The organism is Streptomyces sp. NPDC052109, from assembly GCF_040680195.1.
Classification (GTDB): Bacteria; Actinomycetota; Actinomycetes; order Streptomycetales; family Streptomycetaceae; genus Streptomyces.
The window spans coordinates 277163-333006 of sequence record NZ_JBFAWF010000007.1 but is presented as its reverse complement, the minus strand read 5'-3'; the positions used below and the strand labels follow the sequence as shown (position 1 = coordinate 333006).

56 protein-coding genes, 1 pseudogene and 1 riboswitch (2 of these 58 running past the window's edge) are annotated in these 55844 nt (G+C 71.1%); of the genes and pseudogenes, 42 read left to right on the top strand and 15 right to left on the bottom strand.

Translation table 11 applies throughout. The features are described from left to right. From AB0L59_RS17995 to AB0L59_RS17955, 9 genes are all read left to right on the top strand, one after another. Nucleotides 1–257, top strand: partial view of an enoyl-CoA hydratase-related protein gene (locus tag AB0L59_RS17995; protein WP_365584273.1) — the end only. The gene continues 511 nt to the left of window position 1, outside the view; 257 of the gene's 768 nt are visible here — the last part of the coding sequence; its start codon lies beyond the left edge, outside the window; the stop codon is at nucleotides 255–257. 299 nt (nucleotides 258–556) lie between these two features. Then, nucleotides 557–1060 (top strand): ATP-binding protein, encoded by a 504-nt coding sequence (locus AB0L59_RS17990; RefSeq protein WP_365584270.1) that lies wholly within the window; start codon nucleotides 557–559, stop codon nucleotides 1058–1060. An 85-nt stretch (nucleotides 1061–1145) separates the two neighbouring features. Beyond that, nucleotides 1146–1964, top strand: a complete 819-nt coding sequence (locus AB0L59_RS17985) for a polysaccharide deacetylase family protein (protein ID WP_365584268.1) — start codon at nucleotides 1146–1148, stop codon at nucleotides 1962–1964. Beyond that, on the top strand, nucleotides 1964–3151 hold the full coding sequence (locus tag AB0L59_RS17980; protein WP_365584264.1) for a beta-propeller fold lactonase family protein: 1188 nt from the start codon (nucleotides 1964–1966) through the stop codon (nucleotides 3149–3151). The genes AB0L59_RS17985 and AB0L59_RS17980 overlap by 1 nt, the downstream gene beginning before the upstream one ends. Before the next feature lie 66 nt (nucleotides 3152–3217). Further along, complete coding sequence (locus AB0L59_RS17975; protein ID WP_365584261.1) at nucleotides 3218–3370, top strand: hypothetical protein; 153 nt, start codon at nucleotides 3218–3220, stop codon at nucleotides 3368–3370. A 34-nt stretch (nucleotides 3371–3404) separates the two neighbouring features. Further along, nucleotides 3405–4316, top strand: coding sequence for a MerR family transcriptional regulator (locus tag AB0L59_RS17970; protein ID WP_365584259.1), 912 nt, complete (start codon nucleotides 3405–3407; stop codon nucleotides 4314–4316). Nucleotides 4317–4375: 59 nt separating this feature from the next. Next, a complete protein-coding gene (locus tag AB0L59_RS17965) occupies nucleotides 4376–4588 on the top strand; it encodes an EF-hand domain-containing protein (RefSeq protein WP_365584379.1) in 213 nt (70 codons plus the stop codon). A 42-nt stretch (nucleotides 4589–4630) separates the two neighbouring features. Beyond that, on the top strand, nucleotides 4631–4765 hold the full coding sequence (locus AB0L59_RS17960; RefSeq protein WP_365584256.1) for a zinc-binding dehydrogenase: 135 nt from the start codon (nucleotides 4631–4633) through the stop codon (nucleotides 4763–4765). 129 nt (nucleotides 4766–4894) lie between these two features. Further along, nucleotides 4895–5557 carry an NAD(P)-binding domain-containing protein gene (locus AB0L59_RS17955; RefSeq protein WP_365584253.1) on the top strand — a complete coding sequence of 221 codons (663 nt, stop codon included), beginning with the start codon at nucleotides 4895–4897 and terminating at the stop codon, nucleotides 5555–5557. A gap of 216 nt (nucleotides 5558–5773) precedes the next feature. Here the strand turns inward: AB0L59_RS17955 and AB0L59_RS17950 are convergent, their stop codons facing one another. The 7 genes and pseudogenes from AB0L59_RS17950 to gcvT all read right to left on the bottom strand — a co-directional run bounded on the left by AB0L59_RS17950 (nucleotide 5774) and on the right by gcvT (nucleotide 12419). Next, nucleotides 5774–6331, bottom strand: coding sequence for a GH25 family lysozyme (locus tag AB0L59_RS17950; protein ID WP_365584251.1), 558 nt, complete (start codon nucleotides 6329–6331; stop codon nucleotides 5774–5776). 95 nt (nucleotides 6332–6426) lie between these two features. Next, a complete protein-coding gene (locus AB0L59_RS17945) occupies nucleotides 6427–7464 on the bottom strand; it encodes a phosphatidylinositol-specific phospholipase C domain-containing protein (RefSeq protein ID WP_365584248.1) in 1038 nt (345 codons plus the stop codon). A gap of 289 nt (nucleotides 7465–7753) precedes the next feature. Further along, a pseudogene (locus AB0L59_RS17940) lies at nucleotides 7754–7958 on the bottom strand (DNA-binding protein); the annotation flags it as partial. Nucleotides 7959–8080: 122 nt separating this feature from the next. Beyond that, nucleotides 8081–9448, bottom strand: coding sequence for an L-serine ammonia-lyase (locus AB0L59_RS17935; protein WP_365584245.1), 1368 nt, complete (start codon nucleotides 9446–9448; stop codon nucleotides 8081–8083). An 85-nt stretch (nucleotides 9449–9533) separates the two neighbouring features. Beyond that, entirely contained in the window at nucleotides 9534–10799 is a 1266-nt protein-coding gene (glyA, locus tag AB0L59_RS17930; RefSeq protein ID WP_365584242.1) for a serine hydroxymethyltransferase, read from the bottom strand. Between the two features lie 14 nt (nucleotides 10800–10813). Continuing rightward, complete coding sequence (gene gcvH, locus AB0L59_RS17925) at nucleotides 10814–11191, bottom strand: glycine cleavage system protein GcvH (RefSeq protein ID WP_360090855.1); 378 nt, start codon at nucleotides 11189–11191, stop codon at nucleotides 10814–10816. A 109-nt stretch (nucleotides 11192–11300) separates the two neighbouring features. Further along, nucleotides 11301–12419, bottom strand: a complete 1119-nt coding sequence (gene gcvT / locus AB0L59_RS17920) for a glycine cleavage system aminomethyltransferase GcvT (protein ID WP_365584238.1) — start codon at nucleotides 12417–12419, stop codon at nucleotides 11301–11303. Between the two features lie 157 nt (nucleotides 12420–12576). Beyond that, nucleotides 12577–12674: riboswitch (glycine riboswitch) on the bottom strand. 162 nt (nucleotides 12675–12836) lie between these two features. Here gcvT and AB0L59_RS17915 point away from each other — a divergent pair. From AB0L59_RS17915 to AB0L59_RS17870, 10 genes are all read left to right on the top strand, one after another. After that, a complete protein-coding gene (locus tag AB0L59_RS17915) occupies nucleotides 12837–13532 on the top strand; it encodes an AAA family ATPase (protein ID WP_365584235.1) in 696 nt (231 codons plus the stop codon). A 42-nt stretch (nucleotides 13533–13574) separates the two neighbouring features. After that, nucleotides 13575–14366 (top strand): enhanced serine sensitivity protein SseB, encoded by a 792-nt coding sequence (locus AB0L59_RS17910; protein WP_365584232.1) that lies wholly within the window; start codon nucleotides 13575–13577, stop codon nucleotides 14364–14366. Between the two features lie 168 nt (nucleotides 14367–14534). Beyond that, the gene (locus tag AB0L59_RS17905) at nucleotides 14535–15350 is read left to right on the top strand and encodes an enhanced serine sensitivity protein SseB C-terminal domain-containing protein (RefSeq protein ID WP_365584228.1); all 816 of its coding nucleotides are present in this window, start codon (nucleotides 14535–14537) and stop codon (nucleotides 15348–15350) included. A 270-nt stretch (nucleotides 15351–15620) separates the two neighbouring features. Further along, nucleotides 15621–16628 carry an ABC transporter permease gene (locus AB0L59_RS17900; protein ID WP_365584225.1) on the top strand — a complete coding sequence of 336 codons (1008 nt, stop codon included), beginning with the start codon at nucleotides 15621–15623 and terminating at the stop codon, nucleotides 16626–16628. A 76-nt stretch (nucleotides 16629–16704) separates the two neighbouring features. Beyond that, nucleotides 16705–18495, top strand: coding sequence for an ABC transporter substrate-binding protein (locus AB0L59_RS17895; protein ID WP_365584222.1), 1791 nt, complete (start codon nucleotides 16705–16707; stop codon nucleotides 18493–18495). 111 nt (nucleotides 18496–18606) lie between these two features. Continuing rightward, nucleotides 18607–19605: an ABC transporter permease gene (locus tag AB0L59_RS17890; RefSeq protein ID WP_365584218.1), complete on the top strand. Its 999-nt coding sequence runs from the start codon at nucleotides 18607–18609 to the stop codon at nucleotides 19603–19605. Further along, complete coding sequence (locus tag AB0L59_RS17885) at nucleotides 19602–20699, top strand: ABC transporter ATP-binding protein (RefSeq protein WP_365584214.1); 1098 nt, start codon at nucleotides 19602–19604, stop codon at nucleotides 20697–20699. The genes AB0L59_RS17890 and AB0L59_RS17885 overlap by 4 nt, the downstream gene beginning before the upstream one ends. Before the next feature lie 23 nt (nucleotides 20700–20722). Next, complete coding sequence (locus tag AB0L59_RS17880; RefSeq protein WP_365584212.1) at nucleotides 20723–22111, top strand: dipeptide ABC transporter ATP-binding protein; 1389 nt, start codon at nucleotides 20723–20725, stop codon at nucleotides 22109–22111. A 100-nt stretch (nucleotides 22112–22211) separates the two neighbouring features. Beyond that, on the top strand, nucleotides 22212–23603 hold the full coding sequence (locus tag AB0L59_RS17875; protein WP_365584209.1) for a M1 family metallopeptidase: 1392 nt from the start codon (nucleotides 22212–22214) through the stop codon (nucleotides 23601–23603). Between the two features lie 47 nt (nucleotides 23604–23650). After that, a complete protein-coding gene (locus AB0L59_RS17870; RefSeq protein WP_365584206.1) occupies nucleotides 23651–24310 on the top strand; it encodes a trimeric intracellular cation channel family protein in 660 nt (219 codons plus the stop codon). On the opposite strand, the gene AB0L59_RS17865 is transcribed toward AB0L59_RS17870, so the two are convergent. Further along, entirely contained in the window at nucleotides 24219–25508 is a 1290-nt protein-coding gene (locus AB0L59_RS17865; RefSeq protein WP_365584203.1) for an alpha/beta hydrolase-fold protein, read from the bottom strand. The two genes, AB0L59_RS17870 and AB0L59_RS17865, sit on opposite strands and share 92 nt — an antisense overlap. A 174-nt stretch (nucleotides 25509–25682) precedes the next feature. On the opposite strand from AB0L59_RS17865, the gene AB0L59_RS17860 reads away from it, so the two are divergent. Continuing rightward, nucleotides 25683–26546, top strand: a complete 864-nt coding sequence (locus AB0L59_RS17860) for a thioesterase family protein (protein WP_365584200.1) — start codon at nucleotides 25683–25685, stop codon at nucleotides 26544–26546. Nucleotides 26547–26782: 236 nt separating this feature from the next. Here the strand turns inward: AB0L59_RS17860 and AB0L59_RS17855 are convergent, their stop codons facing one another. Further along, nucleotides 26783–27382: a TIGR03086 family metal-binding protein gene (locus tag AB0L59_RS17855; RefSeq protein ID WP_365584197.1), complete on the bottom strand. Its 600-nt coding sequence runs from the start codon at nucleotides 27380–27382 to the stop codon at nucleotides 26783–26785. 101 nt (nucleotides 27383–27483) lie between these two features. Between AB0L59_RS17855 and AB0L59_RS17850 the strand changes: the two genes are divergently transcribed. Then, nucleotides 27484–28461 carry a WYL domain-containing protein gene (locus AB0L59_RS17850; protein ID WP_365584194.1) on the top strand — a complete coding sequence of 326 codons (978 nt, stop codon included), beginning with the start codon at nucleotides 27484–27486 and terminating at the stop codon, nucleotides 28459–28461. A gap of 519 nt (nucleotides 28462–28980) precedes the next feature. Here the strand turns inward: AB0L59_RS17850 and AB0L59_RS17845 are convergent. Further along, nucleotides 28981–29616, bottom strand: coding sequence for a TetR family transcriptional regulator (locus AB0L59_RS17845; protein WP_365584192.1), 636 nt, complete (start codon nucleotides 29614–29616; stop codon nucleotides 28981–28983). A 144-nt stretch (nucleotides 29617–29760) separates the two neighbouring features. Here AB0L59_RS17845 and AB0L59_RS17840 point away from each other — a divergent pair, with 144 nt between their 5' ends. From AB0L59_RS17840 to AB0L59_RS17830, 3 genes are all read left to right on the top strand, one after another. After that, nucleotides 29761–29928 (top strand): hypothetical protein, encoded by a 168-nt coding sequence (locus tag AB0L59_RS17840; RefSeq protein ID WP_365584190.1) that lies wholly within the window; start codon nucleotides 29761–29763, stop codon nucleotides 29926–29928. A 32-nt stretch (nucleotides 29929–29960) separates the two neighbouring features. Further along, nucleotides 29961–30239, top strand: coding sequence for a DUF4190 domain-containing protein (locus AB0L59_RS17835; protein ID WP_365584187.1), 279 nt, complete (start codon nucleotides 29961–29963; stop codon nucleotides 30237–30239). 232 nt (nucleotides 30240–30471) lie between these two features. Beyond that, the gene (locus tag AB0L59_RS17830) at nucleotides 30472–31641 is read left to right on the top strand and encodes a cysteine desulfurase family protein (protein WP_365584185.1); all 1170 of its coding nucleotides are present in this window, start codon (nucleotides 30472–30474) and stop codon (nucleotides 31639–31641) included. 257 nt (nucleotides 31642–31898) lie between these two features. On the opposite strand, the gene AB0L59_RS17825 is transcribed toward AB0L59_RS17830, so the two are convergent. After that, nucleotides 31899–32528 carry an N-acetylmuramoyl-L-alanine amidase gene (locus AB0L59_RS17825; RefSeq protein WP_365584182.1) on the bottom strand — a complete coding sequence of 210 codons (630 nt, stop codon included), beginning with the start codon at nucleotides 32526–32528 and terminating at the stop codon, nucleotides 31899–31901. Between the two features lie 107 nt (nucleotides 32529–32635). On the opposite strand from AB0L59_RS17825, the gene mnmA reads away from it, so the two are divergent. Then, on the top strand, nucleotides 32636–33757 hold the full coding sequence (gene mnmA / locus AB0L59_RS17820) for a tRNA 2-thiouridine(34) synthase MnmA (RefSeq protein WP_365584179.1): 1122 nt from the start codon (nucleotides 32636–32638) through the stop codon (nucleotides 33755–33757). 36 nt (nucleotides 33758–33793) lie between these two features. On the opposite strand, the gene AB0L59_RS17815 is transcribed toward mnmA, so the two are convergent. Together AB0L59_RS17815 and AB0L59_RS17810 are read right to left on the bottom strand one after the other, a co-directional pair. Continuing rightward, a complete protein-coding gene (locus AB0L59_RS17815; protein WP_365584176.1) occupies nucleotides 33794–34576 on the bottom strand; it encodes an alpha/beta hydrolase in 783 nt (260 codons plus the stop codon). Nucleotides 34577–34613: 37 nt separating this feature from the next. Continuing rightward, complete coding sequence (locus AB0L59_RS17810) at nucleotides 34614–34937, bottom strand: DUF427 domain-containing protein (protein ID WP_365584173.1); 324 nt, start codon at nucleotides 34935–34937, stop codon at nucleotides 34614–34616. Nucleotides 34938–35012: 75 nt separating this feature from the next. Between AB0L59_RS17810 and AB0L59_RS17805 the strand changes: the two genes are divergently transcribed. The 5 genes from AB0L59_RS17805 to AB0L59_RS17785 all read left to right on the top strand — a co-directional run bounded on the left by AB0L59_RS17805 (nucleotide 35013) and on the right by AB0L59_RS17785 (nucleotide 42217). Continuing rightward, the gene (locus AB0L59_RS17805) at nucleotides 35013–35552 is read left to right on the top strand and encodes a TIGR00730 family Rossman fold protein (protein WP_365584171.1); all 540 of its coding nucleotides are present in this window, start codon (nucleotides 35013–35015) and stop codon (nucleotides 35550–35552) included. 7 nt (nucleotides 35553–35559) lie between these two features. Further along, a complete protein-coding gene (locus AB0L59_RS17800) occupies nucleotides 35560–36258 on the top strand; it encodes an SDR family oxidoreductase (protein ID WP_365584168.1) in 699 nt (232 codons plus the stop codon). Nucleotides 36259–36519: 261 nt separating this feature from the next. Beyond that, nucleotides 36520–37506 carry a methionine synthase gene (locus AB0L59_RS17795; protein WP_365584376.1) on the top strand — a complete coding sequence of 329 codons (987 nt, stop codon included), beginning with the start codon at nucleotides 36520–36522 and terminating at the stop codon, nucleotides 37504–37506. A gap of 15 nt (nucleotides 37507–37521) precedes the next feature. Then, nucleotides 37522–39717, top strand: coding sequence for an NAD-dependent DNA ligase LigA (gene ligA / locus AB0L59_RS17790; RefSeq protein ID WP_365584165.1), 2196 nt, complete (start codon nucleotides 37522–37524; stop codon nucleotides 39715–39717). A 259-nt stretch (nucleotides 39718–39976) separates the two neighbouring features. Then, nucleotides 39977–42217, top strand: a complete 2241-nt coding sequence (locus AB0L59_RS17785) for a bifunctional diguanylate cyclase/phosphodiesterase (protein ID WP_365584163.1) — start codon at nucleotides 39977–39979, stop codon at nucleotides 42215–42217. 152 nt (nucleotides 42218–42369) lie between these two features. Here the strand turns inward: AB0L59_RS17785 and AB0L59_RS17780 are convergent, their stop codons facing one another. Next, the gene (locus AB0L59_RS17780) at nucleotides 42370–42945 is read right to left on the bottom strand and encodes a TetR/AcrR family transcriptional regulator (RefSeq protein WP_365584160.1); all 576 of its coding nucleotides are present in this window, start codon (nucleotides 42943–42945) and stop codon (nucleotides 42370–42372) included. Nucleotides 42946–43037: 92 nt separating this feature from the next. On the opposite strand from AB0L59_RS17780, the gene AB0L59_RS17775 reads away from it, so the two are divergent. From AB0L59_RS17775 to AB0L59_RS17720, 12 genes are all read left to right on the top strand, one after another. Further along, nucleotides 43038–43409 (top strand): DUF4267 domain-containing protein, encoded by a 372-nt coding sequence (locus AB0L59_RS17775; protein ID WP_365584157.1) that lies wholly within the window; start codon nucleotides 43038–43040, stop codon nucleotides 43407–43409. Between the two features lie 25 nt (nucleotides 43410–43434). Continuing rightward, nucleotides 43435–43929, top strand: coding sequence for a cupin domain-containing protein (locus AB0L59_RS17770; RefSeq protein WP_365584155.1), 495 nt, complete (start codon nucleotides 43435–43437; stop codon nucleotides 43927–43929). Nucleotides 43930–44088: 159 nt separating this feature from the next. After that, nucleotides 44089–44385 carry an Asp-tRNA(Asn)/Glu-tRNA(Gln) amidotransferase subunit GatC gene (gatC, locus tag AB0L59_RS17765; RefSeq protein WP_006130840.1) on the top strand — a complete coding sequence of 99 codons (297 nt, stop codon included), beginning with the start codon at nucleotides 44089–44091 and terminating at the stop codon, nucleotides 44383–44385. 5 nt (nucleotides 44386–44390) lie between these two features. Next, nucleotides 44391–45890 (top strand): Asp-tRNA(Asn)/Glu-tRNA(Gln) amidotransferase subunit GatA, encoded by a 1500-nt coding sequence (gene gatA / locus AB0L59_RS17760; RefSeq protein ID WP_365584153.1) that lies wholly within the window; start codon nucleotides 44391–44393, stop codon nucleotides 45888–45890. Next, entirely contained in the window at nucleotides 45887–46126 is a 240-nt protein-coding gene (locus AB0L59_RS17755) for a hypothetical protein (RefSeq protein WP_365584150.1), read from the top strand. The genes gatA and AB0L59_RS17755 overlap by 4 nt, the downstream gene beginning before the upstream one ends. A 16-nt stretch (nucleotides 46127–46142) precedes the next feature. Beyond that, nucleotides 46143–47657, top strand: coding sequence for an Asp-tRNA(Asn)/Glu-tRNA(Gln) amidotransferase subunit GatB (gene gatB / locus AB0L59_RS17750; protein WP_365584147.1), 1515 nt, complete (start codon nucleotides 46143–46145; stop codon nucleotides 47655–47657). A gap of 280 nt (nucleotides 47658–47937) precedes the next feature. Next, nucleotides 47938–50169 carry an MMPL family transporter gene (locus AB0L59_RS17745; RefSeq protein WP_365584145.1) on the top strand — a complete coding sequence of 744 codons (2232 nt, stop codon included), beginning with the start codon at nucleotides 47938–47940 and terminating at the stop codon, nucleotides 50167–50169. Further along, nucleotides 50147–50722: a GNAT family protein gene (locus AB0L59_RS17740; protein WP_365584144.1), complete on the top strand. Its 576-nt coding sequence runs from the start codon at nucleotides 50147–50149 to the stop codon at nucleotides 50720–50722. The genes AB0L59_RS17745 and AB0L59_RS17740 overlap by 23 nt, the downstream gene beginning before the upstream one ends. A 35-nt stretch (nucleotides 50723–50757) precedes the next feature. Beyond that, nucleotides 50758–51351 carry a hypothetical protein gene (locus AB0L59_RS17735; RefSeq protein WP_365584142.1) on the top strand — a complete coding sequence of 198 codons (594 nt, stop codon included), beginning with the start codon at nucleotides 50758–50760 and terminating at the stop codon, nucleotides 51349–51351. Between the two features lie 198 nt (nucleotides 51352–51549). Then, on the top strand, nucleotides 51550–51741 hold the full coding sequence (locus AB0L59_RS17730; protein WP_365584140.1) for a hypothetical protein: 192 nt from the start codon (nucleotides 51550–51552) through the stop codon (nucleotides 51739–51741). A 203-nt stretch (nucleotides 51742–51944) separates the two neighbouring features. Beyond that, complete coding sequence (locus AB0L59_RS17725) at nucleotides 51945–54983, top strand: AAA family ATPase (protein WP_365584137.1); 3039 nt, start codon at nucleotides 51945–51947, stop codon at nucleotides 54981–54983. 48 nt (nucleotides 54984–55031) lie between these two features. Then, the gene (locus AB0L59_RS17720; protein WP_365584135.1) at nucleotides 55032–55250 is read left to right on the top strand and encodes a DUF6191 domain-containing protein; all 219 of its coding nucleotides are present in this window, start codon (nucleotides 55032–55034) and stop codon (nucleotides 55248–55250) included. Nucleotides 55251–55265: 15 nt separating this feature from the next. Here the strand turns inward: AB0L59_RS17720 and AB0L59_RS17715 are convergent, their stop codons facing one another. After that, on the bottom strand, nucleotides 55266–55844 hold the final stretch of the coding sequence (locus tag AB0L59_RS17715; RefSeq protein ID WP_365584373.1) for a PQQ-dependent sugar dehydrogenase. Its footprint extends 585 nt past the window's final position; only the last 579 of its 1164 coding nucleotides appear in the window; the start codon falls outside the window, past its right edge; it ends in the stop codon at nucleotides 55266–55268.

Genomic DNA, 55844 nt, shown 5'->3' with positions numbered 1-55844 from the left:
TCGGCCTGGTGGACCGGGTGGTCCCGGCCGCCGAGGTGTACGAGCAGGCGCACGCCTGGGCCGCGAAGCTCGCCCAGGGCCCGGCGATCGCCCTGCGCGCGGCGAAGGAGTCGGTCGACACCGGGCTGGAGACCGACATCGACACCGGGCTCGCCGTCGAACGGAACTGGTTCGCGGGTCTGTTCGCCACCGAGGACCGGGAGACCGGCATGCGCAGCTTCGTGGAGGAGGGCCCGGGCAAGGCCAAGTTCCGCTGAGCGTCAGCGATGTGAACTTCCCCTTAACTCCCTTGGTAACCCTTGCAATTGACGTCTCGTCTCATCCGGGTCCCTCGATGGAGCGGTTTATGGGAGCCTTAAGGCAGCCTTAAGTCCGCGCCGTCGAGGGAGCCGGAAGGTTGCCCGGAAGTGAGCCGTCCTCGCAGGTCAACGAGGGATTACCGACGGGTGACATGCCTTCGGCATATGCCGATCGCGCGGTGGGGAAAGGGGGCGCACGGGGGGCGTATTCCTCCGGAACGGCCCCCAAGACGGCTCCGTGCCGCCATCATGGGGACATGGCGGGGCTGGAGGGCATCGAACAGCCGCGGGGAGACAGCCGTGCGGCCGAGGCACGCTGGTCGCCCGCGGTCGAGGACGAACAGGCGCTCAAGGCGCTCGAACTGTTCGGCAACCCGACGGAGGCGGAGGTGCCCCTGCCGTCCCGCCCGGAGTCCGCGGCCACCGCCCGCCGGCTCGCCCAGGTCGTCGTGCTGCGCACTTGGCGGCTGCCCCCCAAGCTCACCGAGGACGCCGTCTTACTCGTGTCGGAACTCGTCGGCAACGCCGTACGCCACACCGGCGCCCGGGTCTTCGGCCTCCGCATGCGCCGCCGCCCCGGCTGGATCCGGGTGGAGGTCCGCGACCCCTCGCGCGGCCTGCCCTGTCTGATGCCGGTGCAGGAGATGGACGTCAGCGGCCGGGGCCTCTTCCTCGTGGACAGGCTGTCGGACCGGTGGGGCGTGGATCTGCTGCCGCGCGGCAAGACGACCTGGTTCGAGATGCGGGTGGCCGACCGGTAGCGAGGGGGCGGCATTCGCCTTACGGCGACCCGAAATCGTCCCTCTTTCGGGCCAATCGGCGGTTTTCTTACCTAACCCCCCTTAAATGGTGCGGGTGACCACCACCAACCGACGCGGGGTGCTGCGCGCGGGCGCCGGGCTCGTCGCCGGCGGCGCGCTCGCCGCCGGTTGCGGCGCAGGCCAGGCCGCCCCGCCCAACGCCACAGACCCCGGGTCCCCGTCCGCCACCCCCTCCGGCCACCGTCCGGCCGGCACCCCCACGGCCGGCGTCAAGGCGGCCCCCACCCCCCAGGCCTATCCCGGGCAGCCCGCCCAGATCGCCCACGGCCCGCGCACCCGCCCCCGGATCGCCCTCACCTTCCACGGCCAGGGCGATCCCGCCATCGCCCACTCCCTGCTCACCGCGGCCGAGCAGCACGGCGCCCGTCTCACCGTGCTCGCCGTCGGCACCTGGCTGGACGAACACCCCGACGTGGCCCGCCGGATCCTCGACGGCGGCCACGACCTCGGCAACCACACCCAGCGCCACATCGCCGTCAACGCCCTGCCGGAGGCGGACGCCCGCAAGGAGATCACCGACTGCGCGGACCGGTTGAAGCGCCTCACCGGTTCCATCGGCACCTGGTTCCGCCCCTCGCGTTCACCGACCGCATCCCCGCTGGTCGCCCGGCTCGCCCGCGCCGCCGGATACCCGCACGTGCTGTCGTACGACGTCGACTCGCTCGACTACACCCGCCCCGGCGCCGCCGCCGTCACCCGCAAGGTTCTCGCCGAAGCGCGGAACGGGTCGGTGGTGAGCCTGCACTTCGGGTACCCGGACACGGTCGCCGCCCTGCCCGTCCTCCTGCACGAACTCGACGGCCGCGGACTGCGCGCGGTCACCACCACGGAGCTGCTGAGCTGATGCGAACCACGAACGCCGCCCGGCTGCTGGCAGCCGGTGCCGCCCTCACCGCCCTGACGCTGCTGTCCGCGTGCAGTGCGGGGTCCCGGCCCCACCGCGACGAAACCTTGGCCAGCAAGGCGCCGGCCCAGCCGGGCAACGGCAAGCGGCAGGTGAACGTGCTGCCCGGCATGCCGCCGGTCGAGAACCCGAAAGACCTCTACTCCGCCGACCGCCCGAACCAACTCTCGCCAGTGGTCCGGGACTTCCCGTCCCGGGTGTACGTCCCCAACACCAACTCCAACACCGTCACGGTCATCGACCCGAAGACCTACAAGATCATCGACACCATCCCGGTCGGCCGCCAGCCCCAGCACGTCGTGCCGTCCTGGGACCTGAAGACCCTCTGGGTCAACAACGACCTCGGCAACAGCCTCACCCCGATCGACCCGAGGACCGGCAAGGCCGGCAAGGCCGTCGTCGTGCACGACCCGTACAACCTGTACTTCACGCCCGACGGCAGGTACGCCGTCGTCATGGCCTCGATGGACCGCCAGCTGGTCTTCCGCGACGCGCACACCATGAAGGTCGTCAAGGCCGTGCCGGCCAGCTGCTACGGCGTCAACCACGCCGACTTCTCCCCGGACGGCCGGTACTTCATCGTCTCCTGCGAGTTCAGCGGCGAGATCCTCAAGGTCGACACCGCCAAGATGAAGATCCTCGCCCAGGAGCGGCTGCCCTTCCACGGCGCGATGCCGCAGGACGTCAAGATCTCACCGGACGGCAAGCTGTTCTACATCGCCGACATGGTGGCCAACGGCCTGTGGATCCTCGACGGCGACAGGTTCACCCGGCCCCGCTTCCTCTACACCGGAAAGGGCGCCCACGGCCTCTACATCAGCCGCGACTCGCGGGAGATGTACATCTCCAACCGGGGTGAGGGCTCCATCTCCGTCTTCGACTTCGCCCAGAACCGGCTCACCAAGAAGTGGCACCTGCCCGGCGGCGGCAGCCCCGACATGGGCGGCGTCTCCGCCGACGGCAAGATCCTGTGGCTGTCCGGCCGCTACAACGCCGAGGTGTACGCGATCGACACCGGCACGGGCAGGGAACTGGCCCGCATCAAGGTCGGCAGCGGACCGCACGGCCTCGCGGTCTATCCGCAGCCGGGCCGCTACTCGCTCGGGCACACCGGCATCTTCCGCTGATCGCAGGGCCGGTTGGACACGCGCCTTGCGGGTGGTGATCCATGCGGCCGGGCCGGACGGCCGCTCGTGCCGCAAAAGATCATCACCCGTCTGCGGCGCCCCACCGTCGCCACCGCCCTGTCCCCGGGTGTCGTCCTCGCCGCCACGGAGGCCACCGCCCCCACGACACCGCACGAGGTCGCACCGGTGTGGCGCACCACCTGCGACCCGCTTCCTTGAGTCTCCACCCGCTGGAAGGCCCAGACTCGCGCACATGACCGAAGACGGCACCGGACTCCTCACCATCGGCGAGCTGGCCAGGGCCACCGGCCTGACCGTGCGCACCATCCGCTACTGGTCCGACGAGGGCGTCCTCGCCCCGACGGCCCGGTCGTCCGGCGGCTACCGGCTCTACGACGGCACCGCCGTGGCCCGCCTGGAGCTGATCCGCACCCTGCGCGAGCTGGGGCTCGGCCTGGACGACGTACGGAAGGTGCTGGCCGGGGAGCGGACGGTCGCCGAGGTCGCGGCCACGCACGTCGCCGCCCTGGACGCGCAGATCCGGTCGCTGAAGGTGACCCGCGCGGTGCTGTCGACGGTCGCCCGACGAGGCTCGACGGCGGAGGAGATGACCCTCATGAACAAACTGGCGCGGCTGTCGGCCGCGGAACGGCAGCGGATCGTGGACGACTTCGTGGAGGAGATCTTCCACGGGCTGGACACGGCCGACCCCTGGATCCGCGAGCGGACCCGCAGCATCGGCGTGCAGTTGCCGGACGATCCGGCCCCGGAGCAGGTCGACGCCTGGGTGGAGCTGGCGGAACTGCTTCAGAACCCCGGCTTCCGGGCCGCGATGCGCAGGATGATCGAGTTCAACGCCGCCGACCGCGCCCCGGACACCCCGGCCGGTGCCTCGGCGATGTTCTTCAAGCGCCTGGTCGAGCTGGTCGGCGCGGCGCGCGAACGCGGAGTGGCTCCGCGGTCACCGGAGGCCGACGCTGTGCTGACCGAGCTGCTCGGCGCGGGCACCGACCGCGCGGCCGTGCTCCGCCGCATCGACCTCGGCAACGAGGTCGCCCGCTACCGGGAGTTGGCGGCGGTGATCAAGGGCGAGCAGGAGCCGCCGAGGTTCGAGGAGGAGTTCGGCTGGGTGGTCGAGGCACTGAAGGCCTGGCCGGGCCGTTAATCTGACCAGCGTCAGTACGCCAGCACGGCATGAGAAACACGACCATAAGGGGCGGATCGGTGGCGGACATCGAGGAAGCACGCAAGCAGTTCCAGCGGATCGACGCGGACGGTGACGGATTCATCACCGCCGCCGAGTTCAAGACCGCCCTGGCCCAGCAAGGTGACTGGAACGTCACGGAGACGGTCGCCGAGGCCATCATCAAGCAGCGCGACATCAACGGCGACAAGGTCCTGTCGTTCGACGAGTTCTGGGCCTACCTGAACAAGTGACGCGCCGAGAGGGGCCCTCACCGCGGTGAGGGCCCCTCTGTCATGCCCGCCGGCCTCGCCGACGGTTCGCTGCGCCCGGTGATCGCCGAGGTGTACGACGGCCTGGACGACATCCGGGACGCACACCGCCTGATGGAGTCCAACCGGCACACGGGCAGGAGCGTGGTACGCCTCTGAGCCGCACGCGCCCGTACCCCTCACCCGATCGCCGCACCGGCGGAATAGCCGCAGGCCGACGAGGGTTGACGCCGAGCACAGAAGCATGCGCATGCATGCAACCGCTCGTCATCATCCGGAGGGCCTGACATGAAGATCGGCATCATCGGCGCGGGGAACATCGGCGGCAACCTCACCCGCCGGCTCACCGCCCTCGGTCACGACGTCTCCGTGGCCAACTCCCGTGGCCCCGAGACCCTCGAGGAGCTGGCCCGGGAGACCGGCGCGACCCCGGTCCGGGCCGAGGAGGCGGCCAAGGGCGCCCGGCTGGTGGTCGTCACCGTCCCCCTCAAGGCGGTCCCGAACCTCCCCTCCGGACTGCTGGAGGGCGCCGCCGAGGGAGTCGCGGTCATCGACACCGGCAACTACTACCCGCGGGAGCGCGACGGCCGGATCGCGGCCATCGAGGACGACGGCCTGACCGAGAGCCGCTGGACCGAGCAGCACCTGGGCCACCCGGTGATCAAGGCCTTCAACGGCACCTACGCCCAGGACATCCTGGACCGCCACCGCCCCGCGGGCGACCCCGAGCGCATCGCCGTCCCGGTCGCGGGCGACGACGAGCAGGCCAAGCGAGCCGTCCGCGCCCTCATCGACGAACTCGGCTTCGACACGGTCGACGCGGGTGGCCTCGACGACTCCTGGCGCCAGCAGCCGGGCTCCCCGGTGTACGGCCTGCGCGCAGGCGTGGAGGGAGTGAAGAAGGCCCTCGCGGAGGCCTCCCCGGAACGCCCGGAGGGCTTCCGGGGCTGACTTCGGCCGCCTCCCGCTCCTCGCGTACGGCTTCCGGCGCAGCCGATTCGGCACTTCGTGCGCATGACGTCTGTCTGGCTGTCTCGTTGCTCGGGCGCCCGGCGTTGGCAGGGAGACGGCCGAAGGCGGGATCGTCGAGTGCCGCGGACGCGGACCGTCCAGGCCCGTACCCGCGTGCTCGACGCTCCACCCGTCGACGCGTCCGCGAGTCAGTTCCTACGCGCCGTCGGCCCAGTCCTTCAGCGCCGCCTTGCTCGCGAAATTGGCCACGTCCTTGTCGTGTGGCTCGCTGGTGTACTGGTGGAAGAGCCACTTCGCCTTGATGCGGGGCTCGCCCGCCGTGACGTAGTCGGCGATCCAGAGGCCGTCGCCGGCGTAGGAGGTCGTGTCGACCGTCAACCAGAAGTCCCTGTTCGTGTAGAGCACGACCCTGTGGTGCGGCCGCAGCTGTTTCACCTTCCGGATGAAGGTGTCCTTCTCCGCGTTGCTCGCTCGGGTGCCGTCGCCGGTGGTCTCCCAGTCGACGGCGAGGATGTCGCCCGCCCTCGACGGGGCCTTGGCCACGAAGTACTCCGCCTGGGCGGTGAGGTCGCCGGGCCACAGGAAGTGGTAGAAGCCCACGACCAGGCCGGCGTCACGGGCGGTCTTCGCCTGGGCGCCGGCACGGGGACTGACGTACGAATGGCCCTCCGTCGCCTTGATGAAGGCGAAGGAGAGGCCGCTCGTGTCGTAGGAGGACGACTGGTACGCGCTGACGTCGATGCCGCGGAGCATGTGGGGGACTCCTCGAAGAGCGGGTGGGGGAAAGGTGTCGCTGGTTAGGTGATGCCCCACGATGGCACGCCCGATCCGCCCCGCGCGGGGGAACGTCAGCTCCGCGTCGCCGTCGAACTCAGTACCGACGCGGACTTCGCCGACCAGTCGGAGGTGATGATGCTCGCGTGGTCCTTCGCGAGCAGGGCCAGCCGGGCGGCGACCTCCGCGTCCGTCGGGTCGGTGGAGGAGATCGCGGGGGAGACGTTGTAGGCGTCCGTCATGATCGAGATGTAGTGGTTCGTGGAGTAGAACGACGTGTCGTAACCGTTGTTGACGTACGTCGCCGCGTCACCGTCGAAGAACACGAACCAGGGGCGGATCGAGGTGTCGGAGGCCCAGCGGGTCGCTCGCGGGTCGCCGTTCGCCGCGCCCAGTACCGCCGGGAAGGCCTCGGCCTGTGAGATGTTCCCGGCCGCGTACAGGTCGCGCAGGTGGTCGCCGTACTCCTGGTCCGTCCAGTAGTGGTCGAAGGGGTTGTTCATCTCTACGGTGCCGGGGATGACCTCGAAGATGAACTTGCCCTTGAGGGAGTCGCGGCTGGGCCAGGCGTTGGCCTTCGCGGCCGCGTCGAGCGTGGAGTACGACGAACCCAGCAGGTCGGCCGGCTTGTAGACACTGTTGCCGAGCTTCTGGCCGATCAGGGTGTCGAACTCGTCCGGACCGAGTCCGCCGTTGTTGTTGAAGCCGACCTTCATCTCTATCTTGAAGACGATCGGCGGGTGGTCGGGGTGGAGCTGGTTCCAGGCCGCGATGTTGTCCAGGCAGCTGCCGAAGTCCTGGTCGCGGTTCTTGCTGTACAGCTCGCCCGGGGTCTTCGCGGCCTCGCAGTTGTTGTCGTCGCCCCACGGGTTGCTGTGGCTCACCCGCCAGCGCTTGCTCAGGCTGTCCGCGTAGACGTCGATCTCAAGCAGCGAGGCACCCGAGTCCAACGCCTGGGCGAAATAGGTGTACTTGGCCTTGTCGTACGCGTTGTGCGTTCCGATCGCGGTCGTCTCGGAGAACTTCGGCGCCGCGGCGTGCGCGGTGCCCGGCGCCACCACGAACAGGGCGGCGGCCCCCGCGAGTGCCGCCAGCCGTCTCACTCGGCTCATCCCTGAACTCCCCTTCGCTGTCGTCGAGTTGACGACGGCAGCGTAGGAGCAGGCGGTTACCGCGTGGTAGCCCCTGGCGGAACATCCCTCCCGGGCCCGGGCGTCCAGCACGACGCCGACCGGGCCTCGACGGAGCGCGGACCCGCCGCACTGCGGTGTGCTTCCTGCGGCGGCCACGACCCGCAGCGCTGGGGGCCCATGCCCAGGAAACGTACGGAGGTGCCCACGGAGGCCGGGCAGCCCTGATTCTCAAAGGCCTTGAGGGCTGACCTCGCCCGTGAGACCCCGGCTACTGCGGAAGGTCCTCGGGGTCCGGCGTGAGGACGGTCACAGGGGAGGGGGAGGCCAGTGCGGTGGCGGCGACGACGGCGTCGAGGGCGTATGTGTGGCCGTGGAGGCCGGCCGCGGCGAGGAGTGCCGGCGTGGCCGGTGATGGCTTCGGTGGGCGGGACGTCGTTCACGCGGGAGACGGCGTGGTCGAAGCGGTCCCTGTGTGATCACCGAGCGCCGTGCCCTGCCTGCGTCCGTGGACCGTCTCCCGTAGCACTCATGTATCGGATGACATCCACCCCGACCAGCGCTCGAAGACACGAGGCGCTGGTCAGGGCCCATACCCTCAGCACTCGATGATGTTCACCGCCAGCCCGCCCCGCGCCGTCTCCTTGTACTTCACGGACATGTCCGCGCCGGTGTCCTTCATGGTCTTGATGACCTTGTCCAGGGACACCTTGTGGGAGCCGTCGCCGCGCATGGCCATCCTGGCGGCGGTGACGGCCTTCACCGCGGCCATGCCGTTGCGCTCGATGCACGGGATCTGGACCAGGCCGCCGACCGGGTCGCAGGTCAGGCCCAGGTTGTGCTCCATGCCGATCTCGGCCGCGTTCTCCACCTGCTCCGGGGAGCCGCCGAGCACCTCGGCCAGCGCGCCCGCCGCCATGGAGCAGGCGGAGCCGACCTCGCCCTGGCAGCCGACCTCGGCGCCGGAGATGGAGGCGTTCTCCTTGAAGAGCATGCCGATCGCGCCGGCGGCCAGCAGGAAGCGGACCACGCCCTCCTCGTCGGCGCCGGGCACGAAGTTGATGTAGTAGTGCAGGACGGCCGGGATGATGCCGGCCGCCCCGTTCGTCGGGGCCGTGACGACCCGGCCGCCCGCCGCGTTCTCCTCGTTCACCGCCATCGCGTAGAGCGTGATCCACTCCATGGCGTGTGCCAAGGGGTCGCCCTCGGCGCGCAGTTGGCGCGCGGAGACGGCCGCGCGGCGGCGGACCCGCAGACCGCCCGGCAGGATGCCCTCGCGGGACATGCCGCGCGCGACGCACTCGCGCATCACCCGCCAGATCTCCAGCAGGCCGGCCCGGATCTCCTCCTCCGTGCGCCAGGCCCGCTCGTTCTCCAGCATCAGGGAGGAGATCGACAGACCGGTCTCCTTCGTCAGGCGCAGCAGCTCGTCGCCCGTGCGGAAGGAGTACTTCAGGACCGTGTCGTCCAGCTTGATCCGGTCCGCGCCGACCGCGTCCTCGTCCACCACGAAGCCGCCGCCGACCGAGTAGTACGTCTTCGACAGCAGCTCCGCGCCCGAGGCGTCGTACGCCCACAGCGTCATGCCGTTGGCGTGGTACGGCAGGGCCTTGCGGCGGTGCAGCACGAGGTCCTGGTCGAAGTCGAACGCGATCTCGTGCTCGCCCAGGAGCTCGATCCGGCCCTCGGCCTTGATCGCCTCCACCCGCGCGTCCGCCGTCTCCACGTCCACCGTGCGCGGCGAGTCGCCGGCCAGGCCGAGCAGGACGGCCTTCGGGGTGCCGTGGCCGTGCCCGGTCGCGCCCAGGGAGCCGTACAGCTCCGTCCGCAGGGAGGCGACCTTTTCCAGGAGCCCCTCGTTGCGCAGCCGGCGGGCGAACATCCGCGCCGCCCGCATCGGGCCGACCGTGTGGGAGCTGGACGGGCCGATGCCGATCGAGAACAGGTCGAAGACCGAGATGGCCACGGTCACTCCTCAAGAACAGGGGGTGGTGGGGCGCCCTCCGGGATCCTCCGTCGGGTGCCCCACCAGGGGACTTACGTGCCCGGGACTACTTGTTCAGGCCCGGGTACAGCGGGTGCTTGTCGGCGAGCGCCTTCACGCGCGCCTTGAGGGCCTCGGCGTCGTACGACGGCTTCAGCGCCTCCGCGATCACGTCCGCGACCTCGGCGAAGTCCTCGGCCGTGAAGCCGCGGGTCGCCAGGGCCGGCGTACCGATCCTCAGGCCCGAGGTGACCATCGGCGGCCGCGGGTCGTTCGGGACGGCGTTGCGGTTGACCGTGATACCGACCTCGTGGAGGCGGTCCTCGGCCTGCTGGCCGTCCAGCTGCGACTCGCGCAGGTCGACGAGGATGAGGTGCACGTCCGTGCCGCCGGACAGGACGTTCACCCCGGCCTCACGGGCGTCCGCCGCGGTCAGGCGCTCGGCGAGGATGCGGGCACCCTCCACGGTACGACGCTGGCGCTCCTTGAACTCCTGAGAGGCGGCGACCTTGAAGGAGACCGCCTTCGCCGCGATCACGTGCTCCAGGGGGCCGCCCTGGAAGCCCGGGAAGACGGAGGAGTTCAGCTTCTTCGCGAAGTCCTTCTTCGCGAGGATGATGCCGCCGCGCGGGCCGCCCAGCGTCTTGTGCGTGGTGGAGGTCACCACGTCGGCGTGCGGCACCGGGTTCGGGTGCAGACCTGCCGCGACCAGGCCCGCGAAGTGCGCCATGTCGACCCAGAGGTACGCCTCGACCTCGTCGGCGATCCGGCGGAACTCCGCGAAGTCCAGCTGCCGCGGGTACGCCGACCAGCCCGCGATGATCACCTTAGGGCGGTGCTCCTTGGCGAGCCGCTCGACCTCGGCCATGTCGACCAGGCCGGTCTCGGCGTCCACGTGGTAGGCGACCACGTCGAACTGCTTGCCGGAGAAGTTCAGGCGCATGCCGTGGGTCAGGTGGCCGCCGTGCGCCAGGTCCAGGCCGAGGATGGTGTCCCCGGGCTGGGCCAGCGCGAACAGCGCCGCCTGGTTGGCGGAGGCGCCGGAGTGGGGCTGGACGTTGGCGTACTCGGCGCCGAACAGCTCCTTGATCCGGTCGATGGCGATCTGCTCGGCGACGTCGACGTGCTCGCAGCCGCCGTAGTAGCGGCGGCCCGGGTAGCCCTCGGCGTACTTGTTCGTGAGGACGGAGCCCTGCGCCTCCATCACCGCGAGCGGAGCGAAGTTCTCGGAGGCGATCATCTCCAGCGTGGACTGCTGGCGGCCGAGCTCGGCGTCGACCGCGGCGGCGATCTCCGGGTCCAGCTCGTGCAGGGGCGTGTTCAGGACGGTCATACGGCTACGACTCCTCAGCCGGCGTTCTGGGCGGTGTACTCGTCGGCGGAGAGCAGGTCGGCCGGCTCCTCCGTGACGCGCACCTTGAACAGCCAGCCGCCCTCGAAGGGGGCCGAGTTCACCAGCGACGGGTCGTTGACGACGTCCTCGTTGATCTCGGTGACCTCACCGGTGACCGGCGAGTACAGGTCGGAGACCGACTTGGTCGACTCCAGCTCGCCGCAGGTCTCGCCCGCGGTCACCGTGGAGCCGACCTCGGGGAGCTGGGCGTAGACCACATCGCCGAGCGCGTTGGCCGCGAACTCGGTGATGCCGACCGTCGAGACGCCGTCCTCGGCGGCCGACAGCCACTCGTGCTCCTTGCTGTAGCGCAGCTGCTGGGGGTTGCTCATGGCCTGAATTCTCCTGTACGCGGGAAAGTGCTGGTGACGGGGGGACTGCTGGATGCGCTGGTGAGTGGCGCGAACGTGCGCGGGGTCACACCGCGAGTGCGCCCAGTGTCTACTTCTGGCGCTTGTAGAACGGCAGCGCCACGACCTCGTACGGCTCGTGGCTGCCCCGGATGTCCACGCCGACGCCCTCGGTGCCCGGCGCCGCGTGCGCCGCGTCGACGTAGGCCATGGCGATCGGCTTGCCCAGGGTGGGGGAGGGGGCGCCGGAGGTGACCTCGCCGATCACTTCGCCGCCGGCGACGACGGTGTACCCCGCGCGCGGCACCCGGCGGCCCTCGGCGACCAGGCCGACCAGGACGCGCGGCGGGTTCTGCTCGGCGCGGGAGGCGGCCTCGGCGAGCGCCTCGCGCCCGACGAAGTCGCCCTCCTTCTCGAACTTCACCACCCGGCCGAGCCCGGCGTCGAAGGGGGTGAGCGAGGTGGTCAGCTCGTGCCCGTACAGCGGCATGCCCGCCTCAAGGCGCAGGGTGTCCCGGCAGGACAGGCCGCACGGGACCAGCCCGACGCCCTCGCCCGCCTTGGTCAGCGCCTGCCACAGCTCGACGGCGTGCTCGGGCTTCACGAACAGCTCGAAGCCGTCCTCGCCGGTGTAGCCGGTGCGGGCGATCAGGGCCGGCACGCCGGCGACGGTGCCGGGCAGACCGGCGTAGTACTTCAGGCCGTCGAGGTCGGCGTCGGTCAGCGACTTCAGGATCGCCGGCGACTCCGGCCCCTGCACGGCGATCAGCGCGTACGCGTCCCGGTCGTCGCGGACCTCGGCGTCGAAGCCGGCGGCGCGCTCGGTCAGCGCGTCCAGCACCACCTGGGCGTTGGAGGCGTTGGCCACGACCATGTACTCGGTCTCGGCGAGCCGGTAGACGATCAGGTCGTCCAGGATGCCGCCGTCGGCCCGGCAGATCATGGTGTAGCGGGCGCGGCCGACGCCGACGGAGGCGATGTTGCCGACCAGGGCGAAGTTCAGGACGGCGGCCGCGTCGGCGCCGGTGACGGTGATCTCGCCCATGTGGGAGAGGTCGAAGAGGCCCGCCTTGGTGCGCACCGCGAGGTGCTCGTCGCGCTCGGAGCCGTAGCGCAGCGGCATGTCCCAGCCGGCGAAGTCGGTCATCGTCGCACCGAGCGAGCGATGCACGGCATCGAGCGCGGTATGACGGAGTTCGGTACTGCTCATCGGTCGGTCGTCTCCCAGGGCGAAGCAGGACGGGCGAGGAACGTTCCTCCCCATCTGTCATCGGAACCTGAGAGGTTCGCCAGGACCGCCACAGGGACGATCACGGCTTGCACCTTGGGTGGAGCCACTGACGCAGCGGCCCGCTTTTCAGATGTGCCTCGCCCGCGCGGTAACGGGGCCTGAGAGATTCAAGGGAGGGACTTGCTCCTTCGGCGCCCCAGCGAAGGCTGCTGGGAACTCTCCCGCGCGGATTCAAGCGGCCGGTATGCAGTTGGCGGCCACATCATTGCACGCCGAGCCGAGTTTCGTAACCGACCTGTGGCAGTACGAGGACCGAACCGCCGACGGCGTACATTACCTTCCCTTTACATAGTGCGGGCATGGAGATGACCAAGCCGACAGGGGAGGACGATCACCGTGAAGAGCACCCCGGCGTACGCCACCGCCACCACCGGCATCGCGGTGCCCGAGCAGGCCTCCGCCCCGGCGCGCGAGCGCTGCGCCGGGCGCGCGGCCCCGGTCGTCCGCGATCTGCGCGCCCGCGCCGGCCGCAGCCCGCGCGCCCTGGTCTTCGGCGCCCGCGACCTCGTCGTGATCACCGGCCTGCCCGGCAGCGGCAAGTCCACCCTGATGCACCGCGCGGTCGCCGGAGCCCGCATCGACTCCCAGGACACCCGCGACCGCTTCGCGGCCCGCCTGCCCCGCCTCCTTCCCTACGCCCTCTACCGCCCCCTGGTCCGCCTCGCCCACTACGCCGCCCTGCGCCGCGCCCTGCGCACCGGCGAGAGCGTCGTGGTGCACGACTGCGGCACCCAGCCCTGGGTGCGCGCCTGGCTCGCCCGCGCGGCACGCCGCCGCGGCGGCACCCTCCACCTGCTGCTGCTCGACGTCAGCCCCGAGGCCGCCCGCGAGGGCCAGCGCGAACGCGGCCGCGGCGTCTCCGGTCACGCCTTCCGCCGCCACCGTCGTACGACCGCCCGGCTGCTCGGCGCGGTCGAGCGGGGCGAGCCGCCCGCGGGCTGCGGCTCGGCGGTGCTGCTGGACCGGCCGGCGGCGGACGCCCTGCGGCGCATCGCGTTCACGGAGCGCGGCACTGTCACAGCCACCCGCTAGCCTTCATGGTCACAGCAGTTGTTCCCAGCAGGCGGTAGGCAGATGGACTTCCCGGCGGACATTCCCGCGGACTTCCCGGCACAGGCGCACCCCCAGCCGCACGGCGGCTGGCCGGGCAACGAACTGGAGGAGGTGCTCTCGGCCTCCCTCGGCATACCCGCCGCGGCCGGCCGGATCATCGAGGTGCTGGGCCGCAGCCTGCTGTGGATCCCGCTGCCGAGCGGCGGCGGCCCGGACAGCGGAGCGCTCGACCTGCCCACGCTGGACATCGACGGCCAGGCGTACGTCCCGGTGTTCAGCTCCGAGGAGCAGCTGCGCCAGGCGGCCGGCCCCCACATGTCGTACACCATCGCCCCCGCCGTGGAGTTCGCCCGCGGGCTGCCCCCGCAGGTCGGCGTCGCCGTGAACCCCGACGCGCTGGTCGGCATCCCGCTGCCGCCCGAGGCGGTGGCCGAGCTGTGCCGGGCCGGCCGTACCCCGCTCGACGGCCCGAACACCGGCGGCCGGGTCCGCCTCTTCGAGCCCGACTGGCAGGACGACCCGGTCGACTTCCTCTCCGCCGCGTCCGCCGAGTTCGCCGAGACCGGCGTGGTCCTCACCGCCCGCCGCTGCCTGGCCGCCATCGAGACGGCCGACCCGGTGCTGTTCGTCGGCGTCGAACTCTCCCAGTGGGAGGGCGACCTGCGCGCCCTCCCCATGCAGGCCCTGGGCAGAGCCCTCGGTAAAGTCCCGGTCAAGTGGCCGGTCAACCTGGTCCTCATGGACGTGACCGACGACCCGGTGGCCGCATGGCTGAGGGCGAACGTCCGCCCCTTCTATCAGTACGGTCACTAGAAATACGGCCACGGGAAGCCGACGCAGGGGGCAGCCGACCCAGGGGCGCGGGGGAACTGCGTGAGTACCCCCGCTCACCCGCACTCGCGCACGTACCCAAGGCGGCACCCCGGTGGGCGCTTAAGCTGTCCCCGAACGCGGGGCACTGAAAAGAGAAGGGCACGACAGGTGAGCGCGAGCCACAGCGGCAGCGTCGAGCACATGCTGCGCCAGGTCACCCCCGGCCGCTACGACGCCTACGAGGCCCTGCTGCGCGCCCTCGCCACCCCCTCCTCCGGCCAGATCTGGATGCTTCTGTGGCACGGCCAGGCCGGCTCCCCGGACGCCCAGTACGGGAACATGGAGGTCGACGGCTTCCAGTACGCCCCGTGCGTCACCTCCGCCCAGGAGCTGTCGGCCAGCGGCTGGAACCGGTCGTGCGAGGTCGTCGACGGATTCGACGTGGCCCGCACCCTCTATCCGGACCACTTCGGCCTCTGGCTCAACCCGCACGCCCCGGGCGGCGGCGTCGGCATCCCCTGGCTGGATCTGCGCCGCATCGCCACGGGCCTGGACCGCCAGCCCGCCGGACCCCTCCGGCTGACCGAGCCCGGCATCGAGATCCCGCAGTTCTACGCCCTGCTGGCGCAGAACGCCCACCGCACCCCGGCGCTGCGCTCCCTGCGCCGCGCCTGGGTGCAGCCGGCGCACGGGGCGCCGTACCTCGCCATCGGCCTGGACGTGTACGACACCTCGCCGGCCGCGGTCGACTCGGTGCGCGCGATGATGCAGCAGTCCGTGGGCGCGGTCCCGGAGGGCCTGCCGGTGTCCACGGTCGCGATGGCCGACGACTACGACCCGGTCGTGATGTGGATGCGGGCCAACGCCCGGCCCTTCTACGACCGCGAGGCCCACGCGGCACCCCAGCCCCAGCTCCAGGCCTCCCCCCAGCCGCAGACCCCGGCCGCGGGCTACGGCTATCCGCCGGTCCACGGCAGCTACTGACCTGGGCTTACGGGGCATACAGGACCCTCCTCGCGGCGGTCCACCCCTCCGGGTTGCGTCCGGTCGCCGGCACTGCCTGTCCGCATAACAGGAAACGCCAGCTTGCATCACGGTTGCGCATCCATTCCCCGTCAAGGCTGGCGGCTGATCGCGCAAGCGTTGAAGACTCCCCCTTCAAGGGGTTCGCCCCTGTGTACGACGGACTGTTTGATGCCGCTACCAGCGGCAAGTGCGGGCCGGCTACCGCCGGTTGAGAGGGGTCCCAGCCTAATGACGGCACCATTGCACGAGCCGACCGCGGAAGCGGCCCCGGGTGCGGCCGAGGAAGCGGCGGTCGCGGCCGGCGACGCGAAGGCCGTCCAGGGCCGATCCCTCGGACGGATCGCCTGGGAACGCCTCAAGCGGGACAAGCTCGCCCTGACCGGGGGCGTGGTCGTGCTTCTCCTCATCGTGGTCGCCCTGCTCGCGCCGGTGATCACGAACCTCATCGGCCAGGACCCGGACGTCTACCACCAGGATCTGATCGACCCGCTGTTCAGCACGCCCACGGGCTCCATGGGTGGCATCAGCGGCGACCACCTGCTCGGGGTCGAACCGGTCAACGGCCGCGACATCTTCGCCCGCATCCTCTACGGCGCCCAGATCTCGCTGCTCGTCGGCTTCCTGTCGGCCGTGGTGGCCGTCATCCTGGGCACGATCCTCGGTATCCTCGCGGGCTTCTTCGGCGGCTGGGTCGACTCGCTCATCAGCCGGGTCATGGACGGTCTTCTCGCCTTCCCGCAGCTGCTGTTCATCATCGCCCTGGTCTCCGTCATGCCGAACCAGATGCTGGGGCTCACCGGCACGGGCGTGCGCGTCTTCGTGATGATCCTCGTCATCGGCTTCTTCGGCTGGCCGTACATCGGCCGTGTGGTGCGCGGGCAGACGCTCTCGCTGCGCGAACGTGAGTACGTGGAGGCGGCACGCTCACTCGGTGCCGGGCGGTTCTACATCCTCTTCAAGGAACTGCTGCCCAACCTCGTCGCGCCGATCATCGTGTACACGACGATGATGATCCCCACGAACATCCTGACCGAGGCGGCGCTCAGCTTCCTGGGCGTGGGCGTCAAGCCGCCCACCGCCTCCTGGGGGCAGATGCTCTCGAACGCGATCGACTACTACGACTCGGACCCCATGTACATGGTGATCCCGGGCGTGGCGATCTTCATCACGGTTCTTGCCTTCAACCTCTTCGGCGACGGCGTGCGGGACGCGCTCGACCCGAAGGGTTCCCGCTGAGGCCGAAGTGCCGTACCCCAAGCGTCCCGTGAGCTCTGCCACGGGGTCTCTCATCAAATCCGGAGGATCCGAGATCGTGAACACCCAACGCACCTCAGGGCGGCGCAAGCAGGCCCTTGCCGCTGCCGCAGTGGTCGCCGGGCTGCTGACCACGGCGGCGTGCGGCGGTGGCAATGGCGACGGCGGCTCGAAGAACGGCGCGGCCGGCTTCAACGCGGCCGTCAACAAGGTCGCCCAGGCCGACCAGGTCAAGAAGGGCGGCACGCTGAAGTTCGTGAGCACGCAGGACGCCGACTCGTGGGACACCACGCGCGGCTACTACGGCTTCATGTGGGACTTCTCCCGCTACTACAGCCGCCAGCTGCTCACCTACAAGACCGCGCCGGGTGCCGAGGGTGCCCAGCTCACCCCGGACCTCGCCACCGACATGGGCAAGGTCACGGACGGCGGCAAGACCTACACCTTCACCCTGCGCGACGGCATCACCTGGGAGGACGGCAAGCCGATCACCTCCCAGGACGTCAAGTACGGCATCGAGCGCTCCTGGGCGCAGGACGTCCTCTCCGGCGGTCCGGTCTACCTCCAGCAGATGCTGGACCCGAAGAACACCTACAAGGGTCCCTACAAGGACACCTCGAAGGACCACCTGGGCCTGAAGGCGATCTCGACGCCGGACGCCAAGACGATCGTCTTCCACCTGCCGCAGGCCAACTCGGACTTCCTGCAGGTGCTCGCCATGGTGACGGCCTCCCCGGTCCGCCAGGACATGGACACCAAGTCCAAGTACGGCCTGCACCCGTTCTCCTCGGGCCCGTACAAGTTCCAGTCCTACACCCCGGGCAAGAACCTCGTCCTGGTCCGCAACGCCAACTGGAAGGCGTCCTCGGACCCGGTCCGCAAGGCCTACCCGGACAAGATCACGCTGGACATCTCGACCAACCAGGCCGACTCCGACCAGCGCCTGATCAACGGCGACTACGACCTGGACGCCAGCCAGACCGGCCTGGGCCCGCAGGGCCGCCAGATCGCCCTGAAGCAGCACAAGGGCAACCTGGACAACCCGGTCTCCGGCTTCATCCGCTACGCGGTCTTCCCGCAGAGCGTCAAGCCGTTCGACAACATCCACTGCCGCAAGGCCGTGATCTACGCAGCCGACCACGTGTCCCTGCAGACCGCCCGCGGTGGCCCCATCGCCGGTGGTGACATCGGCACCAACATGCTCCCGCCGTCGGTCGCCGGTGGCGAGGGCCAGAAGTACGACCCGTACCAGATCTCCGGTGCCAACAAGAACGGCAACGTGAACCTGGCCAAGCAGGAGCTCAAGGCCTGCGGTCAGCCGAACGGTTTCTCCACCACCATCGCCGTCCGCAACAACAAGTCGCAGGAAGTGGCCACCGCCGAGTCCCTGCAGGCCGCGCTGAAGAAGGTCGGCATCAACGCCGACATCTACCAGTACGACGGTTCGCAGAGCCCGGGCATCATCGGCTCGCCCTCCAACGTGGCGAAGAAGAAGCTCGGCATCATCATCATGGGCTGGGGTCCGGACTTCCCGACCGTCCAGGGCTACGGCATCCCGCTGTGGAGCAGCCACTACATCCTGCAGAGCGGTAACAACAACTACGCCCTGATCAAGGACAAGGCGATCGACGGCCTGTTCGACCAGTACACCACCACGCTGGACGAGTCGAAGAAGACCCAGATCGCCACCCAGATCGACCACAAGGTCATGGAGGGCGCGTACTACCTGCCCTTCACCTTCGAGCGGCTGCTCAACATCCGCTCCTCGCGTCTGGCCAACGTGTACACGACGAACGCGTACAGCGGTTACTACGACTTCGTCAACCTCGGCCTGAAGTCCACGAAGTAAACCCGGCACACCCGCCGAACGGCACGAAAGGCAGGTGAAGGCCGGCGCGGCGAGCCGCGGGCCCCTCGGACGACCTCCGATGGGCCCGCGGTCCGCGGCGGGCCGTTAGCTGTGCTCGCTTACCTCATCAGGCGGCTGTTCGCCGCCGCAGTGATGCTGGTGGTCATCATCCTGGTGGTCTTCAGCATCTTCTTCCTCGTCCCCAAGTGGGCGGGCGTGGACATCGCCACGAGCTTCGTGGGCAAGCAGGCAGACCCGCACGCCGTTGCGGCGGTGCGCGAGAAGCTGGGCCTGAGCGACCCGATCTACTCGCAGGTCTGGCACTTCTTCAAGGGCATCTTCGTGGGTCGCACCTACGCGGCCGGCGGCGATGTCACCCACTGTGCCGCGCCGTGCTTCGGCTACTCCTTCCGCAGCGAGCAGGCCGTCTGGCCGGTGCTGACCTCGCGCTTCCCGGTGACCCTGGGACTGGCGCTCGGTGCCGCCGTGCTGTGGCTCGTCTTCGGTGTCGCCGCGGGTGTGCTCTCCGCCCTCAAGCGGGGCAGCCTCTGGGACCGCGGCGCGATGGTCGTCGCCCTCAGCGGTGTCTCGCTGCCCATCTACTTCACCGGTCTGCTCTCGCTGGCGATCTTCAGCTACGGACTGAACTGGATCAACGGCCAGTACGTCTCGATCACCGACAGCTTCTCCGGCTGGCTCGGCGGCATGATCCTTCCCTGGATCACGCTCGCCTTCCTCTACGCGGCGATGTACGCCCGTATCACCCGGGCCACCATGCTGGAGATCCTCGGTGAGGACTACATCCGCACCGCCCGCGCCAAGGGCCTCACGGAGCCGGTCGTCATCGGCAAGCACGCCATGCGCTCCACGATGACCCCGATCCTGACCATGCTCGGCATGGACCTCGGCGCCCTCATCGGCGGCGCGATCCTCACCGAGACCACGTTCAGCATCCCCGGCCTCGGCCAGGCCGTGCTGACCGCCATCAAGAACCAGGACCTGCCCATCATCCTGGGCGTGACCCTCATCACCTCCCTCGCGGTGCTCATCGCCAACCTCGCGGTGGACATCCTGTACGCCGTGATCGACCCCCGAGTGAGGCTCGCATGACCGAACTCAGCAAGAGCGGAGCGGCCGTGGGCGAGCCCACGAGCTCCTCGCCCGCACCGACCTCCTTCCTGGAAGTGCGCGACCTGAAGGTGCACTTCCCGACCGACGACGGCCTGGTGAAGTCCGTCGACGGGCTCAGCTTCCAGCTGGAGAAGGGCAAGACCCTCGGCATCGTGGGTGAGTCGGGCTCCGGCAAGTCCGTGACCTCGCTCGGCATCATGGGCCTGCACACCGCCGGCCAGTACGGCAAGCGCAAGGCGCAGATATCCGGCGAGATCTGGCTCAACGGCACCGAGCTGCTGTCCGCCGATCCCGACCACGTGCGCAAGATGCGCGGCCGCGAGATGGCGATGATCTTCCAGGATCCGCTGTCGGCGCTGCACCCGTACTACACGATCGGCGCGCAGATCGTGGAGGCCTACCGGATCCACCACGACGTCGACAAGAAGACCGCCCGCAAGCGGGCGATCGAGATGCTCGACCGCGTGGGCATCCCGCAGCCGGACAAGCGGGTGGACAACTACCCGCACGAGTTCTCCGGCGGTATGCGCCAGCGCGCCATGATCGCCATGTCGCTGGTGAACAACCCCGAGCTGCTGATCGCGGACGAGCCGACCACCGCGCTCGACGTGACGGTCCAGGCCCAGATCCTCGACCTGATCCGCGACCTGCAGAAGGAGTTCGGCTCCGCGGTCATCATCATCACCCACGACCTGGGCGTCGTCGCCGAACTGGCCGACGACATCCTGGTGATGTACGGCGGCCGCTGCGTCGAGCGGGGCCCGGCCGAGAAGGTGTTCTACGAACCCCGGCACCCCTACACCTGGGGTCTGCTGGGTTCGATGCCGCGCCTCGACCGCGACCAGCAGGAGCGCCTGATCCCGGTCAAGGGCTCCCCGCCCTCGCTGATCAACATCCCGTCCGGCTGCGCCTTCAACCCGCGCTGCCCGTACGCCGACGTCCCGAAGGACAATCTGACCCGCACGGTCCGCCCGGAGCTGTCCGAGGTCGGCGACAAGCACTGGGCCGCCTGCCACATGTCGCAGGAGCAGCGGGAACGGATCTGGACCGAAGAGATTGCGCCGAAGCTGTGAGTGAGAACGCAGAGGACAAGGCAGTGAGCATCCCTGCCCAGAGCGACGGCACCGAGGACGGGTCCACCGGCACCAAGGCCTCCGGCACGGCCACCCTCAGCAAGGACGCCGCCCCCGGCGAGACCCTGCTGAAGGTGACCGGGCTGCAGAAGCACTTCCCGATCAAGAAGGGCCTGTTCCAGCGCCAGGTCGGCGCCGTGCGCGCGGTCGACGGGCTCGACTTCGAGGTCCGCTCCGGCGAAACCCTCGGCGTCGTGGGCGAGTCGGGCTGCGGCAAGTCGACGATGGGCCGGCTGATCACCCGGCTGCTCGAACCGACCGCCGGCACCATCGAGTTCGAGGGCAAGGACATCACGCACCTCGGCGTGGGCGGCATGCGCCCCATGCGCCGCGACGTGCAGATGATCTTCCAGGACCCGTACTCGTCGCTGAACCCGCGCCACACCATCGGCACGATCGTCGGGGCCCCCTTCCGGCTCCAGGGCGTCGAGCCGGAGGGCGGCATCAAGAAGGAAGTGCAGCGGCTGCTGTCGGTGGTCGGCCTCAACCCCGAGCACTACAACCGCTATCCGCACGAGTTCTCCGGCGGTCAGCGCCAGCGCATCGGCATCGCCCGGGCGCTCGCCCTGAAGCCGAAGCTGGTCGTCGCGGACGAGCCGGTCTCCGCGCTGGACGTGTCGATCCAGGCGCAGGTCGTGAACCTCATGGACGACCTCCAGGAGGAACTCGGCCTGACGTACGTGATCATCGCGCACGACCTCTCGGTCGTCCGGCACGTCTCGGACCGCATCGCGGTGATGTATCTCGGCAAGATCGTCGAACTGGCCGACCGGGACTCGCTGTACAAGGCGCCGATGCACCCGTACACCAAGGCGCTGATGTCGGCGGTGCCGATCCCGGACCCGGCGCGGAAGAACGCGAAGAGCGAGCGCATCCTGCTCAAGGGTGACGTGCCCTCGCCGATCTCGCCGCCCTCGGGCTGCCGTTTCCACACCCGGTGCTGGAAGGCGACGGAGATCTGCCGCACCACCGAGCCGGTGCTGCTGGAGCTGCAGCCGGGTCAGCGGGTCGCCTGCCACCACCCGGAGAACTTCGAGGACCAGGCTCCGCAGGACACGGTCCTGCTGACCGCCGCGAAGGAGGCGGCCGAACTGGTCGCCGACGAGGTCCTCGCGGAGTCGGCGGAGACGTCGGCGGCGGTGGCGGCGGAACTGGCCGAGGAGTCCGCGGAAGCGGCCGCCGAAGCCTCCGCCGAGGAAGCCGCTGAGCCGGCCGCCGAAGCGTCCACCGGGGAAGCCGAGGCGGAGGAGGCCGAGTCGTCGGAGGAGGCCGCCGAGGCGTCCACCGAGGCGTCCGCGGAAGAGGACTCCGAGACCTCCGGTACCGAGTCCCAGGAGTCAACCGACAAGTAGCACATGACAACTGGGCAAAGTCATGTACATGCCTGAACGGGAGAGCGCAGAGTCGTCCGTGTCCGACCACTGATCGGTACACGCTCGAAAGGGACGACTGATGGCACTCTCCCGTTCGGCACGTCTGGGGACCCTCGCGACCGCGGCGGTCTCCTTCCTCGTCATCGCCGCCGCGCCCGCCCCCACCCCCGGGGCGCCCGGCATCGGTGACCCCTACTTCCCGAACCTCGGCAACGGCGGCTTCGACGCCCTCCACTACGACCTCGAGGTCGCGTACGCCCCCGACACCGGCCGCCTGGACGGCCGTACGACCCTCACCGCGCGCGCCACCCAGAACCTGTCCTCCTTCGACCTGGACCTCCAGCAGCTGGAGGTCACCGGCGTCGAAGTCGACGGCAGACGCGCCGCGTTCACCCGCACCGGGGACGAACTCGTGGTCACCCCGCGCCACAGCCTCGCCCGGGGCCGCACCTTCCGGGTGACCGTCACCTACGGTGGCGTACCCCAGCCGCTCAGCGGGCCCATCGTGTTCGGCTCCAAGTACGGCTGGATGAAGACCACCGACGGGGTCTTCGTCGCCTGCGAGCCCAACGCCGCCTCCACCTGGTTCCCGTCCAGCGACCACCCGGCCGACAAGGCCACCTACGACATCCGGATCAAGGCGCCGGAGGGCCTGACCGGCGTGTCCAACGGCCGGCTGGTGTCGACGTACGACAAGGGCGGCTCGACGTACACCCACTGGCGCGAGTCGAAGCCCATGGCGACCTACCTCGCCACCGCCACCATCGGGAAGTTCGACGTGCGCAGCGGGCGGACCCCCGGCGGCACCCCCATCTACGTCGCCGTCGACCCCGTGCTGAAGAACAGCAACAAGGTCGATGTGTACGCCGTCACCGCCGCCGCGACCGACTACTGGTCGAAGGTCTTCGGGCCGTACCCCTTCGAGGAGACCGGTGCGATCGTCGACGACATGCCCGAGGCCGGGTTCTCGCTGGAGGTGCAGAGCAAGCCCGCCTACTCGGCGGTGCGCAGCGAGACGACCATCGTGCACGAGCTGGCCCACCAGTGGTTCGGCGACTCGGTGAGCGTGCGCCAGTGGAAGGACATCTGGCTCAACGAGGGCTTCGCCACCTACGCCCAGTGGCTGTGGGCCGAGCACCAGGGCCCCCGCTCCGCCCACGACTCCTTCCTCGCCGACTACAACTCCATCCCCGCCGCGTCCTCCTTCTGGAAGATCAAGGTGGCCGACCCGCAGCGCGACACGATGTTCGCCTCCGCCGTGTACGACCGTGGCGCGATGACGCTGCAGATGCTCCGGGAGCGGATCGGCGACAAGGCCTTCTTCAGGCTGCTGCCCGCCTGGACGAAGCTCCACCGCTACGGCAACGCGGACACCGCCGACTTCATCCGGCTCGCCGAGCGCGTCAGCGGTCGGCAGCTGGACGACCTCTTCGACACCTGGCTGTTCACCACAGGGAAACCCGCCCTGTGAGCCTGGCTTTGTAAGGTTCGCACTCTCCGGCAGGTGAGAATGTAGGGGTGCAGCTCCAGCAGATCTTCAGTCCCTCCGTCCAGCACACGCTCGATGTCATCGGCATCTTCGTGTTCGCGATCTCCGGCGCCCTGCTGGCCGTCCGGAAGAACTTCGACGTCTTCGGCATCGCCGTCCTCGCCGAGGTGACCGCGCTGGGCGGGGGGCTGTTCCGCGACCTGGTCATCGGAGCCGTGCCACCGGCCGCCTTCACCGACCTCGGGTACTTCCTGACCCCGCTCATCGCCGCACTGGTCGTCTTCTTCCTGCATCCGCACGTGGAACGCATCCAGGCGGCGGTACTGGTCTTCGACGCGGCCGGCCTCGGCCTGTTCTGCGTCAGCGGTACGACGAAGGCGTACAGCTACGGCCTCAACCTGACCGCGTCGGCGACGCTGGGACTCGCCACCGCCGTCGGCGGCGGTGTGCTGCGGGACGTGCTCGCCAACGAGGTGCCCTCACTGCTGCGCTGGGACCGCGATCTGTACGCGGTCCCAGCGATGGTCGGCGCCACGATGGTGGTGCTGTGCATCCGGTACGACGCCCTGACCCCGTTCACCAGCGGGCTCGCCGTCGTCACGGCTTTCGTGCTGCGCCTGCTCGCGATGCGGTTCCACTGGCGAGCTCCGCGCGCGTGGAACCGCCGGTCGACGGTGACCGAGGAGTAGTGCCGGTGGTTCCGGCGGCTCTCCCGGTAAGAGAGCCGGTGCTTCCGGTAAGAGACCTGTCCTGGCCCCTGGCGTGGTTCTGGCCCATCTGCAGGGTCAGCCAGCGGAAGACCGTGTCGACCTGGGGCCGCCACAGCGCCATGTTGTGGCCGCCCGCGCTGTGCGGCAGGAACACCACGTGCACGGTCGTGGGCGCCTTGGCGATGGCTTCGAGGGCCACGCCGGCCTGATAGCCGTCGCCGGACTCACCGGAGACGTAGAGCGCGATCGGCGGCGGCACGGCCTGCTTCTTCAGCAGCAGGTAGGGGTTGTTCTCGTTGCGCAGGGTGGGGTTCTGGGCGGCGAGGGAGTTGCGCTCGCCGATCGGGTCGTTGTAGCCGGACAGGCTCACGGCGGCCCGGTAGCGGTCCGGGTGCGCCACGGCCAGCTTGACCGCGCAGTGGGCGCCCGCCGAGTACCCGGCCACGGCCCAGCCCTTCGGTGCCGGCTGGGCGCGGAAGTTGTCCATGACCATCTTCGGCACGTCGATGCTGAGCCAGGTGTCGGCGTTGACCTGCCCGGGGATGTTGGCGCAGCCGGTGTCGACGCCGGCCAGCAGGTTGGTGCGCGGGGAGACCAGGATGAAGGGGGCCACCTGGCCGCTCTTCATCAGCGGCAGCAGCTGCTCGTGCGCCTTCATGGAGCCGAACCAGGCCTTCGCGGAACCGGGGTAGCCCGGCAGCAGCTCCACCACCGGGAACTTCTTGTTGCGGTAGGCCGGGTCGTTGTACTGCGGCGGCAGCCAGACGTAGACCTCCGCGTTCACCCCGGAGACCCGGCCCTTGAGCTGGGTGACGCGTACGCCGCCGGCCGCGCGCATGCCGGGCCCGTCGGCCGCCGTGAAGGTCTGCTTGACCTTGGGCAACCGTTTCACCGCTATGCCGCCGGTCCCGTCGCTGCCCAGGTCCTGGGCCTGCTGGACGTGGTTGCCGGTGCCGAGCAGGTCGGCCCAGTTGTCGTACAGGTTGTTCTGGTTGTTGACCAGGACGAAGATCAGCGTGACGGCGGTGCCCTGGGCGAACAGCAGCATCAGCAGGCGGGCGGCGGTACGCAGGGGCTTGGGCCCGCGCACTCGCGACCACAGCGCGAGCGGCAGTATCAGTGCAACCACGGCCAGCACGATGGTCGTGTAGAGGAACGGAGTCCCGGTGAGGCTCATGTCCCCATAGAGGGGAATCCGGGTCCCGGGGTTGTGGACGTGTCCGGACACTTACCTAGAAATTGCCGGAACCTCACCCGGGAGAGGGATCTTTCGGCCATTCGTAGGCAGGTGTCATCCCGCGGCCACAGGGAAAAGCTACCGCTTAGTAATTGCTTGTTGTACGGTTCATGCATGCCAGAAGCAGCTTCCGTGTCCTCCCCTGAGCGGGCCCTGATCGGCGACAGTGAGTTCGACCGCGACACCGCGGTCGTCCGGCGCGAGCCCGGTGTCCACGACATCGACCTCTCCGCCGGCTGGACCATCATCAGCGCCGTCAACGGCGGCTATCTGCTGGCCGTGCTCGGCCGGGCCCTCGCGGACACCCTCCCGCACCCGGACCCCTTCACCATCTCCGCGCACTACCTCACCGCCTCGCGGCCCGGCCCGGCGGTCATCCGCTCCGAGACCGTCCGCGCCGGCCGCACCCTCTCCACCGGCCAGGCCTCGCTCTTCCAGTACGACGACGAGGGCAACGAGGTGGAACGCATCCGCGTCCTGGCCTCCTACGGCGACCTCACCGCCCTGCCCGACGACGTCCGCACGACCGCGACGCCGCCCCCGATCCCGCCGCTGGACCAGTGCTTCGGCCCCGAGGACGGTCCCGCCCCGGTCGAGGGCAGCTCGGCCATCGCCGACCGCCTCATGCTCAAGCTGGACCCCGCGACCCTCGGCTGGGCCCTGGGCGCCCCCTCCGGCAAGGGGGAGATGCGCGCCTGGTTCGGCCTGGCCGACGGCCGCGACCCGGACCCCTTGTCGCTGTTGCTGGCGGTGGACGCGCTGCCGCCGACGGCCTTCGAGCTGGGCCTCAAGGGCTGGGTCCCGACGGTGGAACTCACCGTTCACGTGCGCCACCGCCCGGCTCCCGGCCCGCTGCGGGTGTCCATCACCACCCGCAACCTGGCCGGCGGCTTTCTGGAGGAGGACGCCGAGGTCTGGGACAGCGAGGACCGCCTGGTCGCCCAGTCCCGCCAGCTGGCACGCGTCAGGCTGGGCTGAGGGAGGTCCGCGACGGCTCGGCCGGCGGGACTGGGCGTACACCGTCCTGTCCGCAGCGACGGCTAGCGAACACGACGAGGGCGGCCGGCGGCGCCGACCCGGCCGTCACCCGAGCCGGAGGTCACTCGAACCGGCCGCCACTCTCCGTCGTCCGCCGTCCCCAGCCGTCCTGAGTGCCCGAGCCCTGCCCTGGCCGGGCCGAACGGGCCCGGCCCGGCCCGGTCGATCGGTGCGGGTCAGGCCCGGTCCAGTGGGGTGCGGCCCAGCCAGGCCGCCAACTGTTCGTAGGCTCCGGCGCCTTCGGACGTTTCGCGGCGGCTGTCGAAGGGCGTCTCGGCGTCCCGCGGCCGGGAGTCCGGCAGGACCGTGCGGGCGGTGGCGAGCGCGAACTCGGCCAGCTCCGGGTCGAGTTCGAGCGGGTGGCCGAGGGCCTCGGCGAGGTCCCAGGTGTGGGTGACGATCTCCATCACATACCCGGAGAGCGCCGCGTGACCCGGCACCTCGCCCCAGGGCACCCGCACCGGGGCCGTCATCCGCTCGTCGCTCGCCCAGGCCTTCAGCACCCGGGCGCGCACCTCGTCGTAGGCCTGGGCCCACTCCTCGTCGGCGACGCCGTCGGCCACGGGCCGCACCGCGAGGCCGTCACCGCCCTCCCCGACCACCGCGATCCGCCGGGTGCCCCCGACCATGTGGCTCAGCAGGGCCCGCACGTCGAACTCGGAACAGGGCGTAGGGGCGGTGAGACGGTCGGGGCGCACGGTCTTGATCAGGGCCGCCGCCTGCTCGGTGGCGCGGGTGTAGACGGGGCGCGGGTCGGTGAAGCGGGTGGTGGTCATGGGATCCCTCTCCGTGAGTCGGTGAGACGAGGATCGCGCAATAACCTGACAGGCTCCGTCAACATTTGCGAAGAGCCCGCAGCGGGCGGGATTCTGGGCCCGTGAAGTCCGACCGGCTGCTGTCGATCCTGCTGCTCCTGCAGACCCGGGGCCGCGTCCCGGCGCGTGAACTCGCCGACCGGCTGGAGGTGTCGGTCCGCACCATCTACCGGGACGTCGACGCGCTGTCGGCGTCCGGCGTCCCGGTGTACGCCGAGCGCGGCCGGCACGGCGGCATCGAACTCCTCGCCGGTTTCCGTACCGACGTCACCGGACTGACCGCCGACGAGTCCCGCGCGCTGTTCATCCTGGCCGCGCAGGGCGCCCACGCCGCGCTCGGCCTCGACGCGGCCCTGGGCTCGGCCCTGCGCAAGGTGATGGCCGCGCTGCCGGCGCCGCACCGGCCCGCCGCCGAGGTGACCAGCCGTCGCATCCTGGTCGACGCCACCCGCTGGAAGAGCGGCCCCCAGCAGGCCGTCGACCTGGAGGTGCTCCAGGACGCGGTCTTCTCCGACCGGCGCCTGAGGTTGCGGTACCGGCACAGCGGGGTGCGGGAACCGCGTACGTACACCGTCGACCCGTACGGCCTGGTCGCCAAGGCCGGGGTCTGGTACCTGGCCGCCGACCGGCGGGGTGTCCCGCGGCTGTTCCGGGCCGACCGGATCCGCTCGGCCCGGACGCTGGACGAGCCCGTACGGCGCCGCCCCGGCGTCGAGCTCGCCGACCTCTGGGAGGTGCTGCGCCGCCGGGTGGAGGAGCGGAAGGGCGGGGTCGACGTCACCGTGCGGGTACGGCGCGAGCGGCTGGACCTGTTCCAGCGGATCGTGGCCGCCGATCTATCGGGCCCGCCCGACGACGACGGCGAGAGCGAATGGGTCACCGCCCGGCTGACCTATCCGGTGCTGCGCGCGGTCCGCCAGCTCCTCGCCTTCTCCGACCAGGTGGAACTCGTCGATCCGCCCGAGGCCCGCGCGGAACTGCTGGCGGCGGCCCGCTCCGTCACGGCCCTGTACCAGGAACCGGACGCGGCCCCGCATTGACAGCGGAGGCACAGGGCGGTCCCAAGGCGCCCTCAGACACGGTTGGTTGAGTGCGGCCCCTCAGGACTTCCTCATCTCCCCGGAGCTGACTCCCATGAAGCGTGCCCGACTCCTCCCCGCCGTCGCCCTGCTCTCGTTGTCCCCCCTGTTGCTGACCGCGTGCGGCTCGGGTGACTCGTCCTCCTCCGGCAGCGGCGGTTCCGGTCAGCAGCAGCGCTGTCAAAGGCCGTCCGGCATGCCCACCGGCGGCGCCCTCCGGCACCGCCCGAGCGGGATGCCGTCCGGTGGGCCCACGGCCAGGCCGAGCGGCAGGCCGTCGGGGATGCCCTCGGGTGTGCCGAGCGGAGGGGCGGGCCGGAAGGGCGGCTTCGGCGGCTGCGGCGGCCCGGGCGGGGGGCAGGCCGGGGGACAGGCCCAGCAGGGCTGAGCGAAGGCGAAGGGCCGGGCCCGGGGGCCGTACGACGGCAGGGGGGCGGCACGGCCACGCGTGCGCCGCCCCCTGCCGGGTGCCCGGGCGCCTCAGTGCGCCCGGTCCAGCCAGTGGCTGCGGCCGATGGTGATGAGCCGCAGCTGCCGGGTGGCGAGGTGGGTGACGCGTTCCCGTTCCTCCGCCGGGGCCTCGAGGGCCTCCAGAAACAGCGAGGCGGTGATGAGCATCTGGTCGACGTAGAGGTGCGCGAGCATCAGCAGGTCGTCGTCGTTCCAGTCCGCCGCCTCGGGGTCCTTGGCCAGCTCGGCCTTGACCTCCTCGGCGAAGCGGAGCAGTTGGGCCTGGATGGCCTCCCGCACCGGCTGCACCCCGCCGTGTCGCTCCCGGGCGATAAACCGGACATGTGCGGGGTACGCGTCCACGTGGCGGGCGATCAACTCGATGGCGCGCGCGATGCGTTCCTCGCTGTCGCCCGCCGCGGACACCGTCGTCCGCACCATCGGATGCAGGCTGCCCAGCGCCTCGTCGACCAGCGCGACACCGAGGTCGGCGGTGGACCGGAAGTGCCGGTAGAAGGCGGTCGGTGCGACGCCGACGGCCCGGGTGACCTCGCGCAGGCCCAGGCTGCTCAGGCTCTGCTCCTCCAGCAGCGCGAGCGCCGCGTCGAGGAACGCCTGCCTGGTCTTCTGTTTCTGGGCCTGCCGGATGCCGAGGGTGTGACTCATGTCATCCAGTTAACAACTGTTCTCTGGAATTGAAAAGCCGTGAGCGGGGTTAGAGTAGAAGTCAGTGAACAAGTGTTACTACAACTGTTCACCGAAACTTCACACCGGCCCGCTACGGGGCATCTCGGAGGGGGATCTGATCCCATGCTGTTCCTCGTCGCCGCGCTCATGCTGCTCGGTGTCGTGCTGGGCACCGTGGCCCATGCGCCGCTGACCGTCACCGCGGTCGTCGCCGCCGTCATCGCCGTCTGGCTCGGCATCTTCGCGATCCGCGAGCGCCACGGCCGCCGGCGCCGCACGTCGGCCAACTGACCGTCCGCCACGACTTCCAGGAGCTGAGCACCATGCAACTCACCGCACCGGTCACGACCCGCGACAACGGCCGCCCGGTCACGCGGGACGCCGACGGCATGGCCGTGGCGTCCTTCATCCTGGGCCTTCTCGGCCTGCTCGTCCTCAACATCTTCCTCGGCCCGATCGCCATCGTCCTGGCCGCCGTCGCCCTCTGGCGCGGCACCGCCCGCCGCGGCCGAGCCCTCCTGGGCCTCACCCTGGGCGTGGCCGACCTGGCCGTGCTGGTCATCGCCATGCAGGTCTCCCACACCCTGTCGTGGAGCCTGTGACCCGACCCACCGCCTGACCGCTGGGGCGACGGGGCCCCTCCCGCTCGAGCGAACCCGCGAGTGGGGAGGGCGGGCACGGCCTACGGCGCCGGGCACCGCGCCACCTGGTCCCGGTGGGACGCGGGCCGGGCGCACCGGTGAGCGGTACCGCGCCACCAGGGCCCGCAAGCCCGCCCCCACTCGTATCCGGGGCCAAAGCCCACCGCGGGGGCCCCGTAGAATCGGGCTCACCATGGCTTACCTCGACCACGCCGCGACAACCCCGATGCTCCCGGAGGCGGCAGAGGCCCTGACCGCCCAGTTGAGCATCACGGGCAATGCCTCCTCCCTCCACGCGTCCGGCCGGAAGGCCCGCCGTACGGTCGAGGAATCCCGCGAAACCCTCGCGGAAGCGCTCGGCGCCCGCCCCAGCGAGGTCGTCTTCACCTCGGGCGGCACCGAGGCCGACAACCTCGCCGTCAAGGGCCTGTACTGGTCCCGCCGCGACGCCGACCCGGCCCGTACCCGCGTCCTGGCCAGCCCGGTCGAGCACCATGCCGTCCTCGACGCCGTCCACTGGCTCGGCGAACACGAGGGCGCGACGGTCGAGTACCTCCCCGTCGACTCCTACGGCCGCGTCCACCCCGACGTCCTGCGCGAGGCCATCGCCCGCAATCCCGACGACGTCGCCCTGGTCACCGTCATGTGGGCCAACAACGAGATCGGCACGATCCTGCCGGTCCGCGAACTCGCCGAGGCCGCTGCCGAGTTCGGTATCCCGATGCACGCCGACGCGGTCCAGGCATTCGGTCAGGTGCCGGTCGACTTCGCCACCTCCGGTCTCGCCGCGATGACCGTCTCCGGCCACAAGATCGGCGGCCCGTACGGCATCGGCGCGCTGCTGCTCGGCCGCGACCACACCCCCGTCCCCGTGCTGCACGGCGGCGGTCAGGAGCGGCACGTCCGCTCCGGCACCCTCGACGTCCCCGTCATCGCCTCGTTCGCCGTCGCCGGCCGGCTCGCCACCGAGCGGCGGGAGTGGTTCGCCCGGGAGATCGGCGCCCTGCGCGACCAGTTGACCGACGCCGTCGTCACGGCCGTGCCGGACGCGATCCTCGGCGGTGACCCCGCACCCGAGGGCCGGCTGCCGGCCAACGCGCACTTCACCTTCCCCGGCTGCGAGGGCGATTCCCTGCTGCTCCTGCTGGACGCCCAGGGCATCGAGTGCTCGACCGGCTCCGCCTGCACCGCGGGCGTCGCCCAGCCCAGCCATGTGCTGCTCGCCACCGGTACCGACCCGGACCTCGCCCGCGGCACCCTGCGCTTCTCCCTCGGTCACACCTCCACGGAGGCGGACGTCGAGGCGGTCGCCGAGGCGATCGGCCCGGCGGTGGAGCGCGCCCGGGCCGCAGGGCTCAGCTGACACGCGAGCGACCTACGAGGCGGGTTCCCTTCGCCGGTATTGTCCGGATCAGGTAATGGGGGTCGCCGTCAGGTCCAGTCCTTGCGACCTTTCGGCCTCTCAGTCCGAGCGTCGATGTCGGCACCAGCGGAGACGATGTACCTCTCGTTCAAGAGAACAGGTATCTCGCGCTGAAGTCGGCTACTCCGCTTGAACTCCCTCACTCGTCTCGTAGGCCTACGAAAAGAATAGAACGCCGCATACCGGACAAAAAAGAGCTATTCCTTGATTTTTTTCAAATATCGCTCCCAGTCCCAGTGCGGCCCCGGATCCATGTGGTCCGTGCCCGGCACCTGCACGTGCCCGATGATGTGCTCGCGGTCCACGGGTATGCCGTACCGCCCGCATATCGCCGCCGTCAGCCGCGCCGAGGACGTGTACATGGCGTCCGTGAAGGACGCGGCGTCGTCCACGAAGCCCTCGTGCTCGATGCCGACACTGCGTTCGTTGTACTCCCGGTTGCCCGCGTGGAAGGCCACGTCGAGCTCCCGCACCAGCTGGGTGATCCGGCCGTCCCGGCGCACCACGTAATGCGCCGCCGCGCCGTGTGCCGGGTCCTGGAAGACCTTCACCGCGCTCGCGTAGCCGCCCTGTGTGACATGGACGACGACCCGGTCGATCGTGTAGTCGTCCGGCCGGTTCGCCCGCCGGTAGTTGGCGGGCGAGGCCGGCACCCAGCGTGCGCCCCGGAAGTCCACCGCACCCGCCACCCTGGGCTTCTCCACCCCGGGCAGCCGCCACCACAGATGCGCCAGCTCCCCCCGGGCCAGCGCCGCCGAGCCCACGGCGGCCGCGGCGCCGCCGAGGAGCAGGGCCCGCCGCCCCAGCCGCCGATCCGCGTCGCTCATGCCCGCCCCCGTCCGCGCCCCGACCGAGCGCCCCGCTTCCACCCCGTGTGATCGTCAACGGACATCCGGCGCCCCGGGTTCCCGCGGCCCCGTACCCTGGAAGGGCTATGACTGAGACCCCGCAGCGCCCCCTCCGCGTCCTCGCCGCCATGTCCGGTGGAGTCGACTCCGCCGTCGCCGCCGCGCGCGCCGCGGAAGCCGGCCACGACGTCACCGGCGTCCACCTCGCGCTCTCCGCGAACCCGCAGTCCTTCCGGACCGGTGCGCGGGGCTGTTGCACCATCGAGGACTCGCGTGACGCCCGCCGCGCGGCCGACGTCATCGGCATCCCGTTCTACGTCTGGGACCTCGCCGACCGCTTCCGCGAGGACGTCGTCGAGGACTTCGTCGCCGAGTACGAGGCCGGCCGCACCCCCAACCCGTGCCTGCGCTGCAACGAGAAGATCAAGTTCGCCGCGCTGCTCGACAAGGCGCTGGCCCTCGGCTTCGACGCCGTCTGCACCGGCCACTACGCCAAGGTGATCGTGCGCGAGGACGGCTCCCGCGAGCTGCACCGCGCCTCCGACATGGCGAAGGACCAGTCGTACGTCCTCGGTGTGCTGGACGAGCAGCAGCTCGCCCACGCCATGTTCCCGCTCGGCGACACGATCACCACCAAGGAGGAGATCCGCGCCGAGGCCGAGCGCCGGGGCCTCGCGGTCGCCAAGAAGCCCGACTCGCACGACATCTGCTTCATCGCCGACGGCGACACCCAGGGCTTCCTCGCCCGGCGGCTCGGCAAGGCCGAGGGCGACATCGTCGACGAGTCCGGCGCCAGGCTGGGCACGCACGAGGGCGCGTACGGCTTCACCATCGGCCAGCGCAAGGGCCTCAGGATCGGCACCCCGGCCCCCGACGGCAAGCCCCGCTACGTCCTCGACATCTCACCGGTGACGAACACCGTGACCGTCGGCCCGGCGTCCGCCCTGGACGTCAGCGCCCTGACCGCGATCAAGCCCCGCTGGTGCGGCACCGCGCCCACCGCCCCCGGCACCTACACCGCCCAGCTGCGCGCCCACGGCGGCGAGACGGAGGTCACCGTGGAACCGGCCGACGGCGAGCTGCGCGTGACCTTCACCGAACCCGTCCGCGGTGTCGCCCCCGGCCAGGCGATCGTCCTGTACGACGGCACGCGCGTGGTCGGCTCGGCGACGATCGCGTCGACCACGCGCGCCACGGCCGCGGTATAGAAGTCGCTCACTCCGCGAAGCGGCGACCTCGCGCACTCAGCCCGCGACGAACTCCGCGAGCACCGGACCCAGCACCTCCGGCTCCACCATGTGTGTCTGGCCCTCCAGCTCGCGGTACGCGCAGTCGGGCACCGTCCCTGCGATCTCCCGGACCGCCTCGCGCATCCACTCCGGGCTGGCACCGCCCGCCAACGCCAGCACGGGGACGGAGATCGCGGCGAGTCGTTCCCGCGGAAGCAGTCCGTCGCCCATGACCGCGTCGTCGTGGGCGAGACTGGGCGCGACGGCCTCCATACCGGCCCACATCGGCGACTGGCGGGCGCGCTGGATCATCTCCTCGGCCAGGCCCGTCAGCCGCAGGAAGAGCTCCACCGCGTCCCCGCGCCGGCCCTCCGCGAGCGCCTTGGTCAGCTGCGCCTTGTACCGGGCCTCCCGCTCGGCGCCGCCAGGCAGGAAGTCCGCGTACGGCACCTCGTACACGGCGGCGCGGCCGGCCGGCAACCCGCTCGCCACCGCCTCGAGCACCAGCGCACCGCCCGAGGACACCCCGAACAGCGCCGCATCGCCGCCCACGGCGTCGAGCAGCGCGGCCAGGTCCTCGACCTCGCGTTCGACCTCGTACGGCTTCGTGTCACCGCTCGCGCCACGGCCCCTGCGGTCGTAGACGACGGCCGTGCAGCGGTCCGCGATCCGCTCGGCCAGGGGTGCCAGGGTGCCCCCGGTGGACATCGCGCCGCTCACCAGGATCACCGTCGGTCCCCGGCCGGTCACTTGGTACGCGAGGTCGGTCCCGTCGCGTGAAGACGTCTTGTTGTCCATGCCGGTGCAGACTGCCGTACCGGCATGGACTCATCGCTCACGACACGTCGACGTGGTAGAAGCAGTAGTGATCCTTTATTTCCGCCACGCCCGGCTTCGGGTCCGGGTAGGCCCACACCAGGTCCGGCGCGTCCGGGAGCGACCAGTAGGACGCCGTGCCCTTGAACGGGCACACGGTGTGGGTGTCGGACGGGGTCAGCAGGTCGAGGCGTACGTCCTGGGCGGGGATGTAGTACCGCTCCGGACAGCCCGTCTCGCGCAGCACCAGCGGGCGGTCGGTCTCCGCGAGCACCTGGTCGCCGTGCACCACGCGCACGTGCTGCTCGCTCTTCTCGATGGTGATCGTGTGTCCTTGGGCCATACCAGGACAGCACCGGCGGGCCCGCTCTTCTTCCCGGCCGGTACGACGGTGCGGCGCGGCCGTACCGTAGGGGCCATGAACATCTGCGTCTTCCTGTCCGCCGCCGACCTCGACGAGCGTTACACGCGCCCCGCGCGCGAGTTCGCGGAACTGATCGGCAAGGCCGGTCACACCCTGGTGTGGGGCGGTTCCAACGTCGGTCTGATGAAGGTCGTCGCCGACGGGGTGCAGGAGGCGGGCGGCAGACTGCTCGGCGTGTCCGTGGAGTTCCTCGCCAACAAGGCGCGGCCCGGCGCCGACGAGATGGTCATCGCCGGCGACCTCGCCGAACGCAAGAAGCTGCTGCTGGAGAAGGCCGACGCCGTGGTGATCATGGTGGGCGGCACCGGCACGCTGGACGAGGCCACCGAGATCCTGGAGCTGAAGAAGCACGGCCGCACCGAGAAGCCGGTCGTCCTGCTGAACACCGCGGGCTTCTACGACGGTCTCCAGCAGCAGTTCCGGCGCATGGAGGACGAGGGCTTCCTGCCCCGCCCGCTGTCCGAGCTGGTCTTCTTCGCCGAGGAGCCGGTCGGCGCGCTGGCCTACCTGGAGGAGTCGCTGAGCAACCGCTGATGCGAGCATGGCGGGCATGGCTACTCATGTGATCACCGGCGCCGGGTCCGGCATCGGCGCCGCCGTCGCCCGTCGTCTGCACGCGCGTGGGGACCAGCTCGTCCTGCACGCGCGCGACGCGGGCCGCGCGAAGGAACTCGCGGCCGAGTTCCCCGGCGCCCGCACCCTGGTGGGCGACCTCGCGGACCCGGACAAGCTCTCCTGGGCCTTCTCCCACCAGACCCTCCCGGACCGCGTGGACTCCCTGCTCCACATCGCCGGAGTCGTGGAGCTGGGCGAGGTCGGCGACCTGACCCCCAAGTCCTGGCGCCACCAGCTCAACGTCAACCTGATCGCCCCCGCCGAGCTGACCCGGCACTTCCTGCCACAGCTCCGCGCCGCCCGCGGCCACGTGGTCTTCGTCAACTCCGGCGCCGGTCTCAACGCCCACGCCGGCTGGTCCGCGTACGCCGCCTCCAAGCACGGCCTGAAGGCCCTCGCCGACTCCCTGCGGCACGAGGAGCACGCGAACGGCGTCCGGATCACCTCGGTCTACCCCGGCCGCACGGCCAGCCCCATGCAGGCCAAGGTCCACCAGCAGGAGGGCAAGGAGTACGACGCCTCGCAGTGGATCGACCCCGAGTCGGTCGCCACGACGATCCTCCTGGCCCTGGACCTGCCCAGGGACGCCGAGGTGAACGACCTGACGGTGCGGCCGGGTCGGTGAGCGCGGCGGGCGGTGCCGGGATCCGGGACAGGCCGGCCGAGGTCTGGTCCCGGACCGAGGCCGCGCTGGTCCCGGGCGGCCTGGGCCCGGGCACCCCGCTCGCCGAACGGCCGGTCGTGGGGGAGGACTTGGACCCGGCGGCCCTGGCGAAACTGCGCGTACTCGTCCTTCTGCGGCGGCATCGCATCCGGCGGACGGTGAGGAGGTGGAGCCCCTGGTGCGGCCACGGCATACCCTGCCGGAGTGAGTGAGAGCACCCAGATGAGGTTCCCCCCGGCCACCGGAGTGGGGTCCATGCCCGGCGGCGACACCCGGGAAGCGGCCAAGACGGTCACCGGCAGCTTCGAGGACTTCCCCTTCCTGCCCGAGCTGCCCGCGCGCGGACCCGGCGCCGACATGATCGGCCGTACCGCCGGGATGCTCGTCGAGCTGTACGCGCGCGTGGAGCCCAGCGGCTGGCGCGTCGGCGACCGGCCGGGCCGGGACACCAAGCGGGCGCGGTCCTGGCTGCGGGAGGACCTGGACGCCCTGGAGGAGTTCACGCAGGGATACGAGGGCGACCTGAAGGTGCAGGCGGTCGGCCCCTGGACGCTCGCCGCCGCGCTGGAGCTGAAGAACGGCGAGGCCGCCCTCTCCGACGCAGGTGCCTGCCGCGACCTCGCCGCCTCCCTCACCGAGGGCCTGCGCCTCCATCTCGCCGAGGTCCACCGCCGTGTCCCGGGCGCCCGGCTCCTCCTCCAGCTCGACGAGCCCTCCCTCACCGCCGTCCTGCGCGGACAGGTCCGTACCGCCAGCGGCTACCGCACGCACCGGGCCGTGGACCGGCAGGTCGTGGAGGCCACCCTGCGCGAGGTGATCGCGGTCCACGGGGGACCCGTGATCGTCCACTCCTGCGCGCCCGACGTGCCGTTCGCCCTGCTGCGCAGGGCCGGCGCGGCAGGCGTCTCCTTCGACTTCTCGCTGCTCACCGAACGTGACGACGACGCGATCGGCGAGGCCGTCGAGGGCGGCACGCGGCTGTTCACCGGTGTCGTGCCGGGGACGGACGGTCCATTGTCAGACCCTGCCGGTAGCGTCATGGGTGTCAGGACGCTGTGGCGCAGGCTGGGGCTGCATCCGGGGCTGCTCACGGAGGCGGTCACGGTCACCCCGGCGTGCGGTCTGGCGGGCGCTTCCCCTGCCTACGCACGCCAGGCGCTCGCCCACTGCGTCCGGGCGGCGAGATCCCTCGCGGACAACCCAGAGTAACGGGAGGACAACACGGTGGCCGGCGACAAGCAGCAGGCGGAGACGGCAGTGCCCGCCGAGGCACGTGACAAGCACGCGCAGCTCGCTGAGCAGATCGAGGAGCACCGCTTCCGGTACTACGTGAAGGACGCTCCCGTCATCAGCGACGCCGAGTTCGACAAGCTGCTGAAGACTCTGGAGGCCCTGGAGGAGCGGTATCCGGAGCTGCGCACGCCGGACTCGCCGACCCAGAAGGTCGCGGGCTCGTACGCGACGGAGTTCACCGCGGTCGAGCACCGCCAGCGCATGCTGTCGCTCGACAACACCTTCAACGACGAGGAACTGGCCGCCTGGGCCGAGCGCATCGCGCGCGAACTCGGCGATCAGGAGTACCACTTCCTGTGCGAGCTGAAGGTGGACGGCCTCGCGGTCAACCTGACGTACGAGCACGGCCGGCTCACGCGTGCGGCGACCCGGGGCGACGGCCGCACCGGCGAGGACATCACCCCGAACGTCCGGACGATCGCGGAGATCCCGGACCGCCTCAAGGGCGACAAGGTGCCCGACCTCGTGGAGATCCGCGGCGAGGTCTACTTCCCGATGGAGAGGTTCCTCGAACTCAACGAGCGCCTGGTCGCCGCCGGTGACAAGCCGTTCGCCAACCCCCGCAACGCCGCCGCCGGTTCGCTGCGCCAGAAGGACCCGCGGGTCACCGCCACCCGCCCGCTGCACATGGTCGTCCACGGCATCGGCGCCCTGGAGGGTTTCACGGGCATGACCCGCCTCTCCCAGGCCTACGACCTGCTGAAGACCTGGGGCCTGCCCACCTCCCCGCACAACCGCGTGGTCGACGACCTCGACGGGGTACGGCAGTTCATCGCGTACTACGGCGAGAACCGCCACTCCGTGGAGCACGAGATCGACGGCGTCGTCGTCAAGCTGGACGAGATCCGCCTCCAGGGCCGCCTCGGCTCCACCGCACGGGCGCCGCGCTGGGCGATCGCCTACAAGTACGCGCCCGAAGAAGTCAACACCAAGCTCGTCGACATCAAGGTGGGCGTCGGCCGCACCGGCCGGGTCACGCCGTACGCCCAGGTCGAGCCGGTCACGGTCGCGGGCAGCGAGGTGGAGTTCGCCACGCTGCACAACCAGGCGGTCGTCAAGGCCAAGGGCGTCCTCATCGGGGACACGGTGGTCCTGCGCAAGGCGGGTGACGTGATCCCCGAGATCCTCGGCCCGGTGGTCGACCTCAGGGACGGCAGCGAGCGGGAGTTCGTGATGCCGGGCGAGTGCCCCGAGTGCGGCACCCCGCTCAGGCCCATGAAGGAGGGCGACGTCGACCTGCGCTGTCCCAACGCCCGTACATGCCCGGCCCAGTTGCGCGAGCGGGTCTCCTATCTCGCGGGCCGCGAGTGCCTGGACATCGAGCACTTCGGTGCGGTGGCCGCCGCCGCGCTGACCCGCCCGCTGGAGCCGGCCGACCCGCCGCTGGTCGACGAGGGCGACCTGTTCGACCTGACGGTGGAGAAGCTGCTGCCCATCAAGGCCTATGTCCTCGACCCCGACAGCGGTCTGCCCAAGCGCGACCCCAAGACGGGCGAGGAGAAGGTCGTCACGGTCTTCGCCAACCAGAAGGGCGAGCCGAAGAAGAACACCCTCGCCCTGCTGGAGAACATCGAGGCGGCCAAGCGGCGTCCGCTGGCCCGGTTCCTGAACGGCCTGTCCATCCGCCACGTCGGTCCGGTGGCCGCGCAGGCCCTCGCGCGCGAGTTCCGCTCCGTCGACCGCATCGAACAGGCCACGGAGGAAGAGCTCGCGACCACCGACGGTGTCGGTCCGATCATCGCCGCCGCGCTCAAGGAGTGGTTCGCCGAGGAGTGGCACCGCGAGATCGTCCGCAAGTGGAAGGACGCGGGGGTCCCGCTGGAGGAGGAGGCGTCCGGGGAGGACGAGGGCCCGCGCCCGCTGGAGGGGCTCACGGTCGTGGTCACCGGCACCCTGGAGAACTTCACCCGGGACGGCGCCAAGGACGCACTGCAGAGCCGGGGCGCGAAGGTGACCGGATCGGTGTCCAAGAAGACCTCGTTCGTCGTCGTGGGCGACAACCCGGGGTCGAAGTACGACAAGGCCATGCAATTGAAGGTTCCGGTGCTGAACGAGGACGGTTTCGGCGTCCTCTTGGAGCAGGGTCCCGAAGCGGCGGCCGAAGTCGCGCTTCCGACCGGGGAGTAGCGGTTGAAGGCCACCCGATCGGCGCATATCAGTTGCATACGGGTGGCCCGGGCGCATTCGGGCAACCGTCGACGACCGGTGCCCGTGGAAGCCTTCCGCGGCCTACTGTTGAGCTGTGCACCTGCCGTGCCCAGCTGCGGTTGGGGCATCCCCGTGCGCTCCCGGCGCGCGGGGAAGGTTTCTTCAACGCGGAGCTGCTGATGGGTGTCGGACATCGGGCCGCGTGGCGTGGGCACCGCCGGCTGTGAGAGGGACGGGAATGGAACCGACCGAGAGCGTCGCCCCGGACTCATGGCTGCGTCTGCGCCGCCGTGCATGCACCTTGCGGCCGACCCGGTGGACGGGGCGGGGCCACGGGCGCACGGGCGGCCGGGCCCGCGTGGCCGGACCGGGCACCGATGCCGACGCCCGCCCGCCGATACCCCTGGCCATCGAGCCCGCCCCCGCCCTGACCGGCGCCGAGCCCGAACGGCACCTGTCCTGGCCCACCCTGCCCGTCGTCGTCGTGGCCGCCGCCGCCTTCGTCCTCGGCGCCGGCTTCTACCGCGCCTTCAGCGGCCACCACGCCCTCTTCCCGAGCGGCACCGTCGGCTGGTCGCTGGCCCTGCTCACCGGCGTCATCGTCGGCCACCTCGTCATGCTGGGCCGCGCCCGCTGGTGGGGCGGCACCGGCTCGGGCGCCGCCCTCACCCTCGCCGTCCTGCTGCTGTACGGCTGGGTGCCCGCCGGCATGGTCAGCCTCACCGTCGTCGTCCTGGTCGGCATCGCCCGGCGCCACCGCTGGCGGCAGGGCGTCCTGCACGGCGCGGTGGACATCCTCGGCATCGGCGCCGGCGCGCTGCTGCTCGGCGCGTTCGGCCGCGTCCCCAGCGTCGAGATGCCCTGGCGGCCCGACAGCTGGAGCGTCGCCACCGCGCCCGAGATCGTCCTCACCGCCGGCGCCTACCTCGCGGTCAGCCGCGGCCTGCAGTGGTACCTGTCAGCCCCGCGCGGCAGGCGCGTGCCCACCGTGGCCCGCACCGCCCTGGTCAGACAGGGCCTGCTCGCCGTCGCGCTGCTCGGCATCGCACCGCTGCTGTGTGTCGTCGCCGACGCCCAGCCCATCCTGCTCCCGCTGTTCGCCATCCCCCTCATCGCCCTGGACTCCACCCTGTGGATGGCACGCGCGCGTGCCGAGGAGCAGCTGCGCGACCCGCTGACGGGGCTGCCCAACCGGCAGTGGCTGCTGGAGCGGATCTGGACGGCCCTGGACGACGCCGAACGCATCGGCGCCCGCTCCGCCCTCATGCTGATCGACCTCGACCGGTTCCGGTCGGTGAACGACACCCTGGGTCATCTCGCCGGTGACCGGCTGCTGCTGCAGATAGCCGACCGGCTGCGGCTCGCCCTGCCGCGCGGAGCGGAGGCCGCGCGGCTGGGGGGCGACGAGTTCGCCGTGTTACTGCCCGTCGCCGACTCCACCACGTCGGCCACCCGCCTCGCCCGGGGCCTCGTCGCCGCGCTCGGCTCCCCGCTGGACCTCGACGGGCTCACCCTCGTCCTGGAGGCCAGCGCCGGTGTGGCCGTCTTCCCGGACCACGCGCTGGACGCCGAGGGCCTGTTGCGGCGCGCGGACGTGGCGATGTACCAGGCGAAAAGGGACCGTACGGGCGTCGAGGTGTACGAGTCCAAGCGGGACTCCAACACCCCCGACCGGCTCGGTCTGCTGGGCGATCTGCGCCGGGCGCTGGACGCGCACGAGGTGCAGCTGCACTACCAGCCCAAGGTCCGCTTCGACGGACAGGTCGCCGGCCTGGAGGCGCTGGTGCGGTGGGTGCATCCCGAGCGCGGGAAGGTTCCGCCGGACGAGTTCATAGCGATCGCCGAGTCCTCCGGGCTGATGCCGCATCTGACGGAGTACGTGCTGGAGACCGCGCTCGGGCAGGTCGCCAAGTGGCGGGCGCAGGGGCTGCGCGTCCCGGTCGCCGTCAACGTCTCCCCGCGCGACGTCCACACGCCCGGGTTCGCGGGGTCGGTCGCCGCCCGGCTGGCCCGGCACGGGGTCCCCCCGGGGGCCCTGCAGCTGGAGATAACGGAGCACGTGCTGCTGGAGGACCCGCAGCGGGCCGCGGACACCCTCGCGGGGCTGACCGGGCACGGCGTGAAGATGTCGCTGGACGACTTCGGCACCGGGTACTCGTCGCTGGTCAATCTGCGGCGGCTGCCGGTGAGCGAGCTGAAGATCGACCGGTCGTTCGTGGCGCGGCTCGCTGTCGACGCCGAGGACGCGGAGATCGTGCGCTGCACGGTGGATCTCGCGCATTCCCTGGGGCTGCTGGTCGTCGCCGAGGGCGTGGAGGACGACGAGACGTGGGAGCGGCTGCGCGACCTGGGGTGTGACGCCGTGCAGGGGTGGCTGGTCGCCGCGGCGATGCCGCCCGAGGAGACGACGGCGTGGCTGCGGGCGCGGGGCTCCCGGGGGTGGCAGCGGCCGCGCGCCGCGCTGCCCGCCGCCGAGTAGTGCTCCCGGCCGCCCGCCCGTGCGACTCGGCCGGCGGTGGGTGTTCGCCGTGGCCCGGTCGGCTTCGGCGGGTGCGGGTCGTCCTGGGGTGCCCGCGCGGTCCACGCGCCCTTACGGGGCGCTGATCCCGCCCTGGGCCTCACCGGTCGCGCTCAGCCGCCCGTGAAGTGTCCGATCAGCAAGGCCAGGCGCTTCTCACGCGCCTCCTCCGGCAACCTTCCGCTCCTCATCAGCGTCGCCAACCCGTGCAGCGCGGCCCAGAAGGTCTCCGTCAGCAGGCCGGCGTCCTCGCCCTCGGCCGTGATCGGGACCACGACGACGAGCAGCTCGCCGAAGGCCTGGAGCGGTGCCGGTGCCTGCTCCGTGGCGAAGGGCAGGTCCCCCGGGTGGGTGAACATCGCGTCGTAGAGGGCCGGCCGGCGCTGGGCGAAGGACGTGTACGTCTCCGCCACCGCCGCCAGTGCCTCCCGCGTGCCCGGTGCCGCCGTCCGCGCCCGCCGTAGCTCGGCGGCCAGGTCGGCGCAGCCCTGCACCGCGACCGCCGCCATGATCGCGTCCTTGCCCTTGAAGTGGCTGTAGAGGACGGGCTGGCTGTACTCGATCTCGGCGGCCGGCCGCCGTGTGGTCACCGCGTCCCAGCCCGCCGCCTCGGCCAGCTCCCGCGCGGCCGTCACGATCAGCAGCTCACGTTCCGCTCGTGCGCGCTCCCGGCGCGTCTGGATCGGCATGCAGGAATCCTAGCGGCGCTAGTGTTCCTGTCGGCGCTCTGCTAGCTTGGCTCTCATTCCTAGCGTTGCTAGAGTCCACAGGGGGAGATTCCATGACCGTCACCGCGTACACCCTGGCCGTCCTGCTCGACCTGTTCTGTGTGTTCCTCGGCTACCGGTTCTGGTTCCAGCCCGGCCCGGCCGCGGCCGGCTACGGCGTCCCGGCCGACCCCGGCGGCGACGCCCGCGCGTATCTGTCGGTCAAGGGCCTGCGGGACGGTGCCTTCGGAGTGCTGGGCCTGGTCCTGCTGGCCTGCGTCGGTGCCCGCGCCGAGGCCTGGTTCATGGTCTGCGTGGCACTCGTCCCGCTGCTCGACACGCTGATAGTCCTGCGCAACGGCGGCACGAAGGCCGTCGCGTTCGGGATCCACTTCGCCACCGCGGTCGTTGTACTGATCAGCGCCGGCCTGCTCTTCGCGGCCTGACCGAATCCGACAGGGGAGATCCACCATGTCGCTGTTCGTGCCGAAGTTCGACGAGTCCGTGATCGTCCGTGAGGCCCAAGCCGAGGTCGTCGGCCGTGCGCCCACCACCGTGCGTCTGCTGGCCGACAGCAGCGCGACCGGCGGCGCCCTGTCCACCCAGCGCGTCACCCTCACGGGGGGCGCCGACGGTGCCAAGCCCCACTGGCACGACAACTCCGCCGAGATGTTCTTCCTGCTCGACGGCGCTGCCGACATCCTCTCCGGCGAGGACGTCGTCACCGCCGGCCCCGGCGACCTCGTCGTCGTCCCGCCCGGCAAGCCGCACGCCTTCGCGGCCGTACCGGGAGCCGACGCAGATCTGCTCATCGTGATCACGCCCGGCGTCGAGCGCTTCGAGTACTTCCGTCACCTGCGGCGCATCGCCGTCGGCGAGGCCACCCCGGAAAGCCTCCTGGAAGTGCAGGAGCTGTACGACAACCACTTCCTGCGCAGTGAGGTCTGGGAGGGGCACCGGGCCTGACGGGCGAAGGGCCGGGAAACCGTTTCACGGCCATCCGGCCCCGCCCCATAGGATTGGGGACTGGCGTCACATTTCCGCCTGCCACCCTCCGGGCGGACGGCGGACATGTGATGCCGGCCCCCGGCCCCAAACCACACACTCACCCCAGAGGATCGCTGCATGCCTGGCATCACGCGCGAGGAGGTCGCCCACCTCGCCCGGCTGGCGCGTCTGGAGCTGAAGCCCGAAGAACTCGACCACTTCGCGGGACAGCTGGACGACATCATCGGCGCGGTCGCCCGCGTCAGCGAGGTCGCCGACCAAGACGTACCGCCGACCTCGCACCCGCTCCCGCTGACGAACGTCATGCGGGCGGACGAGGTCCGTCCCTCGCTCACCCCCGAGCAGGCGCTGTCCGGCGCCCCGGCCCAGGAGCAGCAGCGTTTCAAGGTGCCGCAGATCCTGGGGGAGGAGTGACCACCATGACGGACAGCAACATCATCAAGCTCACGGCCGCACAGATCGCCGAGAAGATCGCCTCCGGCGAGCTGACGGCCGTCGAGGTCACCGAGGCCCACCTCGCCCGCATCGAGGCCGTCGACGAGAAGGTGCACGCCTTCCTGCACGTCGACCGCGAGGGTGCCCTCGCCCAGGCCAGGGCCGTGGACGAGAAGCGGGCCCGCGGCGAGAAGCTCGGCCCGCTGGCCGGCGTCCCGCTCGCGCTCAAGGACATCTTCACCACCGAGGGCGTGCCCACGACCGTCGGCTCGAAGATCCTCGAGGGCTGGATCCCGCCGTACGACGCGACGCTCACCAAGCGGCTCAAGGCCGCCGACGTGGTCATCCTCGGCAAGACCAACATGGACGAGTTCGCCATGGGGTCCTCCACCGAGAACAGCGCCTACGGCCCGACCGGCAACCCGTGGGACCTCACCAAGATTCCCGGCGGCTCCGGCGGTGGCTCCTCCGCCGCCCTCGCCGCCTTCCAGGCCCCGCTCGCCATCGGCACCGACACCGGCGGCTCCATCCGCCAGCCGGCCGCCGTCACCGGCACGGTCGGCGTGAAGCCGACGTACGGCGCGGTCTCCCGCTTCGGCATGGTCGCGTTCTCGTCCTCCCTCGACCAGGGCGGTCCCTGCGCCCGTACGGTCCTGGACGCGGCCCTGCTGCACGAGGTCATCGCCGGTCACGACCCGATGGACTCCACCTCCATCGACGCCCCGGTCCCGCCGGTCGTCGAGGCCGCCCGCAACGGCTCGGTGCAGGGCATGCGCGTCGGCGTGGTCAAGCAGTTCCGCGGCGAGGGCTACCAGGCCGGCGTCATCCAGCGCTTCGACGAGTCCGTCGAGCTGCTGAAGGAGCTGGGTGCCGAGATCGTCGAGCTGGACTGCCCGTCCTTCGACCTCGCGCTGTCGGCGTACTACCTGATCGCGCCGTCCGAGTGCTCCTCCAACCTCGCCCGCTTCGACGGCCTGCGCTACGGCCTGCGGACCGGCGACGACGGCGGCCACTCGGCCGAGGAGGTCACCTCCCTCACCCGCGAGGCCGGCTTCGGCCCCGAGGTCAAGCGCCGCATCATGCTCGGCACGTACGCCCTCTCGAGCGGCTACTACGACGCCTACTACGGCTCCGCGCAGAAGGTCCGCACGCTCATCACGCGGGACTTCGAGAAGGCCTTCGAGCAGGTCGACGTCATCGTCTCGCCGACGACCCCGACCACCGCCTTCGCGATCGGCGAGCGCGCCGACGACCCGATGGCGATGTACCTCGCGGACCTGTGCACCATCCCGACCAACCTGGCGGGCAACGCGGCCATGTCCCTGCCCTGCGGCCTCGCCCCGGAGGACAACCTCCCGGTGGGCCTGCAGATCATCGCCCCGGCGATGCAGGACGACCGCCTGTACAAGGTGGGCGCCGCCGTCGAGGCCGCCTTCGTGGAAAAGTGGGGTCACCCGCTGCTGGAGGAGGCTCCGTCGCTGTGAGCAAGCTGTCCAAGGCCAAGGACTTCAAGAAGTCCAGGTCCGGTACGTACCTGTCGATGGCCACCACCGCGTTCGGCGCGTTCGGTGTCGCCAAGCAGATCAAGAAGGCCCGCGCCGAGCACGACACGCTGCGGCTGGTCGACGCCACGGTCTCCGCCGTGGCGATCGTGACCGGCCTCGCGATCCTCTACCGCGAGCTGAAGCGGCTGGGCGACGACGACGTCCTGCTGGGCTGAGAGGGAAGTTTTCACCGTGACCACCACGACCGACCTGGTGTCGTACGAGGACGCGCTGGCGTCGTACGACCCCGTCATGGGCCTCGAAGTCCATGTCGAACTCGGCACCAAGACCAAGATGTTCTGCGGCTGTTCGACCGAGCTGGGCGCCGAGCCCAACTCGCAGACCTGCCCCACCTGCCTCGGCCTGCCCGGCGCGCTCCCGGTCGTCAACGCGACCGGCGTGGAGTCCGCCATCAAGATCGGTCTCGCGCTGAACTGCGAGATCGCCGAGTGGTGCCGCTTCGCCCGGAAGAACTACTTCTATCCGGACATGCCGAAGAACTTCCAGACCTCCCAGTACGACGAGCCGATCGCCTTCAACGGCTACCTCGACGTGCAGCTGGAGGACGGCGAGACCTTCCGCGTGGAGATCGAGCGCGCCCACATGGAGGAGGACACCGGCAAGTCGACGCACGTCGGCGGCGCCACCGGCCGTATCCACGGCGCGTCCCACTCCCTGCTGGACTACAACCGCGCCGGCATCCCGCTCATCGAGATCGTCACCAAGCCGATCGTCGGCGCCGGCGAGCGCGCCCCCGAGGTGGCGAAGGCCTACGTCCGTGAGCTGCGCGAGGTCATCCGTGCCCTCGGCGTGTCCGAGGCCCGCATGGAGATGGGCCAGATGCGCTGCGACGTGAACCTGTCGCTGATGCCGAAGGGCAGCGAGAAGTTCGGCACGCGCTCCGAGACCAAGAACGTCAACTCCCTGCGTTCGGTGGAGCGCGCGGCCCGCTACGAGATCATGCGCCACGCGGCCGTGCTCTCCGGCGGCGGCACGATCGTCCAGGAGACCCGCCACTTCCACGAGGACACCGGGTCCACGACCTCGGGCCGCGTGAAGGAGGAGGCCGAGGACTACCGGTACTTCCCGGAGCCCGACCTGGTCCCGGTCGCGCCCTCGCGCGAGTGGGTCGAGAAGATCCGCGCGGCGCTGCCCGAGCTGCCGCTGGTCCGTCGCACCCGGCTGCTCGCCGAGTGGGGCATCTCGGCCACCGACATGCAGGCGATCCTGAACGCCGGTGCGCTGGACCCGATCGTCGCCACGATCGACGCCGGTGCCGACGCCGCCTCCGCCCGCAAGTGGTGGATGGGCGAACTCGCGCGCAGCGCCAACGAGTCCGGCACGGCGCTGGACGAGCTGGCCATCACGCCGGAGCAGGTCGCGCGGGTCACCGAGCTGGTCACGAAGGGCGACCTGAACGACAAGCTGGCCCGGCAGGTCATCGAGGGCGTCCTCGCGGGCGAGGGCACCCCGGACGAGGTCGTGGAAAAGCGCGGCCTGAAGGTCGTCTCCGACGAGGGCGCGCTGACCGCCGCCGTCGAGGAGGCCATCGCCGGCAACCCGGGCATCGCGGACAAGATCCGTGGTGGCAAGGTGGCCGCGGCCGGCGCCCTGGTCGGCGCGGTCATGAAGGCCACCCGCGGCCAGGCCGACGCGGCCCGCGTCAAGGAGCTGATCCTCGAGCAGCTGGGCGTGAGCGAGGGCTGAGGCCCGCGCCTCGTACCCGTACGGCCCCGGAAGGCACGCCTTCCGGGGCCGTAGTCGTAAGGACGGCATAAGCCCGAAGTGGCGGTCGGGGCGACAGAGTTCGCCGGAGTGTCCTGTGATGTCCCTCCCACTCCTGTGAATAACACCACGATCGCGGCAAACGATCACTTTCGCCTGCAACAGTGTTCTGCGGTTGCACATACCTTCTTTGCGGGCTGTTCAGTTTATGAACGATCGTTCCCGGCCAAAGATCCACAAATCGTCTTCTGGGAGCACGTTCGTGGCAGACCTCGCGCGTTGGTGTGTCCGGCACCGGCTGATCGCCGTGCTGCTGTGGCTCCTCGCCTTCGGAGGGGTCACCGCGGCCGCCGCCGTGGCCGGATCGTCGTACTCGAACGCCTACGACGTCCCCGGCACCGAGGCCGGCCGCGCCACACAGCTGCTCGAGGAGGGCTTCCCGGGGCTGGGCGGGGACAGCGACACCGTCGTCTGGCACACCGTCACCGGCACCGTCCGCGCCGCCGACGTCGAACAGACGATGACCCGCGCCATGGACCGGATCGCCTCCCTGCCCGGCGTGGCGTCGGTGACCGGCCCCTACGGCAGCCAGGGCGCCCAGCGGATCAGCGCCGACGGCCGTACGGCCTACGCCAACGTCACCTTCACCCAGTCGGCCGAGCACATCGGCCGGTCCGAGGCGCAGGCCGTGGTGCGCACCGCCCAGGCCGCGGCGGGCGACGGGCTCCAGGTGGAGCTGGGCGGCAGCGCGATCGGGCTCACCGCGTCCCCGCGCGAACACACCGCCGAGGTGGTCGGCGTGCTCGTCGCGGCCGTCGTGCTGTTCCTCGCCTTCGGTTCGCTCGCCGCCTCGGCGTTGCCCATCGCCACCGCGCTGGTCGGCGTCGGCACCGCCTACTCCGGCATCGGGCTGCTCGGACACGCCATGACCGTCGCCGACTTCGCCCCCATGCTCGGCATGCTGATCGGCCTCGGCGTCGGCATCGACTACGCGCTGTTCATCGTCACCAGGCACCGGCGCGGACTGAAACGCGGCCTGAGTGTCACCGAGGCCGCCGTGAACGCCGTGTCCACCACCGGACGCGCCGTCGTCTTCGCGGGTGCGACGGTGTGCATCGCCCTGCTGGGGATGCTGATACTGCGGCTGAGCTTCCTCAACGGGGTCGCCGTGGCCGCATCGTTGACGGTCCTGCTCACCGTCGCGGCGTCGGTCACCCTGCTGCCCGCCCTGTTGTCGTACATCGGTCCCCGCGCCCTCAGCCGCCGCGAGCGGCGCAGGCTCGTCGAGCACGGGCCGCGCCCGGAGCTGCCCACCGGCTTCGCCGCCCGCTGGTCCGCGTTGGTCGAACGCCGCCCCAAGCTGCTCGGTTCGCTCGCCGTCGCCGTCATCGCCCTGCTCGCGCTGCCGACCCTCTCCCTCCACCTCGGCACCTCCGACCAGGGCAACGATCCCCGTACCTCCACCACCCGCAAGGCCTACGACCTGCTCGCCGAGGGCTTCGGACCGGGCGTCAACGGGCCGCTCACGCTGGTGACGCGGGTGGACGGCGCCGCCGACAGGCTCGCCCTGGACAACCTCGACACCACCCTGCGCGCCACCCCGGACGTCGCCTCCGTCACCCCGGCCACCTACGCCACCGGCGGTGGCACCGCCTACCTCACGGTCGTGCCCGACTCCGCGCCGCAGTCGCAGGACACCAGCGACCTCGTGGCGCGGCTGCGCACGAAGGTGCTGCCCCGGGCGGAGGCCGGCACCTCCCTCGACATCCAGGTCGGCGGAGTCACCGCCGGCTACGACGACTTCGCGGATGTGATCGTCGGCAAACTGCCCCTGTTCGTCGGCGCGGTCATCGGGCTCGGCTGTCTGCTGCTGCTCGTCGCGTTCCGCTCGCTCGGCATCCCGCTGAAGGCCGCCGTGATGAACATCGCCGCCGTGGCCGCCGCGTTCGGCATCGTCGTCGCCGTATTCCAGTGGGGCTGGGGCAGCGAACTGCTCGGCCTCGGCCGGGCCGGGCCCATCGAGCCGTTCCTGCCCGTGATCATGGTGTCGGTGCTCTTCGGGCTGTCCATGGACTACCAGGTCTTCCTGGTCAGCCGGATGTACGAGGAGTGGCTGGAGACCGGCGACAACCGGCGCGCCGTCCGCGTGGGCCTCGCCGAGACCAGCCGGGTCATCAACTCCGCCGCGATCATCATGATCTCGGTCTTCCTCGCCTTCGTGCTCAGCGGCGACCGGGTGATCGCCATGTTCGGCATAGCGCTGGCCTCGGCCGTCGCCGTGGACGCCTTCGTCCTGCGCACCCTGCTGGTGCCCGCGCTGATGCACCTGCTCGGGGCCGCCAACTGGTGGCTGCCCCCCTGGCTGGACCGCCGGCTGCCCCACGTCAGCATCGAGCCGCCCGAGTGCCGCACCGCGCATGAGAGGCTCGGCAGGGTCTCGGTCGAGGAACTGCGGAAGGAAGAGCAGCGCGATGTACGCGATATGCCTGGGTGACGACGGCGCCGAGCTGCGGCCCCTGGAGGTCTGGCACGCCGTGGAGCTCCTCGCCGACATCGACCGGGGGCGCGAGTTCATCGGCCGGCACATCGGGCTGCCGGACGTGATCACGGACCTGGACTCCGCCCGCGCCTACCTGAAGTCGTACGCAGACAAGCGCGGCGCCGACGCCGGCAGCCTGCACGGGATCTGGCTGGACGGCAAGCTCGTCGGCGGTCTGCTGTTCCGGGTGTGGGACACCGCGAGCGGGGTGTGCGAGGCCGGCTGCTGGCTGGAGCCCTCGGCGGCCGGGCGTGGGCTGGTCACGCGGGGCATGCGGGTGCTGCTGGAGTGGGCCTTCGAGGAGCGCGGCATGCACCGCGTGGAGTGGTTCGCGTCCACGGCCAACGAGCCCAGTATCGCCGTGGCCCGGCGGCTCGGCATGACCCGCGAGGGCGTGCTCCGCGAGAACTACCCGTACCGGGGCGTGCGCGCCAGCACCGAGGTCTGGTCGTTGCTCGCTCCCGAGTGGCGCGAGGCACGCGCGCGCAGCGCGCACAGCGATCATTAAGGGACCTCTCAGACAACGTCCGTACGGTGCCGGGCATGGCTACGAAGACAGAGGAAGGCGCCGAGGCCGGTACCGCGGCGCAGCGCGAGGACACGGCGGTGGAGGCCGCCACCACCGAGGAGGAGGCCGCGCAGGCGGAGGCTCTCGAGGAGGACCCCGGGCAGGGGGACACCGGCGATGAGGAGGCCACTGAGGAGGAGGCCGCGGAGCGGGAACCCGCACAGGAGAAGGTGCCCTCCGGGGTCGGTCAGGGCGCCGGGGCCGTGGTGTCCGCCGCACTGGGCCTCGTCTCGCTCAGCGGCGGCTGGATCGGCACCGTCGCCGGCGCCCGCGAGCAGCTCATCGGCCAGCTGCGGACCTCCTCCACCGCGAGCGTCGCCACGCAGATCAAGGCGGTGTACGGCAACGCCTGGCACAGCACCGCCCTGTGGGCCGGCCTGTTCGCGCTGGCCGCGCTGCTCACCGGCGTGGTCGTGCTCGCCCGGCCCGCCTTCGGCACTCCGGGCCGTGTCCAGGCCCCCTGGATCAAGTCCGTCGCCTGGGCGGGTGTCTCGCTCGGTGTCATCGGCCTGCTGCTGGCCGCCCTGAAGTACTCCGACGCCCTGCTCGCCCTGCCCTCGACCGGCTGAGAAAACCGCAGGTCCCAAGGGGCCTTAGGGAATCCATGAGCACCTTGCGGACTCCCTGAGGCCCCTTACGCGCGCGTGCGGCCCGTACGGCGCCCGAAGATGCGGAACTCTCCCGATGTGGCGCACCCCCCTGGGAGACGAAGGTGGAGGCATCGCGGAAAGCGACGCACGACACCGAATCTCCTCGAAGGGCACGCCGTGATCGAGATCGAGTACCACAAGATGCGCTCCGCCCAGCTGATCCTCGAGGCCGAGCAGCAGCGCCTGGCCCGTGAGGTCGCCCGGGCCCGCCGTGCCGCCCGCCAGGCGGAATCGGCCGGCCACGGCGGGGCGGCCGCGGAGTCCCATACCGACCGACCCCGCCGGCACCGGATTCCGCGCACCGCGTGAACACCGGACCGACGGAGAGGGCCGGGACGGAGGGCGGCCGTACGGGGGCCGGCCGCCCTCCGGGCCTTCCGGACCAGGGTCGTACGACTGCCCACCCCGGTCGTACGACCCTTCCGTCCGTTGCCACCACCCTCCCGGTCACCGGTGCGACGATCACACCGGGGCTGTGGAAAACCGGTGCCCCGCCATCGGGACCTCGTGCGATGCTCGGGCCCGTGGAGACCAGGTCCGTGAGTCCCGTGTTCGTCGGCCGCACCGACGAGCTGAACACCCTGAACGACGCGCTCGCCCGCGCCCGCGTCGGCGAGCCGCAGGCGCTGCTGCTCGGCGGCGAGGCCGGCGTGGGCAAGACGCGCCTCGTCGAGGAGTTCGCCGCGGCCGCCGGCCGGCACGCGGTCGTCGCCGTCGGCGGCTGTGTGGAGATCGGCGCCGACGGGCTGCCGTTCGCCCCCTTCTCCACCGCGCTGCGCGCGCTGCGCGACGCCCTGCCCGAGCAGTTCGCCGCCGCCGCGCGCGGACAGGAGGAAGAACTGGCCCGCCTCCTGCCCGACCTGGGCGAGGCCGGCGCCGGCGGGCACGACGAGCAGGGCATGGCCCGCCTCTTCGAACTCACCGCCCGGCTGCTGGAACAGATCGCCGCCGAGCGTCCGGTCGTGCTCGTGCTGGAGGACCTGCACTGGGCCGACGCCTCCACCCGTCACCTCCTCTCCTACCTCTTCCGCACCCTGCGCGCCGGCCGGCTCCTCGTCCTCGCCAGCTACCGCTCCGACGACATCCACCGCCGCCACCCGCTGCGCCCCCTGCTCGCCGAACTCGACCGGCTGCGCACCGTCCGCCGGGTCGAACTCGCCCGCTTCACCCGCGAGGAGGTCGCCCGCCAGATCGCCGGCATCCTCGCCGCCGAACCCGACCCCGCCCAGGTCGACGAGATCTTCGAACGCTCCGACGGCAACGCCTTCTTCGTCGAGGAACTCGCCGTCGCCTCCTGCGACGGCTGCCGCACCGGCCTCACCGACTCCCTGCGCGACGTGCTCCTGGTGCGGGTCGAGGCGCTGCCCGAGAGCGCCCAGCGGGTCGCCCGCATCGTCGCCGAGGGCGGCTCCACCGTGGAGTACCGGCTGATCGCCGCCGTGACCCGGCTCGGCGAGGACGATCTCATCGAGGCGCTGCGGGCCGCCGTCGGCGCCAACATCCTCACCGTCACCCCGGCCGGCGACGGCTACCGCTTCCGGCACTCCCTGGTCCGCGAGGCCGTCGCCGACGACCTGCTGCCCGGCGAACGCTCCCGGCTCAACCGCCGCTACGCCGAGGCCCTGGAGGCCGACCCCACGCTCGTCCCGGCCGACGCGCGCGTGATGCGCCTCGCCAGCTACTGGTACCACGCCCGCGACGCCGCCAAGGCCCTGCCCGCCGTCCTGGACGCCTCGGTCGTGGCCCGTCGCCGACACGCCTACACCGAGCAACTCGGGCTTCTGGAGCGGGCGATGGAGCTGTGGGACAGCGCCCCGGAGGGGGTGCGCTCCGCCCTGCGCCCGGTCGACTACACCGAGGTCTACCCGCCGTGCGGCTGCGACCCGGCCACCACGCCGCTGCGCTATCTCGACCTGATGGCGGAGGCCGCCGTGGCGGGCCGCTTCGGCGGTGAACGCGAACGCGCACTGAAGATCACCAAGCGGGCGCTGCGCCTCCTGGAGGACGAGCCGGACCCCGTACGCGCGGCCTGGTTCTGGGTGCAGCGCTCCCGGCTCGTCCAGGCCCAGGCCCGCGGCGACGGCCGACAGGAACTGGCCACCGCCCAGGACCTGGTGCGCGGACTGCCCCCGTCCGAGGTGCACGCCGAGGTGCTGGCCGTCGCCGCCAACTGGTCCATGCTGCACCGGCCCGGACCCGAGGCCTTCACCGCCGCCGAGCGCGCCGTGGAGTACGCGCGCATGGTCGGCGCCCGCCACATCGAACTGCACGCCCGCCTCACCCTCGCCTGTCTCGAGGTCGACTCCGGCGACACCGAGACAGGCCTGGCGGAGCTGCGGCAGGTGCTCCGGGACACCCTCGCGGAAGGTGTGCACCACGTCGCGGGCCGTGCCTATGTGAACCTCCCCTCCCAACTGCAGGGCCTCGGCCGTGACCGGGACGCCGTGCCCCTGCTGCGCGAGGGCGTCGCCTTCGCCCGCGCCCACGGGCTGCTGGACTCCGAGGCGTGGATACGGGGCAACCTGTCCGAGGCGCTGTACTCGCTCGGCGACTGGGCGGAGGCCGCCGAGACCGCCGCCCGCGCGACCCGGGTCGGCCACAGCGTCAAGGCCCGCGGCGCGGGCGCCCTGCGCCTGGCGCACCTCGCCCTGGCCCGCGGCGACCTCGCCGAGGCGGACCGGCAACTCGCCGCCGCCCGCGCCCACTACGGCACCCACGACCCCATGCCCCAGCACTCCCTGCCGCTGGCCCGGATCGCCCTCGGTGTCGCCGCCGAGGAGGGCCGCGTCGCCGACGAGCGCGCCGAACTGATCCGGGCGCTGGACGACGGATTCCCGCCCGGCACCCAGCGCTACGGCTGGCCGCTGCTGCGGGCCGCGGCCACTGCGGAGGCCGAGGCCCGCACCCTGCCCGCGGCCGCCCCCGGCCGTGCCGGGATCCTCGACCGCCTCACCGAGGCCGTACGGAACCTCACCACCGGCGCCCCGCTCTGGCGGGCCTACGAACAGTGGACCCGCGCCGAACTGCGCCGTGCACAGGGCACGGACACCGCCGACGACTGGTCACCGGTCATCTCCGCCTTCGAGTGCCTGGACCGCCCCTACGAGCTCGCCCGGGTCCGCCACCGCCTCGCCGGAGCCCTCCTGACCGAAGGCGGTGACGACGAACGCGAGCGCGCGGCGGAGCTGCTCCGGCTGGCCGGGGCGGTCGCCGCCCACCTCGGCGCGCACTCCCTCGCCGACGCCGTGGCCCGGCTCGCCCAGCGCGCCCGGCTCACCCTGAGCCGTGGACCCCGGCAGGCCCTCGCCGCCGACCCCGCGGCCGCGCTCGGCCTCACCAACCGGGAGCGGGACGTCCTGCGCCTGGTCTCGGCGGGCCGTACCAACCGTCAGATCGCCGAGGAGCTGTTCATCTCACCGAAGACCGCGAGCGTCCACGTGTCCAACATCCTGAGCAAGCTCGGCGTCGCCGGCCGGGGGGAGGCGGCGGCGGTGGCGCACCGGCTGGGGCTGTTCCCGGCCGCGACGCTCACTGCCGGAACGGCGGGCTGAGACCTACGCTGGAGAAAAGGCACAAGGGGGAGAAAGCGGGGGAGGGACGTGTTCGACGCCTTCGAGGAACTGTTCGCGCCCGGTCGCAAACACACCAGGGAGGAACAGAACCGCCTGGAACTGACCCGCGAGGACGTCGGTGACAACGACCCCGGCCGGGGGCCGATAGACCTGGCGTCCGGGAAGGCGGTGATACGCCTTCCCGGACCACCGCCCGCCGAGGCGGGGCCGGGGCAGCGGCCGGACGAGGGCGGCGAGGAGGGGTGAGCGGTCCGGCGGCCGCTACCTCACTTCCAGCTCCAGCACCCGGTCGTCCCCCTTCTCCGGCCGGCCCCGGCCGTCGGTGTTGCTCGTCACCAGCCACACCTTGTCGCCGCCCGCCGCGACCACCGTGCGCAGCCGGCCGTACCGGCCGGTGAGGAAGGCCTGGGGCGCCGCCGAGGCCTCGGTGCCCTTGAGCGGGATCCGCCACAGGCGCCGGCCCCTCAGGCCGGCCATCCAGATCACGCCCTTCACCCAGGCGATGCCGCTGGGGGAGGCGACGTCGGGGTGCCACTGGGCGATCGGGTTCTGGAAGGCGGCGTCGGAGGACCTGCCCTCGGCCCGCGGCCAGCCGTAGTTCCCGCCGGGCTTGATCGCGTTGAGCTCGTCCCAGGTGTCCTGGCCGAACTCCGAGGCGAACAGGCGCTGCCGGTCGTCCCAGGCCAGGCCCTCGACGTTGCGGTGGCCGTACGAGTACACGGGGGAGCCGGGGAAGGGATTGCCCGGAGCCGGCTCGCCCTCCGGGGTCAGCCGCAGGATCTTTCCGCCCAGCGACTTCTTGTCCTGGGCCAGTCCCCGCTCACCGCTCTCGCCGGTGCC

Bases quoted from the DNA above. Each gene is read 5' to 3' on its own strand.
- AB0L59_RS17990 (WP_365584270.1), top strand. From the start codon at position 557: ATGGCGGGGCTGGAGGGCATCGAACAGCCGCGGGGAGACAGCCGTGCG.
- AB0L59_RS17985 (WP_365584268.1), top strand. From the start codon at position 1,146: ATGGTGCGGGTGACCACCACCAACCGACGCGGGGTGCTGCGCGCGGGC.
- AB0L59_RS17980 (WP_365584264.1), top strand. From the start codon at position 1,964: ATGCGAACCACGAACGCCGCCCGGCTGCTGGCAGCCGGTGCCGCCCTC.
- AB0L59_RS17970 (WP_365584259.1), top strand. From the start codon at position 3,405: ATGACCGAAGACGGCACCGGACTCCTCACCATCGGCGAGCTGGCCAGG.
- AB0L59_RS17960 (WP_365584256.1), top strand. From the start codon at position 4,631: ATGCCCGCCGGCCTCGCCGACGGTTCGCTGCGCCCGGTGATCGCCGAG.
- AB0L59_RS17955 (WP_365584253.1), top strand. From the start codon at position 4,895: ATGAAGATCGGCATCATCGGCGCGGGGAACATCGGCGGCAACCTCACC.
- AB0L59_RS17950 (WP_365584251.1), bottom strand. From the start codon at position 6,331: ATGCTCCGCGGCATCGACGTCAGCGCGTACCAGTCGTCCTCCTACGAC.
- AB0L59_RS17945 (WP_365584248.1), bottom strand. From the start codon at position 7,464: ATGAGCCGAGTGAGACGGCTGGCGGCACTCGCGGGGGCCGCCGCCCTG.
- glyA (WP_365584242.1), bottom strand. From the start codon at position 10,799: ATGACCGTCCTGAACACGCCCCTGCACGAGCTGGACCCGGAGATCGCC.
- gcvH (WP_360090855.1), bottom strand. From the start codon at position 11,191: ATGAGCAACCCCCAGCAGCTGCGCTACAGCAAGGAGCACGAGTGGCTG.
- gcvT (WP_365584238.1), bottom strand. From the start codon at position 12,419: ATGAGCAGTACCGAACTCCGTCATACCGCGCTCGATGCCGTGCATCGC.
- AB0L59_RS17910 (WP_365584232.1), top strand. From the start codon at position 13,575: ATGGACTTCCCGGCGGACATTCCCGCGGACTTCCCGGCACAGGCGCAC.
- AB0L59_RS17900 (WP_365584225.1), top strand. From the start codon at position 15,621: ATGACGGCACCATTGCACGAGCCGACCGCGGAAGCGGCCCCGGGTGCG.
- AB0L59_RS17885 (WP_365584214.1), top strand. From the start codon at position 19,602: ATGACCGAACTCAGCAAGAGCGGAGCGGCCGTGGGCGAGCCCACGAGC.
- AB0L59_RS17875 (WP_365584209.1), top strand. From the start codon at position 22,212: ATGGCACTCTCCCGTTCGGCACGTCTGGGGACCCTCGCGACCGCGGCG.
- AB0L59_RS17865 (WP_365584203.1), bottom strand. From the start codon at position 25,508: ATGAGCCTCACCGGGACTCCGTTCCTCTACACGACCATCGTGCTGGCC.
- AB0L59_RS17860 (WP_365584200.1), top strand. From the start codon at position 25,683: ATGCCAGAAGCAGCTTCCGTGTCCTCCCCTGAGCGGGCCCTGATCGGC.
- AB0L59_RS17855 (WP_365584197.1), bottom strand. From the start codon at position 27,382: ATGACCACCACCCGCTTCACCGACCCGCGCCCCGTCTACACCCGCGCC.
- AB0L59_RS17845 (WP_365584192.1), bottom strand. From the start codon at position 29,616: ATGAGTCACACCCTCGGCATCCGGCAGGCCCAGAAACAGAAGACCAGG.
- AB0L59_RS17840 (WP_365584190.1), top strand. From the start codon at position 29,761: ATGCTGTTCCTCGTCGCCGCGCTCATGCTGCTCGGTGTCGTGCTGGGC.
- AB0L59_RS17835 (WP_365584187.1), top strand. From the start codon at position 29,961: ATGCAACTCACCGCACCGGTCACGACCCGCGACAACGGCCGCCCGGTC.
- AB0L59_RS17830 (WP_365584185.1), top strand. From the start codon at position 30,472: ATGGCTTACCTCGACCACGCCGCGACAACCCCGATGCTCCCGGAGGCG.
- AB0L59_RS17825 (WP_365584182.1), bottom strand. From the start codon at position 32,528: ATGAGCGACGCGGATCGGCGGCTGGGGCGGCGGGCCCTGCTCCTCGGC.
- mnmA (WP_365584179.1), top strand. From the start codon at position 32,636: ATGACTGAGACCCCGCAGCGCCCCCTCCGCGTCCTCGCCGCCATGTCC.
- AB0L59_RS17815 (WP_365584176.1), bottom strand. From the start codon at position 34,576: ATGGACAACAAGACGTCTTCACGCGACGGGACCGACCTCGCGTACCAA.
- AB0L59_RS17810 (WP_365584173.1), bottom strand. From the start codon at position 34,937: ATGGCCCAAGGACACACGATCACCATCGAGAAGAGCGAGCAGCACGTG.
- AB0L59_RS17805 (WP_365584171.1), top strand. From the start codon at position 35,013: ATGAACATCTGCGTCTTCCTGTCCGCCGCCGACCTCGACGAGCGTTAC.
- AB0L59_RS17800 (WP_365584168.1), top strand. From the start codon at position 35,560: ATGGCGGGCATGGCTACTCATGTGATCACCGGCGCCGGGTCCGGCATC.
- AB0L59_RS17795 (WP_365584376.1), top strand. From the start codon at position 36,520: ATGAGGTTCCCCCCGGCCACCGGAGTGGGGTCCATGCCCGGCGGCGAC.
- AB0L59_RS17785 (WP_365584163.1), top strand. From the start codon at position 39,977: ATGGAACCGACCGAGAGCGTCGCCCCGGACTCATGGCTGCGTCTGCGC.
- AB0L59_RS17780 (WP_365584160.1), bottom strand. From the start codon at position 42,945: ATGCCGATCCAGACGCGCCGGGAGCGCGCACGAGCGGAACGTGAGCTG.
- AB0L59_RS17775 (WP_365584157.1), top strand. From the start codon at position 43,038: ATGACCGTCACCGCGTACACCCTGGCCGTCCTGCTCGACCTGTTCTGT.
- AB0L59_RS17770 (WP_365584155.1), top strand. From the start codon at position 43,435: ATGTCGCTGTTCGTGCCGAAGTTCGACGAGTCCGTGATCGTCCGTGAG.
- gatC (WP_006130840.1), top strand. From the start codon at position 44,089: ATGCCTGGCATCACGCGCGAGGAGGTCGCCCACCTCGCCCGGCTGGCG.
- gatA (WP_365584153.1), top strand. From the start codon at position 44,391: ATGACGGACAGCAACATCATCAAGCTCACGGCCGCACAGATCGCCGAG.
- AB0L59_RS17740 (WP_365584144.1), top strand. From the start codon at position 50,147: ATGTACGCGATATGCCTGGGTGACGACGGCGCCGAGCTGCGGCCCCTG.
- AB0L59_RS17735 (WP_365584142.1), top strand. From the start codon at position 50,758: ATGGCTACGAAGACAGAGGAAGGCGCCGAGGCCGGTACCGCGGCGCAG.
- AB0L59_RS17725 (WP_365584137.1), top strand. From the start codon at position 51,945: ATGCTCGGGCCCGTGGAGACCAGGTCCGTGAGTCCCGTGTTCGTCGGC.